The sequence below is a fragment of the Aeromonas sp. FDAARGOS 1419 genome (assembly GCF_019047045.1).
Taxonomy (GTDB): domain Bacteria; phylum Pseudomonadota; class Gammaproteobacteria; order Enterobacterales; family Aeromonadaceae; genus Aeromonas; species Aeromonas veronii.
The window spans coordinates 3,969,487-4,010,000 of sequence record NZ_CP077209.1 but is presented as its reverse complement, the minus strand read 5'-3'; the positions used below and the strand labels follow the sequence as shown (position 1 = coordinate 4,010,000).

Genomic DNA, 40,514 nt, shown 5'->3' with positions numbered 1-40,514 from the left:
TCGGGGCTCTGTTTGCGGCCGTCGCCATGTTGTTTTGGCTGGGGCAGCTCAACGGTTGGCTAACCTTGCCAGGGATTGCCAACCCGATCTGGTGGCATGGTCATGAGATGCTGTTTGGTTTCGGGGCTGCCATCGTCGCGGGTTTTCTGCTCACCGCGGTGCAGAATTGGACGGCCCATCCCGGTGTTCGAAGCTGGCCATTGGCAATGGTGGCGGGGTTGTGGATGTTGCCAAGGACCTTGTTACCCTTGCTGGGTGAAGAGAATACGCTCCTGATGGTGGCAGACCTGCTCTGGCTGCCGCTGTGCGCCTGGTTCCTTGCCAAGCCTATCTTGATAACCCGGCAATGGCGCAACCTCTTCTTCGTGCCCCTGTTGCTGATACTGACCTTGCTCAATGGTGCCAGCTGGTTATGGCAGACCGATTGGACCACCGTTGAGCACCTATTGATCACCACTGTGCTGTTGTTTACCACCCTGATCGCCGTGATGGGTGGAAGGGTGATTCCGTTCTTCACCGCCCGAGCAACCGGTCAGGAGAAACCCGCACCTCAGCTCTGGCTGGAGCGGGCGGCGCTCGCGACACTGTGGCTTATCTTGCTGTGCTGGCTGCTGCTCCCCACCCAATGGGTCACCAGCATATATATAGTGCCTCTCTATATAGTGGCGGCGAGTTTGCATCTGTGGCGACAACTGCGTTGGCATCTGCCATCGACCGTTGCGCATCCCCTGCTGTGGTCACTCCATCTCGCCTATCTGTTTATCCCTCTTGGCCTGCTCGCCCTTGCGGCACATAGCGCGGGTCTGCCCATCACGTTGTCGATGGCCAGTCACCTGCTCAGCGCAGGCTGTATGGGCACCATGATCCTGGGCATGATTGCGCGAGTCTCCCTCGGCCATAGCGGTCGGGCCTTGCTGATAGGACGCAGGATCACTGGCGCATTCGCCCTGGTCATCGCTGCCGCTACAATGCGGGTGGCGATTCCGCTGTTCTGGCCTGCTTATACCCTGCATGGCTGGAACCTCAGCGCGCTTGCCTGGATCGCTGCCTATGGTCTGTTTGTCTGGGTCTATACCCCGATACTGATCCGCCCCAGAGCAGATGGTCGACCGGGTTGATGACTGCGAAACATGTTCAGGGTGTTGCCATCGGATAGTGGATCAGGTTGTGGAAGATCGCCGGGGCTATGCCGAGATTGCGATAACCGTGGGGACGATCGGCAGCAAAACGCACCGCCTCCCCTTGCTCCAGTGAGCGCCACTCCCCTTCCACCAGCACCTCCATCATGCCGCTGATGACGATGACATGCTCGGTCACTCCCGGCTCATGGGGCTCGGACTCACGCTGGTAACCTGGCAACAGGGTCAGCTCAAGCAACTCGAAACCAAACCGGTTTTCATAAGGGAAGAGCGGTGCCACTTGCATGCCCTCTCCCGCTGGCTGCTGGCGAATGGCATCGACGGTGCGATAGAGCACCTCTGCCTGCGCGGCGGGTGTGGGCTCAATGAAACTGGAAAATGAGACTCGAAAACCGGTGGCTATCTTCCACAGCGTCGCCACCGTCGGGCTAGACTCTCCCCGCTCAATCTGCCCCAGCATCGCCTTGCTGACGCCCGTTTCGCTCGCGGCGGCATCCAAGCTCCAGCCGCGCTCGCTGCGCAACCCCTTCAGTCGAGCAGCCAGATGCTGACTCATCTCTTGCATAACTGCCTCTTTATTACTCTTGCATGATGCAACTTGTGCGCTATAGCGCACATAGATATAGTCAAAGCTGTATTGTACGTAATAACGCACAGCGCGTCACAACGCCAAAAGGAAGTCTCATGCCCTTCGCCCTCCCCCATCTGGTCGCCGGCTTTATCGCCGTGATGGTCGGCTACACCAGCTCCGTCATCCTGATCATCCAAGCCGCCACGGCAGCGGGGGCTGATACTGCCCAAGTTGCCTCCTGGCTCTGGACGCTGGGGATCGGCATGGGGGTGAGCTGCATCGGCCTCTCTCTCTATTACCGCATACCCATACTAACCGCCTGGTCCACACCGGGCGCGGCACTGCTGATCACCACGCTGGGCAACTTCACTCTGGCGGAAGCCATCGGCGCCTTTGTGATCTCGTCCCTGCTGATCACTCTGTGTGGCATCAGCGGCTGGTTCGACCGTTTGATGAAACATATTCCGGCTCCACTGGCCGCCGCCATGCTCGCTGGCGTGCTGCTCAGATTCGGGCTGGATCTGTTCAAGGTCGCCCCGCAAGATCCCTTGCTGCTTGGTACCTTGCTGCTGACTTTCCTGTTGGGGCGTCATCTCTGGCCCCGCTATACCATGGTATTGGTACTGGGAGTAGGGATGCTGACCTGCAGCGTGCGGGGGGATTTGCAACTGGGCACCCTTCACTGGCAACTTGCCAGCCCAATCTGGACATGGCCAGTCTTCTCCCTTGATGCCCTGTTTGGCATCGCACTGCCGCTGTTCATTGTCACCATGACATCGCAAAACATGCCGGGGATTGCCATCTTGCGAGCCCATGGCTATCAGCCTGCCACCTCCTCGCTGATCAGCTGGGCCGGCCTGACCGGCCTGCTGCTCGCCCCTTTTGGCGGCTATGCCTTCAATCTGGCCGCCATCACTGCCGCCATCTGCATGGGCAAAGAGGTCGACTCGGATACCAAGCGCCGCTGGCCAGCTGCGGTATGGGCGGGTTGCTTTTATCTCCTGACCGGCTGCTTCGGCGCAACCGTCACGGCCCTGTTTAGCGCCTTTCCGGCAGCCCTTGTCACCTGCGTCGCTGGTTTGGCCCTGTTAGGCACCATCGGCAGCAGCCTGCACTCGGCCTTGCAACAGGATGAAGCGCGAGAAGCTGCGCTGCTCACCTTTATCATTACCGCGTCCGGGATCAGCCCGCTCGGCATCGCGGCAGCCTGCTGGGGTCTGCTGATTGGTCTGGCTATCTATCAGTTCCAATCATATCGACAAAGGAATCAATTGAACCTCAAACCGTGAACCTCTGCACACTATCCAGATAAAATGATTCACAAGTGAAACTAATTTCCTTCTAGTGGTGCCAGGGCACCAATCTTCCCGGACATGGTGCCCTGTCAGGTTCCATGCAACGGAGTATAAAAATGAAAAATCAGGCTGTCTTGTTACTACTGGCCATACTGGGTGCTACGAGCGTCCAAGCTGCCGATACGGATCGAGAGCTGGCTCGCCAGCTCGCACTTCAGCAGAAAAACCTGCTGCCCCTGCTGAGCAATCAGCAATACCAGAGCCCGCTTCCCAACCTGCTGCAGAAGGCCAGCCCACGGCTTAAACGGCAGGCGAGCGATGCCAACCAGGCGGCCATCAGCCGGCAAGGACTGGATGGCGAGGTCAAGCAACTGATGCAGTTGCGACTGGCCAACACCGATCAGGCCGCCGCACTGCAACAGGGCGTCGAACCGCTGGTCGCCTATGTTCCAAGTGGAGATGAGAAGAGCTGGAGCGCCATTGAAGCGTTCGACAGCGCTGGTAATCCCGTCTATCTGGATGTGGACAAGGCACCGGCCCGGCCGGTTCTGGTCGTCGAAGCCGATCCCGTCAAAGCCAAAAACGCAGGCTTGAAAGTGATGCGCAAGGCGCTGGCCGATGCGGATCTGCAAAGCGCACCGCGAGTGGCGGCCAGCACGGCGCCGCTCAAGACCAGTATCCTGAAAAAGATCAGACTGAAGGATGATCAGGAGCCCTGGCTGCTCGGCGCAGCCGAAGTGTATGCGGTGGTCGCAGGGGTCAATCCCAGTCGGGATGAGCCAGTAGTCGATATTGTCGACATGCCCTACCTCGACTATGACAACACAGACTACACCCCCAACCAGATCCTGGTTTACTGGGATCGCTATCGCTGGGGTGCCGTCGATGTGGTGATGATGGAGCAGGATGACAACGTCAACTACAAGGAGCTGAGCGCCCTGCTGATTGAAGCTCTCAAACTCGGCTTTACTGCGGGTGGCGTGCCGGAAGCACTGCCCTTCCTCGATCTCGGCGGTCGCATCGTCAAGGCACTGCCCGACTCCTGGATGACCAATAACGACGACTATCTGGATACCTTCTACACACTGGAGCAGGATCAGGTCTATCGCCAGTATCCGGGGGCTGCCGGTAATGCGGTTATCAATCTTGAACCAAAAGAGATCGCCCCGACCAGACCTTGATAATCGGCCATAACGAAAAAGCCAATGAGCAACTCATTGGCTTTTTGCTTTTATCGCGGTGACCACAGGTCAACCCTTGGGACGAACCCCCAAGGTATGGCAGATGGCATAGGTCAGCTCGGAGCGGTTCAGGGTATAGAAGTGGAAATCCTTCACTCCTTCCTGACTCAGCACGCGCACCTGATCGATGGCGATGCTCGCCCCCACCAGATTGCGGGTCATCTGATCGTTATCCAGCCCCTCGAAACGCTGATGCATCCAACGCGGGATCTTCACGTTGGTAAAACCGGCAAACTTGGCCAGGGTCTGATAGTTGGAGACCGGCAGGATCCCCGGCACGATTTCAGCATCGATGCCGATAGCGGCGCAGCGATCCCGAAAGCGCAAATACGTTTCCACATCGAAGAAGAACTGAGTGATGGCGCGGTTGGCACCGGCATCAATCTTGCGCTTGAGATTGAGCAGGTCGGATTGCGCACTCTTGGCCTCCGGGTGACCTTCCGGATAGGCGGCAACCGAGATATCGAAGTCCGCCTCTGACTTGAGCAGGGCAACCAGATCGGTGGCATACATATCCGGTTTCTCCAGCCCCTGCGGCAAGTCACCGCGCAGAGCCACGATATGACGAATACCGCTGTTCCAGTAGTCGCGGGCGATGGTGCGCAGCTCGTCGCGGCTGGCATCGATACAGGTCAGGTGCGGCGCCGCAATCAGGCCTGTCCGCTCCTTGATGTCCTTGATCACCTTGTGGGTGCGATCACGGGTACCGGAGTTGGCGCCATAAGTAACAGAGACGAACTTGGGTTCCAGCACTTTCAGCCGTTCGATGGACTGCCAGAGGGTATTCTCCATCCCTTCACTGTTGGGCGGAAAAAACTCGAAACTGACCGATATATCGCCATTCAAATCTGCCAAGCTCTGGTTGAGCGCCTCAACCTGACGTGCACTGTGAAATCCCATCTGCTCTTCTCCCTGTCCTGCAATCCATCTGCCTACGTCAAAACGGATGTTTGGACGTCTAAACGTCTTTATATTTATGAGCAAAACGACACAAAGTCAACAGGGATTTACCTCACATCCGATCTGACGAACTTCATATTTACAAAATTAACGGTACGTAACCGAAAAGTGCCCATCCCAAAATTGCCCCAGTCGAGTTATGATGGGGGCAGATCGTCCTGGACGTTCTGAATCTGCGTGTGATTGTTTGGCCGGAGGTTTCTCCGGCCCCTTTTCATCTATTTCCCACTCCTGCCGATAACAGAATGAGTCTTTGCAGGAGCACCATCATGGATACCCACCCCGGCTTTGCCACCGACTTGCTGTTCGATCGCTATCAGGGCGAGGTTGTTCAGCACGATCAGTTCTGGGCGGTTCGCACGCCGGATGCTCCCGGCTATTACTTCGGCAACTACCTGCTGCTCCCCAACCCACCCAGCGACCATGACAAAGGCTGGCTGGAAGCCACATTTGATCAGCTGATCGGCCAGGATCCTCGAGTGCGCCACCGCACCTTCCAATGGCCACTGGCGGCCGGGCAAAACAGCCGGATCGCCGGTTTTGTCGCAACGGGTTACCAATATATGGAGTGCGTGGTGCTGGCGCTGGATGAACAGAGTTGCCCGCCCCTTCACAGCGACATGAACAAGGTTGAGGCACGCACCTTCACCACTGCTGATTGGCCTGAGTGGCTCGACTTCGAACTCCATGAGCGGGATGAGGGACACTCTGAACAGAGCTATCTCCCCTATCTGCGATCCCGCCAGGCGCTCTATCAGGCCATGATTGCCGATGGTCTCGGGGACTGGTGGGGGATCTGGCAAGAGGGGCAACTGGTCGCCAGCTGTGGTCTCTTCTTTTGCGGCACACTTGGGCGCTTCCAGTTGGTACGCACGCACCATGCGTGGCGCAACCAGGGGTTATGCCGCCAGCTGCTGAGTCAAGTGGCTCGCGCAGGATTGTCTCGCGCCAAACAGCTCATCATAGTGGCTGACGAGCATTACCATGCCCAGCGCATTTACCGCTCTCTGGGGTTTGCCCCGGTTGCCCGCATCGGCAGCCTCTGCCGCTGGCCCCACGAAGCACAATAAAGCGATACCTGCTGGCCGCGAGCCATAAAAAACGGGAGGCTGATGCCTCCCGTTTTTATTGATGCCGATGACCTATTGCTGTGGCTGCTGTGGCGCCTCCAGCTCGTTGGAGAGCGCCTGCTCCACCTCATCCGACGGCGCCGGTAATGGGGCCGCTGATACGGGTTCTGCGGGAGTCACAGCAGGTGACACCACGGCCGATGTTTCACTGGTCGCGGGGGCTGCGGACACCTCAGTCGTCGGCGCTGAAACAGGAGCAGGGGCAACCGCATCACACTGACAATCCGTGCTCTTGGCCTTGTTGCCCTGATGAGGGGCATACCAGCCCCTCAAGCCACCTTCCAGTCGATCTGCGGCAGCCTTGGGCTCCATCTTGCCAAGCAACACAGCCTGACTCACCTCGGCCAGTTCATCCCCCAACTTGGGCGTACCACGGGAGAGGATCTGGGTCGCCACCCGAATGGTCGAGTCACACTGATCACGCCACTCCATCATCTCTTTGGCCGCCGGATTGGTGACATCGAAGAAGTGGTTGGAGAGGGAGAAGAATCCCGGCAACGAGTTGGTATAGAGCTCGGCAAATTGCGGCGTCGTCAGCCACTGCAGGAAAGCCATCGCCCCCTCTTTGTTCTTGCTGGCAGGGTTCATCCCCATACCGATATCGGTGTGATCGGTAAAGAAACAGCCATCACCCTGTTTGGCCACCGGCGGGCGCATGACGCCAAAATCGACCTTGCCGGTGAAGGGGGCAATCTCCCAGGAGCCCGCCACGTAGAAGGCGGCCTTGCCCGAGGTGAACAGCTCGTTGCTGGTCGCATAATCGCGGCTCTCGCCACCTTCACCGAGGTAGGAACGCCAGCGGGCCAGCTCGTCGAACACCTTCACATATTGCGGGTTGTCCAACCGCTCCTGTCCACCAATCAGTGCCAGACGGCCGTCCTCCCCCTTCCAGTAGTTGGGGCCAATGTTCTGGAACCCCAGTTCGGAGGCAACCCAGCTCTCGGAACCGCTCATGGCCAGCGGCACATAGCGACCGTCGGCCTTGATCTTGTCCAGCACAGCGAAGAACTGATCGCGGGTTTGCGGCAAGGTGAGCCCCAACTCACTGAAGATCTTCTTGTTATAGAAGAAGCCATGGATCACCGAGGCCATCGGCACGCAGAAAGTCTGGGCACCGGAATCGGTCTGCCACGGTGACTGGGCAAAACTCGGAAAGTTCTCCATCCCTGCCATTTCGGTCAGTTCTGCCAGATGGCCCGCCTTGAACAGGGCGAGCGAGTCATCAAATGGACGACAGGTAATGAGATCCCCCGCCTTGCCCCCTTTCAGGCTCTCCCACAGGGTGGGCATGTAGTTAACGTTTTGCACCGGATGAAAACTCACCTTGATGCCGGGATGCGCCGCTTCAAACGCCGGGATAATCTTCTGCTCCCACAACGCCTTGTCATCGGTTCGCCAGCTTTCAATCACCAGCTCGCTGGCCATCAGCTGGCCACACAACAGGAGACTCAGGGCTCCAATCCACTTTTTAGACATAAGCCCTCCTAGACCTTGAAATGTGCGATCAATTGCTGCTGTTTGGCGACCAGGTCGGCCAGCACTTCGCTGCTGCTGGCGGATTCGCGCGCCTCCCGCTCAGTCTCGTATGCCACATCGGCAATACCGGCGATATGACGAGCGACCCCCTGACTGACGGAGATCTGCTCCTGAGCGGCATGGGCCACCTGATCCGCCATCGACTTGATGGCCCCCATCCGATCGGCAATGGATTGCAGCGCCACATCCATCTCGCGAGTCTGCTCGACACAGCTCTGGGTCTGCTCCTGGCTACGCCCCATCACTTCAACCACATGCTTGCTGGAGCTTTGCAGGTTCTCAATCATCCCCTGGATCTCTTCGGTCGAAGTCTGGGTGCGATTGGCCAGCGCCCGTACCTCATCGGCCACCACCGCAAAACCGCGACCTGCATCGCCAGCACGGGCCGCTTCGATGGCGGCGTTCAACGCCAGCAGGTTGGTCTGCTCGGCAATGCTGCGGATCACATCGAGAATGCTGCCGATGTTGTTACTGAATTCCCCAAGTTTGTAGGTGATCCCGACCGCCTCTTCCATGGCGCCAGCCAGCTGCTCGGTGATCCGGCGAGTGGTGGCCACTTTCTGGCGACCATTGCGCGCCTCTTCATCGGCCAGATCCACTTCCCGCTTGGTGCCATCGGTAGAGCGGGCCACCTCGGTGGCGCTCACTTCCAGCTCGGTAATGGCGGCGGCCACCTGATCGGTCTGGCTCTTCTGCTCTTGTACCCGGGACATGGCCCGTTCGCTGATCTCGGCGGCGCGGCTCGCCTCATCCACCAGATGACGGGAGCCCGCATTGATTTGAGAGAGTAGTTCACCGGTCTTGCCCGCCAGCGTATCGATGGAGCGAGAGAGGCTGCCAAATTCGCAACTGCTGCGGTAGTTGATGCGGCGGGTCATGTCACCGGCCGCCATGTAATCGAGCTCCTTGTTGATCATCTGCAACGGGCGCTGAATGCTGCGCGCAGTGGTATAGCCGATCACCAGCGCGGCAGCGGCCGACATCGCGGCAACCACCAGGATCCAGAAGCTGGCACTGCTGACCGCCGCATCGGCGTTGATCCGGCTGTCGCTGGCAATGGCCCCGGCGGACTTGCCCATCTCATCGAGCAAATTGAGGCTGTTGACCAGACTGGCATCCAGCTGCTGATTTTGCGTGGCCAGCGACAGCGCCAGTTGCTGAGCCTGACGCATGGTTGCCAGCAAGCCCTGAGCGCCAAGTGCCAGCTCCTGCATCCGATCCAGATTGGAGACAAACCGCGCTTTCACATCATCGGACACCAGCACCCGCTCCAACCGCTTGCGGGCCATCTCGATGTCCTTGCTCAACACCTTTTCCAGCTCGTTCAGGTCGGTTTTGGCATCGGCACGGCGGATATTCTTCAGGTCGCGGGCGATACCCGAGGTAATAAGCTCCGCCTTGTTGCGCATGGAGCGCTTGCTGGCGGTCTGTTGCAGCAGCAGATCCGCCGCCCACTGGTAGGTATCCTCAAGGCGGATAAATTCCATCTCCAGCTTGTGGCGCTGCTCCAGCGCACTGACCCACTGCCGATGCTGGGCCAACACCTGATCCGCCAAGCCATAAAATTGGGTGGTAGCACTCTCGACCTGTTGGAAGCGGGTACGAGCATCCGCTACGTCGGTAAATTTACCCATCTCCTGACTCAGCTGGGTGAAGCGGTTCTGCTGCTCCTTGAACTGATTGGCCAGCTGCGGTAACTGAGCGGCATCTTCACTGGTGCGGTAGACCAGCACCCAGCGGTTACTATCCTGCAGTGCCCCCTTGAGACCTGCGACAGCCACCACCAGCGGGGTTGCCCGGTCAGATACGGCAGAGAGGCCGTCATTTATACCCTTGATTTTAAAGGTACTGATCACACCAAGCAGGATCAGCAACAGCAGCATCAACACGAATCCGGCGATGATCCGCTGCACGATAGATAAGCCCATGGAGACATCCTCACTCATTGGGGGAAGGTAAAGTGAACATAGTCACTATCGGCAGGGGTGGCGAATAACTGAAATAAAGCGGCAGGTATTTAATTGATTTGTATCGGGTTGGATCACAGTCCAGACAAAATCAGCCATACGAAAAAAGCCCGGCACAAGCCGGGCTGAAAGAGACGTACTTTGCTATCTTCCGCGGTCCGTTCAGAACCGCAATCAGAATCATTAGAAGCGGTAGCCAACACCCACCATAAAGGCCATCGGGTCGACCTTGGTATTAATGGTGCCAATCGCAGTATGCACATCGGTATCGATATCCATGATCCAGGCTGAACCGTTGACAAACCAGCGATCAGTGATCGCCATATCGATACCAACTTGTCCGGCAACACCCCAGGAGTCATCGACTTTGACATCGGTTCCTGACAGTGCACCACGACCCTCTTCATCAAAGAAGGTGGTGTAGTTCACGCCAATACCGACATACGGGCGAACCTTGCTTTGAGCATCGCCAAAATAGTACTGACCCATCAGAGTCGGCGGCAAATGCTTGATCTTGGCAACTTCAGCGCCACCCAGTTTGACTGAATGAGAGAAGGGGGTTGCAGCCAGCAATTCGACACCCCAGTTATCAGTAATCATGTAAGAGAGAGTCAATCCCAATTGCATGTTGTCATTAATTTCCAGCTCTACAGGCGTGCTGCTTTCCTGCGGCGATACAAATGCCAAACCACCACGAACCAGAATATCACCAGCCTGATGGGCCATGGCGAAAGGAGAGGTCACTGCAGCGGCAATCATCAGAGGAAGTAATTTTTTCATCACGTAATCCCTTTTTTTGTTTTCATTTGATGCTGTAAGCCCGCTGACTATATGCCCTTGTAAATGCAAAGTTATTGACTTGGAGCAAAGGTTGCACAGAAATAAATCGATTGGTGTGACATCTTTGCGCGCCATCCCAATCTCGTTGAGTCCCCAGACAACAAGCCGAAATACCTGTTTCGACAGGTTGTAACTACCCGCACCCAGCGCCAAAAGGAGCAAATAAACCACACCTTATTGCGCGGCAAAGTGGCTATTAATTGTTGTTAATATGGGCAAATCAGCGTATTTTTTGCGCCATACAAGTTACTGGGAAGTAATGGTTTATTTATGAAAAATGAGTCGAAATGGCAAAAGGTGGGGGCCTTTCTCGCGGCCGTGTGGGGAATCGGATCCTTTCTCTTTATCCTGCTCGGTTTTATTGTCGCCTTGGCCTATCTGGTATTGGTACGGCAGGGTTAATCCGGATTGACAGAGTGCAGCAGGGTGATATCCCCCCCTTCGGCAAGCTGTTCCGGAGTCTGGCCCATTCCCTCCGCAGAGAGGATACCAGCGTAGCCACACCACCGATTTCGCCCGCCGACTTTGGCCTGATACAGCGCCATGTCCGCCAGTTTGAAGCTATGACTCCAGAATGAATCCGGGTACTCCGGGTGCAACGGATAGCGGCAGAACCCCAGCGACACCGTCAACCAGAGTGGCGCATCCTCTCTGCCAAATCGGTGCTGAGCGACACGCTGGCGCAGATATTCGACCCGCAACGCCAACTCTTGCTCGTCATCCACTTGTAGCAGCAACAAGAACTCCTCCCCCCCCAACCGGATGATCGGCTCGCGCTCCCCTGTCACCACCTTGCGCAGCAGATCCGCCAACTGTTTCAGCACCAGATCCCCGATGTCATGGCCAAGGCGGTCATTGATCCGCTTGAAATGATCAAGATCCAGCAGCAATAACAGACAAGGTTTGGCCCAGTTGGCCTGCAACCAACCATCGAGATAGCGACGATTGAAACAACGGGTCAAAGGATCGGTGAATGCAGCCATCTCCATCTGGCTGGATTTTTCCAACAAATCATCGTGTTGCTGACTGACCTTGCTGGCCATCTCCTTGAACTTGCCGCTCAGGGTCGCCATCTCGGCGCTGCTGTCGATATAGGGGATCAAGGTGGCATCTGGTCGATCGCCAAAGCGTTGCAGCGCCGACACCAGCTGCTGCAACGGGGTAAGCACAATGCTATTGAGCCGATACATGGCGATCATGACGCAGATAAAACTGATAAACAGCATGCCGATAAAGGTCCAGAGCGCCCCCTCCATGACGCCACTCAAGATCTTTCTCTCCTCCTCAATCACCAGAGTCAGCACCGGCTGGTTATCGCTGTTGAGCAGTCGCACCTCTCCCCTGAGCCGGGTGAGCCCAAGGTCGATCAGGCGATACGTTATTTGCGGTTTCAGTGGTTTGAAGGTAGCGGTGACATCCAGATTGGTGTGGGAGATCGCCAGTGGCAGCGCGGTACGCTCCGATACTTGCTCGAGGTAGGCCTTGTCGAGCCAACGTACAACCAGCAAGAAACCGTTGAACGGTGCCGACTCGTCACTGTTTCTGATCGGCTGCCACGAGTACATCAGCGGCCCCCACTGGGAAGCACGGATCCCATGCAGATTGATGCCCCCTTGCGCCACCGAGCGCGCCCTTAACTGCTTTTTCAGTTCATCAAGGAAGTAGGGAAACTGGTCCGGATTGATCCCCGGCGCATCGGGTAGCAGGGTGCGCGTCCAGATTTCGTAACCGGCGAGATCCATGAAGCTCATCAGGTTGAGACTAAAATCCCGCATCGGCATATCACTGAACAGGTTGGATTCGATGTACCCCCTGCTTTTGTTGTCCATAAAACGGTGACTGTCATCCCAGATGCCCCAATCCCGACTGAATGCATCCAGAGCTGCCACATCCGCCTGCACCGCCTTGGTCACGCGCAGCAGATGCTCCTTCATTCGCTGCTCTTCAATCCGGCTGGCAGCCGGGATCTGGGCCCACGCCAGCAGGACCAGCAATAGCAGGATCGCCCCCAGCCAGATGGGGAACATGGAGTAAGCCAACTGATGATCAATCGTGCGCGGAGCCTGAGCCATAACCCGATATATCCATTACCATGATGCTGAGATGCCAAGCCTGCCCACACTTGACGAGCGTCCCCCTATGCTCCCGATTTTTATAACAAAAAGGGGCCAAAGGCCCCTCGATTATAACGGCTTATCGCGCCAAAAGTGGCCGCAAAAAACGAGCTGTATGAGACTCTTTATTGGCGCAAATCTCCTCCGGCGTCCCCGTCACCAGAATGCGGCCCCCACCTGCCCCTCCCTCCGGACCCAAATCGACGATCCAGTCGGCAGTTTTTACCACATCAAGATTGTGCTCGATGATGACGATGGTGTTGCCGCGATCCCGCAGCTGGTGCAGCACCTTGAGCAACTGCTGGATGTCGTGGAAATGCAGCCCGGTGGTCGGCTCATCCAGAATGTATAGAGTCTGACCGGTATCCCGCTTGGAGAGCTCGCGCGCCAGCTTGACCCGCTGCGCCTCGCCGCCCGACAGGGTGGTGGCCGACTGGCCAAGGCGGATATAGGAGAGGCCCACATCCATCAGGGTCTGCAGCTTGCGCGCCACCGCCGGCACCGGATCGAAGAACTCGCGGGCATCTTCCACCGTCATCTCGAGGATTTCGTGGATGTTCTTGCCCTTGTACTTCACCTCCAGGGTCTCGCGGTTATAGCGCTTGCCCTTGCAGACATCGCACGGCACGTAGACGTCCGGCAGGAAGTGCATCTCCACCTTGATGACGCCATCCCCTTGACACGCCTCGCAGCGGCCCCCCTTCACGTTGAAAGAGAAACGGCCCGGCTGGTAGCCGCGCGAGCGCGCCTCCTGAGTGCCGGAGAGCAGCTCGCGGATCGGGGTGAACAGGCCGGTGTAGGTGGCCGGGTTGGAGCGCGGGGTACGACCGATGGGACTCTGGTCGATATCCACCACCTTGTCCAGATGCTCCAGTCCTTCCACGCTGCGATAGGGCGCCGGGGTGGATTCGGTGGCCTTGTTAAGCTCGCGGTGAGCGATGCGGAACAGAGTGTCGTTGATCAGGGTCGACTTGCCGGAACCTGAGACGCCGGTGACACAAGTCATCACCCCGATGGGCAGATCCAGATTGACGTTGCGCAGGTTGTTGCCGCTCGCCCCCTTGAGCTTCAGCCACTTGCCGGTAAGCGGAGTCCGCTCGGCGGGAATGGCGATCTGCTTGCGACCGGAGAGGTAGTCACCGGTCAGGGACTCGGGGTTCGCGATGATCTCCTCCGGCGTCCCCTGGGCGACGATGGCACCACCGTGCACGCCAGCCCCCGGACCGATGTCGAGCACATGGTCGGCGAGGCGGATGGCATCCTCATCGTGCTCCACCACGATCACCGTGTTGCCCAGATCACGCAGGTGAGTGAGGGTCTTGAGCAGCCGCTCGTTGTCCCGCTGATGCAGGCCGATTGAAGGCTCGTCGAGTACATACATGACGCCTACCAGACCGGCACCAATCTGGCTTGCCAGCCGGATCCGCTGCGCCTCACCGCCGGAGAGGGTCTCGGCACTGCGCGACAGGCTCAGATAGTTGAGGCCCACGTTCACCAGGAAGCCAAGCCGCTCGACGATCTCTTTCAAGATCTTCTCGGCAATCTGGGCGCGCTGGCCGGTCAGATTCAACCCTTCGAAGAAGGCGAGCGCATCGCCGATGGACTGCTCGGCGATGGCCGGCAGGTTGCGGTTGTCGACGAAGACGTGGCGCGCCTCCTCCCGCAGCCGGCTGCCACCGCAACTGGTACAGGATTTGTTGGCGATGTACTTGGAGAGCTCTTCGCGCACCGAGTTGGACTCGGTTTCCCGGTAGCGTCGCTCCATGTTGTGCAGGATCCCCTCGAACGGGTGCTTGCGCACCACCACATCGCCGCGATCGTTCATGTAGCGGAACTCGATCTCGGTACGACCGGAGCCGCGCAGGATCACCTCCTGGGTCTTGACCGGCAGATCCTCCCACGGCGTCTCCAGATCGAACTTGTAGTGTTCGGAGAGGGATTTCAGCATCTGGAAGTAGTAGAAGCTGCGCTTGTCCCAGCCACGGATGGCGCCATTGGCCAGACTGATGGCCGGATCGCCAATCACCTTGGCCGGATCGAAATATTGCTGCACACCCAGACCATCACAGGTAGGACAGGCACCAGCCGGGTTGTTGAAGGAGAAGATGCGCGGCTCCAGCTCCGACATGGAGTAGCCGCACTCCGGGCAGGCGAAGTTGGCGGAGAAGGTCATGGGGGTGACGCCCTCCTCCCCGTCCATCGGCACTACCAGTACGATGCCGCCGGAGAGGGTCAGCGCCGTCTCGAACGACTCGGCCAAACGCAAGGCAAGGTCATCGCGCACTTTGAAGCGGTCCACCACCACCTCGATGGTGTGCTTCTTGTGCAACTCCAGAGTCGGAGGATCAGAGAGATCGCACACCTCGCCGTCGATGCGGGCACGGATGTAGCCCTGAGCCGCCAGATTCTCCAGCAGCTTGGTGTGTTCCCCCTTGCGATCCCGCACCACCGGGGCCAGCAGCATCAGCTTGCTCCCCTCCGGCTGGGCCAGCACCTGATCCACCATCTGGCTGATGGTCTGGGCGGCGAGCGGAATGGCGTGGGTCGGACAGCGCGGCTCACCGACTCGGGCGAACAGCAGACGCAGGTAGTCGTAGATTTCGGTAATGGTGCCGACGGTCGAGCGCGGGTTATGGGAAGTGGACTTCTGCTCGATGGAGATGGCGGGCGAGAGCCCCTCGATATGGTCGACGTCCGGCTTCTCCATCAGGGAGAGGAACTGGCGGGCATAGGCGGAGAGGGACTCCACATAACGGCGCTGCCCCTCGGCATAGAGGGTATCGAACGCCAGAGAGGATTTGCCCGAACCGGAGAGGCCGGTGACCACGATCAGCTTGTCGCGGGGCAGGGTCAGATTGATGTTCTTGAGGTTGTGGGTGCGAGCACCCCGGACCACGATCTTTTCCATCTTGTTGCACGCTCGATACAGAAACCTGAGCGAGTCAGTATGGCATAGAGACTACTGGATGAATAGACAGTCATGAGAGGAAATGCGCATCATCCGGCGCACGCCATCTGCTCTTTTTTCTCCACCAGCAGCCGCTCGTTTTGCCATATCCGGGCGGTGACCTCGACCCGATAGGGGCAACGCAAACCCAGCCCTATTTTGCCAACCGCCATGACCACTCCAGCCTGCAGCGACAGATTACGGCTCTGGCGCTGAGTCGTGCTCCCGGCTGCCCCTTCGCTGCGCACCAGCAACCTGACACTCACCGTCACGTCGCGCTTACTGAACAGCGTCGGTGCAAGTGACAGCCCCTGCTCGCTCTGAATCATATTGAGGGACAAGCGGATCGACGGATCGGGTTCCACCTCGGTGTTTCTTGCGCTTGCTGGTAACGCGACGCGATAAACCAGCATCAGCCCACAGAGCAGCACCAATAAAAGAGGGGCCCGCAGGCCCCTGAATCCGGAGATGACCATCAGTTGCTGCCAGCCCCTTGATAGACATAGGCATGGTTATCGCTGCCCAATACGGTCACATTGGCAGTATTAAAGCTTTCGTTTTGCACCACATCAACGGTGTTGTGCCCCCCACCAACCCCAGCATTGACGTAGACATTGGCCTCGTGCTCAGCGCCGTTCTGGGTCACGGTGAGCTTGTTCTCGCTACCCAAGTAGGACTCAACCTTGGCATTGTTCAACTCACCATCCTGGGTCACTTTGACCACAGACTCAGAGTGAGACGCATCGGCATAGGCCCAGTTGTCAGTGCCTTTCTGAGCAACGACCAGCTCGTTGTCCGAGCCCCAGGTCCAGGCGCCTTTGCCTTCACTATCACGAGCAGAGGCAACCTGGTTGCCAGTTCCGTTCTGGTCGATATCGATGGTATTGCCGCTGCCTGCTTGTTGCACTGCATTGGCATAGTTGTCATTACCTACCTGATCAATGGTGACCGCACCATCGGTACTACTGGCTAACTGGTTGACCACGGCCTTGTTGTCATCACCTGTCTGGTTGACCAAGGCATCATTGCCAGTACCTTTCTGGTCGGTCTCAATCCGGTTGCGATTACCATCCTGTGTCAGGTCAGCAAACTCCCCGGTTCCAGACTGTTTGGCCAACAGGCCGTTGCCATTCCCGGCATCAGACCCTTGCTGCAAAGTCACCACTTCACCGCGGGTTCCACTTTGCTCAATAGTCGCTACGTTGGCACTATCGTATTGAGTGACGTCTGCATTGTTCAAAGAACCACTCTGAGTCACCACTGCAGATGTTCCTTCCGCCGGTGCATAGTCATAGTTACCGGTTGCCTGCAGCACCTTGGTGATATTGCGCTCTCCACGTTGTACCACTTCGGCGTTGGCTCCATCAGCCGCTGTCTGGGTCACGTCAGCCTGGTGAGCCCCCCCTTCTAGCTGCTGCACACTCGCCCGAGCGAAATCGGATATCTGGTTATTAATGACAGCCTGATTACCATCCGAGATTTGAGTGATCCTGGAGTCAGCTCCGTCACCATTATCTTGCTTGATCTTGGCGTCGTTGCGATCCCCATCCTGCACAACCCCGGCAACCGCACCGCCATTCTCAAATTGCTGAATCACATCAGCAAAGTTGTCGTTCCCCTTTGTATCGATGGAGGCTTTGGAGAGGTTAGTGTCACCTTGTTGCAAGATGTAACCCTTGTTACTGTCACCTACCTGCTGAGTATCGGCATCTGACTGGCCGGTATTCTTTTGAGTGGTAACAGCTGTGTTGTCGTTACCAGCTTGATCGATGTTAGCCTTGTTATCGACGCTTCCCACCACCTGGTTAATGGTGGCGGTATTGCCGCTCTGGGCCTGGTTCACCGTAGCTTGGTTGCCAGTAGATGCCGCCCAGGCGGTGCTGGTCGCCAGAAGAACTGCCGAGGCAATGATGGTACGTTTAAACATGATTTCCCTCTCGTGCTAATGGTTGAGCCTAGGCTCAGTTGGTTTGAACGACATTTACTTGCTGATTGGCTCCCGTCTGAATAACGGTTGCCGCCAATCCGTTACCGTTTTGCTCGATGCTGGCCTGATTGCCATCACCCAGCTGGATCGCCCGGGCCTGATTGTCTACCCCTTGCTGACTGATCCAGGCTTCATTGCCGCTACCTTGTTGCAGCAGCCAAATCCGGTTATTGATGCCCGCCTGATAGAGCTCGGCGCTATTGCCCTCGCCCAGCTGCGCGCCATTGACCCAGTTCTCATCTCCCACCTGGGAGAGCGCCAACTCATTGGCCCAACCCTGTTGCAGCAGGCGCGCCTGATTCAGCTCCCCTTGCTGGGTGAGATGCAGTTGCTGCTCGCTACCGAGTTGCCACAACAGCGCCTGATTCCCATCGTTCTGCAGACCGGAATCCAGCTCGCTTGCCATCGCCAGCTCGTCGAAGACGGCAGGCTCTGCGGCGAGTTGCGGGGCGCCCGATATCAGCAGAAAAAAGAGAGCACTCAACAGGTGTTTCATCGCGCCATCGCCTTGTTGGAAAACGCCCACAGTATCCCTGTCAGACCAAAGGCGGCCTATCAGGCACTCCGCTGATTCGAGGATGAAAAGCGCCGCCCTGTCGCTGAGCAGAAAGTCTTAATTCGTATTCGATGGAGGCCAAAAAAAATGCCCTCCACCAGGGAGGGCATTGCGCGAGCGGGAAAACTCAAAGCAGCGGGGCATTGTCTTGCAGGTACTCCTGCAGGATCGGATTGTCGATATCCCGCTGGTCGGCCAGTTGCCACAGATTGTCCCGCACACCATTGGCAATCAACCGGATCACCCCGGACTCGATAGCCGACATGACACACATCTGTACCGGCTCATTGGTGCTGAAACCGGCCTCGGCCTCCAGCAGGCGCTTGTACTCGACGAAACGGAATACCCCGGCCTGCACCTGTTGCGACAATACGGTCTTGGAGGTGGTGACACTGTTCAGGATCCGGCCTGAACGGATATCGACGGCACGCAGATTGACCGTCACCTGATCGACCCGATACTCCCCGCTGGCGCCGATGCCAAAATACTTGGCCCCCGCCCCGCCGGTTCGCACATTGCTGTCATAAGCGACGATCCCCCCCTCGATCAGGATGTTGGCGGCAACCAGCGAGGGCAGTTGATTGGCATTGTTGCCGGGAACATTGGGCTTGTTCTGGGCCGCCCGCACAATCTTGCGTTCGGTCAGCAGGTTCTGCAGCCCTTCCCGCTCCAGCGGCACAAACCATTGGGAATCCCACAAAGCCGTACTCAGCATGGCGACCCCGCCCTGGGTGACCGCCGTGGAGAAGTTGGATGCCGGTGCTGGCAGGTACTGACCGGTCTGATCGCGAAAATCGTAGACGGCCGCGACAATTTTCCCTTTTGGCTTGGGCAGACTGATCAACTCCTTGTAAGAGACGGATCGCGGCATCAGGGTTGCCTTCTCATCGGCAACGGGCGAGCCGATATGGGTCGCACAGCCAGCCAGCGCAAGCAGGGGCACTATCAATAACAGTTGTCGTTTCATCGCGCCCTCAGTCGGCAATCAGGCCATTCACTTCGATCATGGTGGTCTGGTTGGTCACCCGGTCGGTGATCGAAACCACCAGGGTGCCATCTTCATCCACCACATTGATGGCAAAATCATCGGTCACCAGACTGCCGCTCTGGCTGCCATCCTTGCCGATATCGGCCAGCAGCTGGCTGATCAGGCGGGATTGCAGGTTGGAGGTCAGGCGATCCAGCGCCGAGGTGCCGCTGCTACCGCTGCCACTGGCGGGATCCTTGTAATCATTCTGCGCATTGGCGGTGCCAAGCAGATGACTGCTGTTGAGAGGGTTACCCCCAAAGCTGGGGTTGACGGGGCGATAGACAAGCTCCGACGCATGGAGCGTTGGCGCTATCAGTGCAGCAACTAGCCATAACCGGGCACGCATGAGAAATATCCTTATAGTTCATCATGTTCCAAATCGAAGGTATCCATGAACAGGGTCGCGATCTTCTGCTGTTCGAGGGTCTGCCTGACCTGTGACCAAGCCAGTTTGGCGCTCTGCTCCTGCTGATTGCGGCCGGGAGAGAGCGCGGTTTTAAAAATCACCTTCCGGTTATGGGTGATCCAGATCAGGCTGCCCCAGCGGGCTGTCGGGCGCTCATGAATCGTCAGATTTTCTCTGGCATCCGGGTCTTCATCACTGCGCAACCGGGTAAATTCGTTATAAAAGCCCTGACCGAAGCGGGTAAAAGTGCGATCCAGTACCAGACCATCCACATCCAGCCGATCACTCTCCTGCTCCGGCTGCACCGACTCCAGCGGTGCATCGGCCTCGGCCGCCACAACGGTCGTGCAGCCCCAAAGCAGCGCGAGGCAACACGTAAGAGAGAGCGCTTTCATCAGTGAGAGTCCGGAGCATCGAGATACTCTTTGGCCCAGCTCACCGCTTGGATCCGGTTCTTCACATTCAGCTTTTTAAAGACGTTATAGAGGTGGGATTTGACGGTGTGCTCGCTGACAAACAGGCTGTCGGCGATCTCGACATTGGAGGCGCCCGTCATCAGATAACGGATGATCTCCTGCTCTCTGGCTGTCAGCAGAGTGTCGTTACGCAGCAGATAACTGTTGCCCTGGCGATAGTATTCGACCAGCTCGCACAGCAGGTGGCGCGGCATCCAGTACTCGCCCAACAGGATTTTCTGCAACCCGGCAACCAGTCGGTCGAGCGGATCCTGGCGGAAAAACAGACCGCAGATCTGCGGCCACATCAGCAGCAGGTCGCGATCCGTCGCAGTGGGAGCATTGAGCAGCACAGTGGTCGCCATGCCAAAGCGTTCGGAGATCGCCCGGTTCCAGCCCAGTGACTGGCCAGAGCGGATATAGTCGAGATCGATGAGAAACAGCGTGCCGTCACACTGGTTATCTAGCTGATTAATCTCGTGGATTAGCTGGACGGGACGGCTCAAATGAGAGATGAGGTATGCAGCAAATGTGCTGGCCTGCACATTATTTTCAGTGACCAGTGCGATCGGGCATGCGGCTTTCATTGTGTGCTCTTCCTTGAACCTGTAAACCACCTAATCTGGCCGACTGAGTCTACCAAGGAGGTATGGGAGCACAATATTAAAAAAGTATGAGAATGGATCTCATAAATATCGTAACCATATGTTTTTAGTCGATTTAAAAACCGATTACAATTCGCCAATCAGCCAGCATAACAGGAATATATGGCAGAAATGTGATGCCGGACGCGCCGGAAACAGCTGCAACCCGACCATCACTGCAGCAGGAGCCAACAGTTACCTTTGGCACATCAAGCAGGTTAAGGATGCTGCCAATCCGCTTCGCAACTGTTACTATGACCGTCACATGCGTCTGCGGGACATTGTGCCCCGCACACAGCAACTAATCAGGTATCTAGTCGTGTTGGACCAGGTTTCGACCTGGCCGGTAAATAAGGTGGAAGAGAGATTATGGCCAGTCGAGGCATCAATAAAGTCATTCTGATCGGTAACCTCGGGCAAGACCCGGAAGTACGCTACATGCCGAGTGGCGGTGCTGTGACCAACATTACTCTGGCTACCTCTGAAACCTGGCGCGACAAGCAGACCGGTGAGCAGAAAGAGCGTACCGAATGGCACCGTGTTGTCTTCATGGGCAAGCTGGCAGAAGTGGCTGGCGAGTACCTGAAGAAAGGCTCCCAGGTCTATGTGGAAGGCAAACTGCAAACCCGCAAATGGCAGGATCAGAGCGGCCAGGAGCGCTACACCACTGAAGTGCTGGTCGACAGCTTCACTGGCGTGATGCAGATGCTGGGTGGTCGTCCGCAAGGCGGTCAGGGTATGGGCCAGAACATGGGTGGCCAATCCCAGGGTAACTGGGGTCAGCCGCAGCAGAGCATGCCTGCCCAGCAGCCGATGAACCAGCAGCGCCCGGCACCGGCTCCGCAGCAGAACATGCAGCCACAAGGCGGTTATGGCCGTCCTGCCCAGCAGCCGCAATCTGCGCCGCCGGTATATAACGAGCCGCCGATGGATTTCGACGACGATATCCCGTTCTAAGAACAGAATATTGAAAAGGCCCTGATAACTCAGGGTCTTTTTTTATGCACTCAGCCCCGAAAGGGATGAGACGTTTTATGACTGCCTCCCCTACAGTGATGGATATTCTCCACAGGAGCGCTTTGTGAAAAGTGCAATGAAACTGCTCACCCCTTTATTGCTAATGCTGACCAGCATGCTCTCCGGCCAGTTGCAGGCAAAGCCACTCAAGGTCGGGGTCAGCTTTGCCATCCCCCCTTATGTCATCGAAAGTAATCAGCGTGGCATTGAATTGGATCTGCTGAAAGAGGCGTTCGCTGGCAGCGGCTATGAGCCCAGCTTTGAATTTCTGCCGCTGGAGCGCACCTTCCGCCTGTTCGAGTCAGGAAAGCTGGATGCCATCATCAACGTCAGACCCGGTATGGTTGATCCTCACGTTCTGACCCAGCCCGTTATCACCTTCCATAACCGGATCTTCACCCTGCGCAGCACCCACATCAGTACTCTGGACGATCTGCATTCAAAACGGGTCACCGCCTTTCAACGGGCAAGGATCATTCTGGGGGGCGCGTTCGCCACCATGGCCAACCAGAATCCCCACTATGAGGAGGTAGCCAAGCAGCAGGTGCAGGTACATCAGCTAATGCGCGGCAGGGTGGATGCAGTCGTACTGGAGGAGCGGGTGTTCTACTACTACCTCGACCAGCTGATCGCCACCGCCCAGGCAGGCGAGCACTACGAGCGCAATCAGGTCAGGCAAGCAGACCTCTTCCCGCCCACCGTCTATCACTTTGCCTTCCGAACGGCCGATGCCCGCAATCTGTTTGATAAGCGCCTTGAGGCGATGCGTCAGGATGGTCGTTATCACCAGATTTTCGCGGCTTACGGCGCCACGCCGTGAGCCACAAACATAAAAGCCAGCCGGTAAGGGCTGGCTTTGTACTGGCTCCGAAGGAACAGCAGTAGGGGAGCGTTACTTCATTGCGCTGCCGTTTTTCAGTTCTGCTTTCTGACGTTTGGCTTCGCGTTTCTCTTTCAGTGACATCTGCGGTTTTTTCTTGGCATCTTTGCCGTTGTGATGTTCTTTGTTACTCATCATCAAACTCCAAAAATGTTACCCAGACAGTTGGTTCCTCATGGGAGCCAGCATGCCATCCGAATCATCAACTTCAGTACGCTTGGTGGGATGGTGCAAGACCATCACCAGGCCCAGCATACCCTCCAGCGGCATCCGGATCCAGCCTCATTCTCGTCCAAAAAATGTCGCGCACAGCCCCTTGAGCGGGGAGGCCAAACAACCTCGACAGGAAAGACCAAAAAAGAGTAATTCGCATTATTAAATGTTGTCACTCTTATATTAATCCATCGTAGGCTAGATATTTTCACGGATAAATATAAATCCCTCTCATTATTTATTGCCGTTCAAGAGGCCACCATTTTAATAAGCATTCGCAATATCACCGGAAACATCAGGTTACAACACCGAATAGGTTATTTCCGGTCAGACGGATATAATGCGCGCCGCACCGAAATATCCGTTTTTATTCAGGAAGCTGTGACATGAACAGAAAAACCAGAGCCGCCATGGTGTCGGTCTGCTCCAATATCAGTCTGATCATCATGAAAATGGTGGCCGGGTTCGCCAGCGGCTCGGTCAGTATCATCTCGGAGGCGATCCACTCCGCCATGGATCTGGTGGCAGCCCTGATCGCCCTGTTCGCGGTGAAAAAGTCCGACCTCCCGCCTGATGAACGCCACCCCTATGGTCACGACAAGATTGAAAATGTCTCCGGCGTCATCGAAGCACTGCTTATCTTGCTGGCCGCGGGCTGGATCATCTTCGAAGCCGTCGACAAGCTGATCACCCCCAGCCCGATTGAAAGCATTGGCTGGGGCGTGCTGGTGATGGTGATCTCGGCGCTGGTCAACAGCGGTGTCTCGGCCTACCTCTACAAGGTGGCCCGGGAAGAAGAGTCAGTTGCATTGGCGGCCGATGCTCTCCATCTCAAGGCGGATGTGCTCACCTCCGCCGGGGTCGCCGTCGGTCTTGGCGGGATCTGGCTGGCCGGTCTGTTCGGCCATTCACTCGCCATCCTCGACCCGCTGGTCGCCATTGCGGTCGCCATCTTTATTGTCAGAGAGGCCATCAGCATGCTCAACGAGGCCTTCCAGCCGCTGATCGACCAGAGCATGAGCCCGGAAGAGCTGGCGATGACCAGCCGCATCATCACCGAATGCTGCCCTGCCGCCAGCGGTTTCCACGATCTGCGCAGCCGTCGTGCCGGACGCCGCCGCCATATCGACTTCCACCTCACCCTGCCCCCGGAGATGAGCATCGGCGAAGCCCACGATATCTGTGATCGCATCGAACACGCCATCATGGCGCAGCTGCCCCACGCCATCGTGCTTATCCACGTCGAGCCGGAGGAGCAAGAGCTGCCCTCGCCGCTCGCCATAAATTGAAATGTGGCAAACAGGCGGGAAAGTGGCAGCGAAATAACGGAAAGTTGGCACAAACCCGCATTTTTACTGCCGGAAAGCCGATTGCATAAGAAGTGATCGGCACAACTGTGTTAGGGTGTCTAACCACCCTGCCGCAGGAGCGCGCCGTGAAAAAGCTGGAAATGAAAGATCTCACCGAGGCCGAAAAAGCCGAGATAGCCTTGTTATTGCAAAAAGCACAAGCCAATGCAGACCACCAGCTGACCAACGGAGAGCGGAACAAGATCCGCGAAGAGGGTCGCCTGAAAATTGTGGCGGACCGCGCCGAAGCAGCCAAGGCTGCCTCCAAGCTGGCTCGCGAGAAAGCCAAAGAGCGCGCCAAGAATCAGGTACTGCCGGAAACCTTCAGCTGGATTGATTCGGTCAGCAACAAGTTTCGCAGCAAGCGCTGATCCCTTCTTGCAAAACGCCCGCAGGCACTTGTGCCTGCGGGCGTTTGCATGTCTGGGCGATGCTCGATGAGCCGGATTTGGCGCCGCCATTGATTTGCCGCTCAGAAGCTAATCGCAGCAGCAAAGAAGTGATTTACATTGTGAGTTAGAGAGAACGCCAACTGACAATCCCCATCTATCGCCACCTTTTCATTTTTTCTCATATTTTTTGCCAGAACTGGCTACATAGTCAGGACAAAAAAGCCGAATCTGGCTTGCCACAGGGTGATATGAGTCTGCACTGATTTTTCTATGCCGTTGAAATGCATCATGTTTACTATAAAAAATGATATTTTTGGCTGTTACAAAACATTAATATCGAGATAAAGTTTGCTTTAAAAATGAGAGCGTGTTTTAATCTTTCTCGATGGTTCGGCAGTTCAGACCTGATTATGTTAGGCAGTCATTTTAGTAAAGCAGTGATTAGCATAAGCGTTATCCTCGGATAATTCTTATCAAATAATTCTCCTTCTTTAGTGCTCCCCATACGTATTGCTGACGAAAAATCAAAAATTGCCATTTAGGTGGCATTCAACACTATTTAAGGAAATTATTATGTCTAACAAAATGACTGGTACCGTTAAGTTCTTCAACGCTGAGAAAGGTTTTGGTTTCATCTCCCCGGCTGACGGCAGCAAAGACGTGTTCGTACACTTCTCCGCTATCCAGTCCACCAGCTTCAAAACCCTGGACGAAGGTCAGCGCGTTGAGTTCACCATCGAGCAAGGCCAGAAAGGCCCGGCTGCTGCCAACGTAGTTGGTCTGTAATTCAAGCCGGAGCATGCTGCTGATGGCTTATGCCAACTGCTGACAGCTCTGCAAGAATTAAAAAAACCCGCTTCGGCGGGTTTTTTGTTGTTCCCCGCTTTTTTCCTCACTGATCTCCCCTCCCCCGACCGCTTGATCCCTCCCTTACACGCTCTCACCGCTTGAGTCTTAGAATGAGCTCCGAATGGACTCAAAATGTAAAATAGTGACGAAAAAGTCAGGTTATCCGCTGTATTTGCCGCGAATTCTTGCTATTTTGCGCGCCACCAACGCAAACGATTTCCTTCACACTTTCAGGATTAGTTATGGCAAAGCAAGATATGGCCGCCCAAACAGGGACTGGCGGCTTTCTGGACTCTTATTTTTCCATTTCTGCGCGCGGCAGCAGCGTGCGTCAGGAGCTGGTCGCGGGGCTGACTACCTTCCTGGCGATGGTCTACAGCATCATAGTGGTGCCGAACATGCTGGGTGCTGCCGGCTTTGAGCAGGGCCCGGTGTTTGTGGCCACCTGTTTGATCGCCGCCTTCGGCTCCCTGCTGATGGGTCTGTGGGCCAAGCTGCCGATGGCCATCGGTTGCGCCATCTCCCTCACCGCCTTTACCGCGTTCAGTCTGGTACTGGGTCAGGGGCTGAGCATTCCGGTCGCCCTCGGCGCCATCTTCCTGATGGGGGTGCTGTTCACCATGATCAGCGTCACCGGCGTGCGCCAGTGGATCCTGGACAACCTCCCCTCCGGCATCGCTCACGGTACCGGTATCGGTATCGGTCTGTTCCTGCTGCTGATCGCCACCAACGGCGTCGGCATGGTGATCAAGAACGAAGGGGCCGGTCTGCCGGTACAACTCGGTGAAGTGACTGCCTTCCCGGTCATCATGACGGTGCTGGGTCTGGCTGCCATCTTCGGTCTGGAGCGTCGCAAGGTGCCGGGCGGCATCCTGATGGTGATCATCGCTATCTCCATCCTCGGCCTTATCTTCGACCCGAAAGTGACCTGGCAGGGCTTCTTCGCCATGCCGAGCCTGACTGGCGAGAAGGGCTCGCTGGTAGGCAGCATGGATCTGCTGGGCGCCCTCAATCCGGTGGTGATTCCGACCGTACTGGCGCTGGTGATGACCGCCGTGTTTGACGCCACCGGTACCATCCGTGCCGTGGCCGGTCAGGCTGGCCTTATCAACGAACGTGGCCACATCATCAGCGGCGGCAAGGCCCTGACTGCCGACTCCGTCAGCAGCATGGTGGCAGGCGCCGTCGGTGGTGCTCCGGCTGCCGTCTACATCGAGTCTGCCGCAGGCACCGCAGCTGGCGGCAAGACCGGCCTGACCGCCGCTCTGGTCGGTGTGCTGTTCCTGCTGATGATCTTCCTCTCCCCGTTGAGCTATCTGGTACCGGCTTACGCCACCGCACCGGCACTGATGTATGTCGGTCTGCTGATGCTGGGCAACGTCACCAAGCTGGACTTCAGCGACTCGGTCGATGCGCTCTCCGGCATGCTGTGCGCCGTCTTTATCGTGCTCACCTGCAACATCGTGACCGGCATCATGCTGGGCTTCGTAGCGCTGGTCATCGGTCGCCTGTTCGCTGCCGAGTGGAAGAAGCTGAACGTCGGCACCGTTATCATCGCCGTGGCGCTGGTGGTCTTCTACGCCGGTGGCTGGGCCATCTAACCCGTCTACATATTCCGGTTATAGCGAAGGGCCCTGCGGGGCCCTTTTTCATGGCTGTGAGTCAGCTAACAGTTTCCCGCCCGCTTGCCCTGCGTCGTTTCAGATTGAAACGCCTATACCCCGTCTGCTGTTTCAAATCCGAACCAAATCGCCCGTCATTTTTATCACTTTTTCTGTCGTTAGACTGGCTGCATCAACCATTTGCCCACCCGTGCGGTGGCAAGCCAAGGAGTGAGCCATGAAGAAACTGATCAATGCCGTCGATGCCGTGGTCCGTGAACAACTGATGGGGATGGCCGCCGCCCACCCCGAGCTCAAGGTACGTATCGAACCCCACTACATCACCCGCGCCGACTCCCCCGTGATGGGCAAGGTGGCGCTGGTCTCCGGCGGTGGCAGCGGCCACGAGCCGATGCACGGTGGTCTGGTGGGCAAGGGGATGCTGGATGGCGCCTGTCCTGGCGAGATTTTTACTTCTCCGACCCCGGATCAGATGTACGAGTGCGGTCAGGCCGTTGATGGCGGCGCGGGCGTGCTGTTTCTGGTGAAGAACTACACCGGCGACGTACTCAACTTCGAGACCGCGGTCGAGCTGCTGCACGGCGACGGCGTCAAGGTGGGCTTCGCCCTGATCGATGACGACGTGGCGGTCAAAGACAGCCTCTACACCGCAGGTCGCCGTGGCGTTGCCACGACCGTGCTGTGCGAGAAGCTGGTCGGTGCCGCCGCCGAGGCGTGCTACGATCTGGCGCGTTGCGAGGCGCTGGCCCGTCGCATCAACAACCAGAGCCGCACCATAGGCGTGGCTATGCATGCCTGCACCGTGCCGGCCGCTGGCAAGCCCTCCTTCACTCTGGCGGACAACGAGCTGGAGTTCGGCGTCGGTATCCACGGCGAGCCGGGCATCGAGCGTCGCCCCTTCACCGACCTCAATACCCTGGTGGACGACATGTTCAGCGAGCTTGCTGACAACACCCCCTATGGCCGCACCCTGCGCCACTGGGATCGCACCAGCGGTAGTTGGCAGGAGGAGCACACCTTTATCGAACCGCTCAACAAAGGCGATCGAGTCATCGCACTGGTCAACAGCCTCGGTGGCACCCCCATCTCCGAGCTCTATGGCGTCTATGGTCGCCTCGCTACCCTGTGCGAAGAGGCGGGCATCCATCTGGTGCGCAACCTGATCGGCCCCTACTGCACCTCCCTCGACATGACCGGCATCTCCATCACCCTGCTCAAGGTGGATGATGAGTTGATGACCCTGTGGGATGCCCCCGTTCACACCCCCGCCCTGCGTCGCGGCTGCTAAGGAGTGCCGATAGCCATGCTAAGCAAACACCAAATCGTCAACTGGTTGCTCGACTGCGAACACATCTTTACCGAGCAGCGTGACTACCTCACCGCGCTGGATACCGATATCGGCGACGGCGACCATGGCCTCAACATGCAGCGCGGCTTCGCCAAGGTGGCCGAGAAGCTGCCGGCAGTAGCGGACAAGGATATCGGGCAGGTACTGAAAACCACCGGCATGACCCTGCTCTCCTCGGTCGGCGGTGCCAGCGGCCCGCTCTACGGCACCTTCTTTATCCGGGCGGCGGCCAGCAGCGATGCCTGCCAGAGCCTCAGCCTCAGTCAGCTGTGCAAAATGCTGAGCGATGGCGTCGAGGGGATCGTCTCCCGCGGCCGTGCCGAGCCGGGCGACAAGACCATGTGTGACGCCTGGTGGCCAGCACTGGCCGCCCTGCAACAGGCGCAGCAGCAAGAGCTGCCCCTCAACGAGGCGCTGGACAAGGCGGTGGCAGCTGCCGCAGCCGGTACCGAGGCCACCATCCAGATGCAGGCCCGCAAGGGGCGCGCCAGCTATCTTGGCGAGCGCAGCATCGGCCATCAGGATGCCGGGGCCACCTCGACCCTGCTGCTGCTGACCGCCCTGCGTGACAGAGCGAGGTTGTAACATGATCGGAATCGTAGTTGTCTCTCACAGCGCCATGCTGGCGGCCGGCTTGAAAGCGCTGGCCGACCAGCTCGGCAGCCCGGCCCGCCTGCTGCTGGCAGCCGGGGTCGATGACCCCGACCACCCCATCGGCACCGATGCCATCGCGGTGATGAGTGCGATTGAAGAAGCGGATGACGGCAACGGCGTGCTGGTGCTGATGGACTTGGGCAGCGCCCTCCTGAGTGCCGAGACCGCCCTCGAACTGCTGCCCCCGGAGCTGAGCGCGAGGGTGCGGCTCTGCCCCGCTCCGCTGGTCGAAGGCACTCTGGCCGCTGTGGTGGCGGCCGGTTCCGGCCTGACGCTGGATGAGGTGGCCGCCGAGGCGCTCGGTGCCCTTGGCCCGAAACAAGCGATGCTGCCTGCCAGCGCGGCGCAGGCCGCCACCGAGACAGCCCCCGTTGCCGACGATGGCTGGCTGCGCTGCGAGGTGGTGGTGGATAACCCCCACGGCCTGCATGTGCGCCCCGCCGCCCGGCTGGTAGCCGCCCTCAAGCCCTTTGCCGCTGAGCTCAAGCTGCAAAAGGGGGATAAAGAGGCCAATCCCCGCAGCCTGACCCGGCTCGCCATGCTCAACGTGCGTCAGGGCGACCAGCTCACCCTGCTGGCGCGCGGCGAGGATGCCAACGCCGCCCTGACCTGCTTCCAGCAGCTGGCCGACGAGCGCTTCGGCGACTGACGCCACTGCTTCAAGGGGCTGCACTCGCTCGCTGAGCCTGTGCAGCACCATTCAAGACGAAGGAGTCCCCGGCACTGCCGCCCCTTCGCCCCGATTCTTAATTCATAAAGAGAGAGGGATAAAATATGGACCGCATCATCATCAGCCCCAGCAAATACGTGCAAGGCAACGGGGCCCTCGCCAATATCGGCAACTACGTCAAAGCGCTCGGCAGCAAGCCGCTTATTCTGGCCGACGCCTTCGTCACCAAGCTGGTCGGCGATACCGTGGCCACCAGCTTCCACGGCGCCGGTATCAAGCCGGAGTTCGACTGCTTCAACGGCGAGTGCTCCCGCCCCGAGATCGACCGCCTGCTGGCCCGCTGCAAGCAGACCCCGTTTGACGTCATCATCGGCATCGGCGGCGGCAAAACGCTGGATACCGCCAAGTCGGTCGCCTTCTATCAGAAGGTGCCGGTGGTCATAGTGCCCACCATCGCCTCCACCGATGCCCCCACCAGCGCGCTGGCGGTCATCTACACCCCGGAGGGGCAGTTCAGCGAATACCTGATGATCCCGACCAACCCCAACATGGTCATCATGGATACCGGCGTGGTCTCCCGCGCTCCGGTGCGGCTCTTGGTCTCCGGCATGGGGGATGCGCTCTCCACCTACTTCGAGGCGCGCGCCAACAAGATTTCCGGTTGCCAGACCATGGCCGGTGGCGCCTCCACGCTGGCGGCGCAGGCCATCGCCGAGCTCTGCTACAAGACTCTGCTGGCCGATGGCTACAAGGCCAAGCTGGCGGTGGAGCAGGGACTCTGCACCAAGGCGGTGGAGAACATCATCGAGGCCAACACCTATCTGAGCGGTATCGGCTTCGAGAGCAGCGGGCTGGCCGCCGCCCACGCCATCCACAACGGCCTGACCCAGCTCGCCGAGTGCCACCACCTCTACCACGGTGAGAAAGTGGCGTTCGGTACTCTGGTGCAGCTGGTGCTGGAGAACGCCCCGATGGCGGAGATCGAAACCGTGTTGGCCTTCTGCCGCTCGGTGGGCCTGCCGACCAACCTGCATATGATGGGGGTCAAGGAGCTGGATATGGCGCGCCTGATGGAGGTGGCCAAAGCCTCCACCGCCGAGGGCGAGACCATCCACAACATGCCGTTCAAGGTCACCGCCGAGGATGTGCTGGCGGCCATCGTCACCGCCCACCAGCTGGGGCTGTAACCACGCCGCGACTGACCTAGCCATATAAGACGGCCCCACAACCGCGGGGCCGTTTCGTTTTCTGCGGGCCGGTTCGCAACGGCCTCAATAACCGTCAGCCGTGATAGTCGGCGGGATCGATCTCGAGCAGCTTGAGCCGCCGCCAGAGGGTGGTGCGACTGATGCCAAGATGTTGGACCATCTGGCTTACCTGCCCCTTGCAAGCGTGGGCGCAGCGCAAGATGGCTTGCCGCTCCAGCTCCGCCAGCGTTAGCAGCGGTTGCCCCACCACCTCGTCTGCCACCTGCTGATAGCCGTGCCGAATGGCTGCGGGCAGCGCCTCGGGCGGGATCGGCCCCTGACCGGAATGAAGCAGCGCATGCTCGACGGCGCTGCGCAGCTCCCCCAGATTGCCGGGCCAGGGATAGGCGAGCAGGCAGTCGAGGGCCGCCGGACTGAACTGCCGTACCGGCTCGCGCCCCTGCGCCGCCAACTGCTGGCTGATAAGGCCCGGCAGATCGGCCGCTCGCTCCCGCAATCCCGGCAGCCACAGCTCGCACGCCTGCAAGGCATAGAGCAGCTGGCGGCCAAACAGCCCCTCCTGCACCAGCTGCTCCAGCGGGGCGCTGCTGGTAGCGATGATCCGCACCTTGAGCGGCAGGATACGGGCCGAATCGAAGCGCTGGATGCGACCGGTCTTGAGCAGTTGCAGCAGCGCCGCCTGCATGGGGGCAGAGAGGCACTCCACCTGCTCCAGCACCAGGGTGCCGCCGTGGGCCAGCTCGAACTTGCCCGCCCGCTCCTGCCCCGCTTCGTCGGAACCCATCAGCTCCAGCGCCATCCGCTCGCTCGGCAGCGCCTTGCAGTTGAGGGTAATGAGCGGCCCGGCGGCCCGCTCACTGCCAAAGTGGATCGCCTCCGCCAGCTGGGCCTTGCCTACCTCCTCCTCGCCGCGCAACAGGATCGGCCCCTGACTCTGGGCCGCCTGCCGGGCGTAGCGCAGCAGCTTGCGCATGGCGCTCGACTCCCCCACCAGTGCCGACAGCTCGGGCACCGTCTGGCGCAGCTGGTGAATGGCCCGCAGCCGATCGACCGGGTGCAGCAGGGCGATAAAGCTGACCCCCTCCGGCCCCGGCAGCGGCTTGAGGCTCACCAGCGCATTGATAAACTCCCCCTCCTGCGCGCCGAGCCGCTCCAGCGTCACCTCCACATGACTCAGTGGCGTCTGCCCCTTGATGGCCAACTGCAACCGCTGCGGCAGCAGCAGGTGCTGCTCCAGCGGCTGGCCGAGACAGAGCGCCGGATCGAGCCGCAGCCGGTGGGCCGCCAGCGCGTTGAGGTAGCGCAGCCGTCCCTGCGGGTCCCAAGCCAGCACGCCGTCATCCATGCCATCGAGCAGGGCGTAAAGTTCGCTCAGGTGATGCTGGGACTCCTGCATCAGGGTCTCCATCTGCAGCAGATGGGCCAGCTCGCGCCCGGCGCTGACGGTGAGCGCCAGATCGCCGGCGCTCGCCTCCTCCACCTTGCAGATCAAGGCGATGATGGCGACCTGACGGCCATTGCTGTTGTAGACCGGACTGGCGCAGCTGTGCCAAGGATGGAGGGTCTGGTTGAAGTGCTGGGTGCCGCTGACGCAGAGCGGTACTCCCTCCAGCGCCGCCAGATTGATGGCATTGGTGCCGATGCGCCCCTCGCTGAAGAAGGCGCCGGGGCCAAACCCCAGCGCCGCCAGCTCGCGCAGGGTGTCGGGGTGGCCGGTCTGGGCCAGCAGGCAGCCGCTCTCGTCGGTGAGCAGCAGGGCGCAGGGGCGCCCCTCCATAAATTCGTAGAGATCTTCGAGGGCCATCTCGCCGGTGGTGAGCAGGTCCCGTTTGCGCTGGCGCAGGCTCTGCAAGGTCTGCCCCTTGGCGCAGTGGGGGGGATGCCAGAGGGTGGCACTGGTCTGGTGGGCGCAGCGCAGCCAGGATGCCCGCAGATAGTCAGGCCAAGCGAGCAGCGGCTGAAGGTCAGATGGCATGGTCACAGCAATATCCGGCAAGATGTGAGCCGACCATTTAACCACGCCAGCGCCCCCGATTCAGTGACCTGCCTCAGAGGGTGGCAACCCCGCCCTCCTCCCGCTCGGGTTTACGTCGGCAAACTGCTGGCCGAGGCACTCCTTCGATCTTTTGATATATCGCCACGATCACACTACTGACTTGTTTATGAAAAGGAGGACGAATGGCGCTTTCCATTGCCGCCCCTTACGTGTATTTTGCTCAGTAGCAAAAAATAGAGCCAAAAGAGGATGGCTGGCGAATATGTTCAGCACCATAGGCAGGTCGGTAATTTTGTGATTTAAAATGTGTTTTCTGTGGCGGCAATCAGGGCAAACCGGAGTTGTATCGAAGGCTCTATTAATGGATGGGTACCACCGTTCATATAATCACCGTTAGACCACAATGGAGAGTTATCTTAGATAACATGAACAAAAATACAATACAAAAATACATTAATAACTATCGTCGTCAACTAACTCGTTATTTACGTCCTGGGTTTGGATTGCTATGTAATGTTTACCCTGCTAAAAATGGTGCAATTCTTGAGTTTGTTATAGGTAATGGGCTCATGAATGATGACATCTACCATCAAGAAAGTAATAGCACTGGTGAGGCCTTAGGGAGAATCAATCAGAGAGCCTTTGGTGGTAACTTAAGCGGCTTTACCTTTCGTGGTACAAACACCATATTGGAGCCTAACCGTCTAATTTACATCAAGGATTCCAATTCTTCCGAGTGGGGCGATAAAGCTGTCATAAAAGATGTGAATGCAGTTTTGCCCAACTCATCTGGGAGGGCAGGAGGATGAAGTTTGGTGGTGTAGAAGGGACCCCTGAAGAAATAAAGAATCACTTTGAGAACAATGGGCTCAATCCTTTAGATTTCTTTGAAAAGCCTGAAGACAAGCTTTCAAAGTTATGGGTAATTATTCCATGCGTGATTTTTGTTCTTTGTTTTGCAGCTCTTAACTTTCTACATGAACTTGGTGATAAAGCGAAGTCTTTTATCTTTTTAATTGGTATATGTGCATGCGTTTGGGCTGCTGTAAGTGTACATATTCGTTTTAAAAGTGGATGGGGCGCTGGGTCTATAATATTTATCGGATTATTGGTTATGTTGGTTGCCTTGGGAATCTTACAGCCTGCACAACTTCTTGATTATATAAAGTCGGCCAAATAGCCCGTAGGTTCGATTAGCCGTAAGGCGTAATCGGACGTTCGCGTAAATCAATTCTCCGCGATAACGGCTACTCGAATTTCCCCTCTGCCAGATGCCGCTGACTCATGGATACAACCGGGACGGCGGCATCTCGATCGTCCGATTACGCTTCGCTAATCGAACCTACATGGGACGGTAATAAAGCACAGAGCCGCCCTTATGGGCGGCTCTGTGCATCAGCGATGGATGGCTGAATCGTCTTGTCGTCACTCGGCCTTGGGCGCTTCAACCGCCGCAGTCGCCGGTTGGTCATCTTCCTTGATCCAGGCATCCAGCAGGGTGTAGCCCACCGCCAGCACCACGGGGCCGATAAAGAGACCGATGATCCCCATGGTCAGCAAGCCACCGATTACCCCCACCAGAATCAGGATGAGCGGCAAGTCGGCGCCACGTTTGATCAGGAAGGGGCGCAGGAAGTTGTCCATGGTGCCCGCAATCAGTGACCACACCAGAAGGAAGGTGCCCCAGGTGGTGTCACCGCTCCAGTAGAGGTAGCCGATACAGGCCAACAGCACCGGGAAGGGGCCGATCTGGGCGACGATCAGCAGGAACATCACCACCACCAGCACCATGGCGTAGGGGATACCGGCAATCAGCAGGCCGACACCGGCTACCGAGGATTGCACCAGCGCGGTCACCACCACCCCCATCGCCACGGCACGGATCGCCTGTGAAGCGAGCACGGTGGCATTGTCACCACGCTGACCCGCCAGCCGGTGGGCAAAGCGGCGAATGCCGGTCGCCACCACTTCACCCGAGTGATAGAGCACCCCGCAGATACCGACCGTCAGCAGGAAGTGAACGAACAGCAAGCCAAGATTACCGGCCTGAGAGGCCAGCCAGCGGGCGGTCTGACCGAAATAGGGGGCCAGCTTGGCAAACAGCACCTGACCACCGCTCGCCAGAATTTGCTGCCAGAAGTCATAGAGCTTGTCGCCCACCAGCGGGACCTGTTGCAACCAGAGCAGCTCCGGCGGTGGTGACTGGCTGATATGGGTACCCAGCTCGATCAGCATGGGGGCCTTCTCCGCCACATTGGCCAGCGTCATAAAGAGCGGGATGACAAACATCAGCAGCAGCACCAGCGTCATAAAGAGGGCCGCCAGGGTGCGCTTGCCCCACAACAGCCGCTGCACCATCAACATCAGCGGCCAAGTGGCGATGGTGATCATGGTGGCCCACACCAGCGCAGGCAGGAAGGGCTGCAACACCAAGAAACAGGAGATAATCAGGATGCTGAGAAACAGCACCCCCAGGGTTATCTTGGCCAAATCCACTTTTTTCACATTCATAGAGTTCCCTTGTCAGAGCCGTTGCCCTTGGGTCGTGTGTCGCATTTCAAGAAAGAGAGTATCCACCAGAGGCCAGCGCTCAACCAGAGCCCCAGCCCGAAAAAGAGCACAAACTGACCAAGCAGGATGGCCAGCGAACTGCTGGTCAGCAGCGGTAGCGCCCAGAGCCCCGCCCCGATCAGAGCGCCCCCCGCCAGCGTGACCACGCCGGTCACAATGGGGGGATAACCGCCGCGGGTCAGGGTAAGCAAACCGCCAACCCAGATCCCGAGGGCCGCCATGCCGATCCCGGCCAGATGGGCCGACTGACTCAAGCCAGCGCAAACCAGTGCCGCAGCGATCAGCAAGCCCCAGGCCAAAGCGCGCTGATCCAGCCGCCAGTATGGGCGAACCGCCAGCAGCAAGGCGCCAATCAGCAGGCCAACCGCCACGTCGGAGATAAAGTGCACCCCGAGCCAGACCCGCGCCAGACCGGTGGTAAGGGCCAGCAGCAAGGCCAGCGAATAAGCCAGCCCGCGCCGGGCAGGCCAGAGCCAACCAAGCAGCGCCCCCCAGAACAGCAGGGCCGAGGCGGTGTGGCCGCTCGGCATGCCAAAGCCCTGGGCGCTCTGGGTTGCCAGCAGCGGTTGCAGATGGAAGGGGCGCGGCCAGCCGATCCCCTCCTTGCTCGCCTGCACCAGCAAGCCGAGCCATAGCATGGCGAACAGCAGCTGGCGCAGCCGCGGCCACCCCAGCAGCGGGAGCAGCAAAGGTATCAGGGCAAGCTGAAAGCCGCCTGAACCAAACAGATTGCTGACCGACAGCCACCAGACATCTGGCCCCAGCCACTGTTGCAGGCGCATCATCAGCGGGATCTCGGCCTGATGCAGCGCATTGCCCTGCGCCACGAAATCGGCCTGCCAGCGCACCTCGCTCTCGGGCACCTTATCCAGTCGGGATTGCAGCCAGTCGAGCTGATCCGGGAAGCGGCGCTGCGCGCCGGGCAGCTTGTCCACCGCGATCAAGCGGGCGTTGAGGATCTCCCCGCCCAGATTGGGAGCCTGCAGCAGCGAGACAAAATCGGAATCTTGCTGGGCGACGATAGGTTCCAGAGTGCGGCAGGCAAAGACCTGTGCTTTCTGCCAGCGGCCAAGATCCGCGACGATTTCCCCGCGCAGACCGGTTTCTTCATACAGCTCGCGCAGCGCCGCCTGCTCGGGGCGCTCGCCGCCATCGATATAGCCACCGCTCAGGCTGTAGCGAGAGGAGATGCGATCCTGCACCAGCAGCAGTTGATCCTGATGGCGGATGGCGCAGGCCGCCGCCGAGGGAGCCGCCGGTTCGGCACTCAGGGCTGGCAGAGTGGCAAACAGCGCCAGCAACAGTAAAAAGAGGGTTCTCGACATCAATTTGCTTTCCCTATGCACAATGGCGACAAGCCTCCCAGAAATCAGATAGTTGGGCAACGGTAGCGGCCGGATCGCCGCGGTTCCTGCCGCGCTGACGGTGCACGGAAGATTGCGATGAAGCAGGGCACTCCCTACTATTGGCGGCTATCTTCAATTTCATGCAGCAAACGCTGGAGCCCTCCATGAGACAGTTCGGCTTTTTCCTCGGCATCGCCATCGGTGTCATTTTGATCCTGTTCGGCAGCATCGTCATCTTCCAGGCGCTTCCTGCCGCACTGGATGTGCTGGAGATGCCAAGCCGCATCCCGTTCGTGCGCGAGGTCTACACCTGGCTGATGACCAGCGCCAACGGCCTGACCGCCCAGCTGGAGCAGAACTTCCTGGAAGCCTTCCAGACCGTGCTCAAGCTGATCCTGCTCATCACCTTCATGTGGGTCTGCGTCAAGCTGGTCAACATGGGGGTGCTGATTATCCGTGCCGGGGTTGACCTCATCCGTACCGCCATCGCCCACAGCGAAGGCCCCCACGACCAGAAGAAGCCGGATCAGCACGATCACTTCTGACTCTGACATGGTTGATGGATGTGAACGCTGCCGCCCCCAACCGGGGCGGCAGCTTTATATGTGCGGTATGGAGGCTCCTCCCTGCCCCATGAATACCCGATAAAGCAGCGGCTTTCCCTTGTGAATCAGCAAACTGCCCATATGTTGCATCACCTTGACATGGTTTGCGCCCCGCACGGCGGCTGCCCGGTTTCTATCCCGACCCCGTGCTCTGGTATAATCGACCACCTCTTTTCCCCGTTATGGAGCCTGTTCATGCCCAATCATGCAGAAAGTGCCCTCGAGGTTCGTCTCGACAAGTGGTTGTGGGCGGCCCGTTTTTACAAGACCCGCTCCATTGCACGGGATCAGATAGACGGGGGCAAGGTGCACTACAATGGTCAGCGCAGCAAACCGGGCAAACAGGTGGAAGTGGGGGCACTAATCCGCTTCTGGCAGGGGCAGGACGAACGCGAAGTGCGGGTGCTGGCCTTGAGCGAGCAGCGCAAATCGGCCCCGCTGGCCCAGCAGCTCTATGAAGAGACCGCCGAGAGCCTGAAAAAACGGGCCGAGAACAGCGAGGCGCGCCGCTTCAACAGCCAGTTTGCCCCCAGCCCCGAGCGCCGCCCCGACAAGCAGGAGCGACGCCAGTTGCTCAAGGTCAAACAGTACTGACCGACCCCGATTTGATACCGGGCTAGCCTCAACCCCAGCCCGCCCGATTTACCTCACCGAAAAGCCAGGAATACATGATGAGCAACCAAGATCTGCTGTATCGCTATCTGTTTGAAGAGTACGAAGTGCGTGGCGAGCTGGTCCAGCTGGATCACACCTACCGCCACGTGGTGGAAGCCCAGAACTACCCGGTGCAGGTGCAAAAACTGCTGGGCGAGCTGCTGGTCGCCACCAGCCTGCTGACCGCCACCCTCAAGTTTGAAGGCTCCATCACAGTGCAACTACAGGGCGATGGCCCGGTGCGTCTGGCCGTGATCAACGGTGACAACAACCAGCAGCTGCGCGGCGTGGCCCGCTATGAAGGCGAGCTGCCGAGCGATGGCAAGCTGCAGAGCCTGATTGGCAACGGCCAGCTGATCATCACCATCACCCCGGAGCAGGGCGAGCGCTATCAGGGCATCATCGCGCTGGACGCCGACACCCTGGCGGGTTGCCTGGAGCACTACTTCGCCCGCTCCGAACAGCTGGCCACCAAGCTGTGGATCCGCACCGGCTATCACGAAGGTGCGCCGCGCGCCGCCGGCATCATGCTGCAGGAGCTGCCCGCCCAGAGCGAGGATCACAGCAACGATTTCGATCACCTGACCCAGCTCACCAGCACCATCAAGGATGAAGAGCTGTTCGGCCTGCAGGCAGAAGAGATCCTCTACCGTCTCTACCATCAGGACAAGGTGCGAGTGTTCGATCCGCAGGCGGTCGAGTTCCGCTGCACTTGCTCCCGCGAGCGCTGTGAAGGGGCTCTGCTGCAGATAGAAAAGGAAGAGGTCATGGAGATGGTGCAGGAGCTCGGCAAGATCGACATGCACTGTGATTATTGCGGCGCCCAGTACCAATTTAATGGGATCGATGTCGAAACCCTGTTCAGCAGGGCTCCCGGCAATGATGCAAACCAGTTACACTAATTAAAGGCGGGCAAAACCCGCCTTTAACTTTAATAACAAAAAAATACCCTATTTTATAAAGTTTGATGGCGATCGCTAAACTCTACCACCTAAGTGATAGGATGACCGTCAGATAGAACCCTACCAACCTCTGAACCCAGGAGAATACAATGACAATCGTGGCAGAACCCACCCTGGCCCAACAATTAGGACTGGACCAGTACGGCATCAAAAACAGCCAAGAAATCGTTCGCAACCCCTCTTACGAGCAGCTTTTCGCGGAAGAGACACGCCCTGACCTGGAAGGGTTCGAGCGCGGTGTGGTGACCGAGCTGGGCGCCGTCAACGTCAACACCGGTATCTTCACCGGTCGCTCCCCGAAAGATAAATATATCGTCAAAGATGCCACTACCCAGGATACTGTGTGGTGGTCTGACCAGGGTAAAAACGATAACAAAGCGATTACCCCCGAAGTGTGGTCACATCTGAAAGGGCTGGTCACCAAACAACTCTCCGGCAAGCGCCTGTTTGTGGTCGATGGCTTCTGCGGTGCCAACCCGGATACCCGTCTGGCCGTGCGCATCATCACCGAGGTGGCCTGGCAGGCACACTTCGTGAAAAACATGTTCATCCGCCCGAGCGATGAAGAGCTGAAAACCTTCAAGCCTGACTTCGTGGTGATGAACGGTGCCAAGTGCACCAACCCGAACTGGAAGGAGCAAGGTCTCAACTCCGAGAACTTTGTTGCCTTCAACATGACCGAGAAGATGCAGCTCATCGGTGGCACCTGGTACGGTGGCGAGATGAAGAAGGGCATGTTCTCCATGATGAACTACTTCCTGCCCCTGCGCGGCATTGCCTCCATGCACTGCTCCGCCAACGTGGGTCAGGACGGCGACGTCGCCATCTTCTTCGGCCTCTCCGGCACCGGCAAGACCACCCTCTCCACCGATCCCAAGCGTCAGCTGATCGGCGATGACGAGCACGGCTGGGATGACCACGGCGTGTTCAACTTCGAAGGGGGCTGCTACGCCAAGACCATCAAGCTCTCCGAAGAGGCTGAGCCGGACATCTACCACGCCATCCGTCGCGATGCGCTGCTGGAGAACGTGACCGTTGCTGCCGATGGCACCATCGACTTCGATGATGGATCCAAGACCGAGAACACCCGCGTCTCCTACCCCATCTATCACATCGACAACATCGTCAAGCCGGTCTCCAAGGCAGGTCACGCCACCAAGGTTATCTTCCTGACTGCCGACGCCTTCGGCGTGCTGCCTCCGGTCTCCAAACTGACCAAGGAGCAGACCAAGTACCACTTCCTGTCTGGCTTCACCGCCAAACTGGCCGGTACCGAGCGCGGCATCACCGAGCCGACTCCGACCTTCTCCTCCTGCTTCGGCGCAGCCTTCCTCTCCCTGCACCCGACCAAGTACGGTCA

General features: G+C 58.3%; 38 protein-coding genes (2 of these 38 only partly in view). 20 read left to right on the top strand and 18 right to left on the bottom strand.

All coding sequences use genetic code 11. The features are described 5' to 3' along the window. A protein-coding gene (locus I6L49_RS18325; protein ID WP_216950082.1) for an NnrS family protein crosses the window boundary here: on the top strand, positions 1-1,118 show its 3' portion. It extends 79 nt beyond the left edge of the window; 1,118 of the gene's 1,197 nt are visible here — the last part of the coding sequence; the start codon falls outside the window, past its left edge; its stop codon occupies positions 1,116-1,118. 16 nt (positions 1,119-1,134) lie between these two features. On the opposite strand, the gene I6L49_RS18320 is transcribed toward I6L49_RS18325, so the two are convergent. Beyond that, positions 1,135-1,704, bottom strand: coding sequence for a helix-turn-helix domain-containing protein (locus I6L49_RS18320; RefSeq protein ID WP_216950081.1), 570 nt, complete (start codon positions 1,702-1,704; stop codon positions 1,135-1,137). A 119-nt stretch (positions 1,705-1,823) separates the two neighbouring features. Here I6L49_RS18320 and I6L49_RS18315 point away from each other — a divergent pair, with 119 nt between their 5' ends. Together I6L49_RS18315 and I6L49_RS18310 are read left to right on the top strand one after the other, a co-directional pair. Then, entirely contained in the window at positions 1,824-2,999 is a 1,176-nt protein-coding gene (locus I6L49_RS18315) for a benzoate/H(+) symporter BenE family transporter (protein WP_201905872.1), read from the top strand. 122 nt (positions 3,000-3,121) lie between these two features. Then, positions 3,122-4,186: a DUF3103 family protein gene (locus tag I6L49_RS18310; RefSeq protein ID WP_216950080.1), complete on the top strand. Its 1,065-nt coding sequence runs from the start codon at positions 3,122-3,124 to the stop codon at positions 4,184-4,186. Between the two features lie 69 nt (positions 4,187-4,255). Here the strand turns inward: I6L49_RS18310 and metF are convergent, their stop codons facing one another. Then, positions 4,256-5,146: a methylenetetrahydrofolate reductase gene (gene metF / locus I6L49_RS18305; protein ID WP_005340191.1), complete on the bottom strand. Its 891-nt coding sequence runs from the start codon at positions 5,144-5,146 to the stop codon at positions 4,256-4,258. 329 nt (positions 5,147-5,475) lie between these two features. Here metF and I6L49_RS18300 point away from each other — a divergent pair, with 329 nt between their 5' ends. Beyond that, positions 5,476-6,276, top strand: a complete 801-nt coding sequence (locus tag I6L49_RS18300) for a GNAT family N-acetyltransferase (protein ID WP_216950079.1) — start codon at positions 5,476-5,478, stop codon at positions 6,274-6,276. Positions 6,277-6,348: 72 nt separating this feature from the next. Here I6L49_RS18300 and I6L49_RS18295 read toward each other — a convergent pair whose 3' ends face one another. The 12 genes from I6L49_RS18295 to I6L49_RS18240 all read right to left on the bottom strand — a co-directional run bounded on the left by I6L49_RS18295 (position 6,349) and on the right by I6L49_RS18240 (position 20,761). Next, entirely contained in the window at positions 6,349-7,812 is a 1,464-nt protein-coding gene (locus I6L49_RS18295) for an ABC transporter substrate-binding protein (RefSeq protein ID WP_216950078.1), read from the bottom strand. 8 nt (positions 7,813-7,820) lie between these two features. After that, positions 7,821-9,800 (bottom strand): methyl-accepting chemotaxis protein, encoded by a 1,980-nt coding sequence (locus I6L49_RS18290; RefSeq protein ID WP_216950077.1) that lies wholly within the window; start codon positions 9,798-9,800, stop codon positions 7,821-7,823. 222 nt (positions 9,801-10,022) lie between these two features. Further along, positions 10,023-10,619 (bottom strand): OmpW family outer membrane protein, encoded by a 597-nt coding sequence (locus I6L49_RS18285; RefSeq protein WP_005340187.1) that lies wholly within the window; start codon positions 10,617-10,619, stop codon positions 10,023-10,025. A 458-nt stretch (positions 10,620-11,077) separates the two neighbouring features. Next, on the bottom strand, positions 11,078-12,751 hold the full coding sequence (locus I6L49_RS18280) for a diguanylate cyclase (protein ID WP_216950076.1): 1,674 nt from the start codon (positions 12,749-12,751) through the stop codon (positions 11,078-11,080). A gap of 121 nt (positions 12,752-12,872) precedes the next feature. Then, positions 12,873-15,701 carry an excinuclease ABC subunit UvrA gene (gene uvrA / locus I6L49_RS18275; protein WP_216950075.1) on the bottom strand — a complete coding sequence of 943 codons (2,829 nt, stop codon included), beginning with the start codon at positions 15,699-15,701 and terminating at the stop codon, positions 12,873-12,875. A gap of 89 nt (positions 15,702-15,790) precedes the next feature. Then, positions 15,791-16,216 (bottom strand): curli-like amyloid fiber formation chaperone CsgH, encoded by a 426-nt coding sequence (gene csgH, locus I6L49_RS18270; RefSeq protein ID WP_216950074.1) that lies wholly within the window; start codon positions 16,214-16,216, stop codon positions 15,791-15,793. Continuing rightward, complete coding sequence (locus I6L49_RS18265; RefSeq protein ID WP_216950073.1) at positions 16,216-17,667, bottom strand: curlin; 1,452 nt, start codon at positions 17,665-17,667, stop codon at positions 16,216-16,218. The genes csgH and I6L49_RS18265 overlap by 1 nt, the downstream gene beginning before the upstream one ends. A gap of 34 nt (positions 17,668-17,701) precedes the next feature. After that, on the bottom strand, positions 17,702-18,223 hold the full coding sequence (locus I6L49_RS18260; RefSeq protein WP_064341412.1) for a curlin: 522 nt from the start codon (positions 18,221-18,223) through the stop codon (positions 17,702-17,704). Between the two features lie 187 nt (positions 18,224-18,410). After that, positions 18,411-19,250: a CsgG/HfaB family protein gene (locus tag I6L49_RS18255; protein WP_005355003.1), complete on the bottom strand. Its 840-nt coding sequence runs from the start codon at positions 19,248-19,250 to the stop codon at positions 18,411-18,413. Positions 19,251-19,257: 7 nt separating this feature from the next. Continuing rightward, the gene (locus I6L49_RS18250; protein WP_019445195.1) at positions 19,258-19,659 is read right to left on the bottom strand and encodes a curli assembly protein CsgF; all 402 of its coding nucleotides are present in this window, start codon (positions 19,657-19,659) and stop codon (positions 19,258-19,260) included. 11 nt (positions 19,660-19,670) lie between these two features. Next, positions 19,671-20,114 carry a curli production assembly/transport protein CsgE gene (locus tag I6L49_RS18245; protein WP_157161877.1) on the bottom strand — a complete coding sequence of 148 codons (444 nt, stop codon included), beginning with the start codon at positions 20,112-20,114 and terminating at the stop codon, positions 19,671-19,673. After that, positions 20,114-20,761 (bottom strand): LuxR C-terminal-related transcriptional regulator, encoded by a 648-nt coding sequence (locus I6L49_RS18240; protein ID WP_042080923.1) that lies wholly within the window; start codon positions 20,759-20,761, stop codon positions 20,114-20,116. The genes I6L49_RS18245 and I6L49_RS18240 overlap by 1 nt, the downstream gene beginning before the upstream one ends. 426 nt (positions 20,762-21,187) lie before the next feature. Here I6L49_RS18240 and I6L49_RS18235 point away from each other — a divergent pair, with 426 nt between their 5' ends. Continuing rightward, entirely contained in the window at positions 21,188-21,775 is a 588-nt protein-coding gene (locus tag I6L49_RS18235; protein ID WP_005340181.1) for a single-stranded DNA-binding protein, read from the top strand. A 136-nt stretch (positions 21,776-21,911) separates the two neighbouring features. Further along, entirely contained in the window at positions 21,912-22,655 is a 744-nt protein-coding gene (locus tag I6L49_RS18230; protein WP_043822579.1) for an ABC transporter substrate-binding protein, read from the top strand. 72 nt (positions 22,656-22,727) lie between these two features. Here the strand turns inward: I6L49_RS18230 and I6L49_RS21120 are convergent, their stop codons facing one another. Next, positions 22,728-22,853, bottom strand: coding sequence for a hypothetical protein (locus I6L49_RS21120; RefSeq protein WP_019445191.1), 126 nt, complete (start codon positions 22,851-22,853; stop codon positions 22,728-22,730). Between the two features lie 461 nt (positions 22,854-23,314). Between I6L49_RS21120 and I6L49_RS18225 the strand changes: the two genes are divergently transcribed. From I6L49_RS18225 to I6L49_RS18190, 8 genes are all read left to right on the top strand, one after another. Continuing rightward, positions 23,315-24,217 carry a cation diffusion facilitator family transporter gene (locus I6L49_RS18225; RefSeq protein WP_043822581.1) on the top strand — a complete coding sequence of 301 codons (903 nt, stop codon included), beginning with the start codon at positions 23,315-23,317 and terminating at the stop codon, positions 24,215-24,217. A 146-nt stretch (positions 24,218-24,363) separates the two neighbouring features. Further along, a complete protein-coding gene (yjbD, locus tag I6L49_RS18220) occupies positions 24,364-24,648 on the top strand; it encodes a DUF3811 domain-containing protein (RefSeq protein WP_005340165.1) in 285 nt (94 codons plus the stop codon). 594 nt (positions 24,649-25,242) lie between these two features. Next, complete coding sequence (gene cspA / locus I6L49_RS18215; protein WP_005316548.1) at positions 25,243-25,455, top strand: RNA chaperone/antiterminator CspA; 213 nt, start codon at positions 25,243-25,245, stop codon at positions 25,453-25,455. A 305-nt stretch (positions 25,456-25,760) separates the two neighbouring features. Then, positions 25,761-27,119 (top strand): NCS2 family permease, encoded by a 1,359-nt coding sequence (locus I6L49_RS18210; RefSeq protein ID WP_216950072.1) that lies wholly within the window; start codon positions 25,761-25,763, stop codon positions 27,117-27,119. Positions 27,120-27,357: 238 nt separating this feature from the next. Next, a complete protein-coding gene (gene dhaK / locus I6L49_RS18205; RefSeq protein ID WP_216950071.1) occupies positions 27,358-28,428 on the top strand; it encodes a dihydroxyacetone kinase subunit DhaK in 1,071 nt (356 codons plus the stop codon). A 15-nt stretch (positions 28,429-28,443) separates the two neighbouring features. Next, positions 28,444-29,073, top strand: a complete 630-nt coding sequence (dhaL, locus tag I6L49_RS18200) for a dihydroxyacetone kinase subunit DhaL (RefSeq protein WP_005341571.1) — start codon at positions 28,444-28,446, stop codon at positions 29,071-29,073. Position 29,074: 1 nt separating this feature from the next. Beyond that, positions 29,075-29,791 (top strand): dihydroxyacetone kinase phosphoryl donor subunit DhaM, encoded by a 717-nt coding sequence (gene dhaM / locus I6L49_RS18195; protein WP_216950070.1) that lies wholly within the window; start codon positions 29,075-29,077, stop codon positions 29,789-29,791. Positions 29,792-29,916: 125 nt separating this feature from the next. Further along, the gene (locus tag I6L49_RS18190; RefSeq protein WP_216950069.1) at positions 29,917-30,999 is read left to right on the top strand and encodes a glycerol dehydrogenase; all 1,083 of its coding nucleotides are present in this window, start codon (positions 29,917-29,919) and stop codon (positions 30,997-30,999) included. A gap of 94 nt (positions 31,000-31,093) precedes the next feature. Here I6L49_RS18190 and dhaR read toward each other — a convergent pair whose 3' ends face one another. Beyond that, entirely contained in the window at positions 31,094-32,995 is a 1,902-nt protein-coding gene (dhaR, locus tag I6L49_RS18185; protein WP_216950068.1) for a dihydroxyacetone kinase operon transcriptional regulator DhaR, read from the bottom strand. Between the two features lie 386 nt (positions 32,996-33,381). Between dhaR and I6L49_RS18180 the strand changes: the two genes are divergently transcribed. Then, positions 33,382-33,825, top strand: a complete 444-nt coding sequence (locus I6L49_RS18180) for a hypothetical protein (protein WP_216950067.1) — start codon at positions 33,382-33,384, stop codon at positions 33,823-33,825. Next, positions 33,822-34,196 (top strand): hypothetical protein, encoded by a 375-nt coding sequence (locus I6L49_RS18175; RefSeq protein WP_216950066.1) that lies wholly within the window; start codon positions 33,822-33,824, stop codon positions 34,194-34,196. The genes I6L49_RS18180 and I6L49_RS18175 overlap by 4 nt, the downstream gene beginning before the upstream one ends. A gap of 245 nt (positions 34,197-34,441) precedes the next feature. Here the strand turns inward: I6L49_RS18175 and ydiK are convergent, their stop codons facing one another. After that, complete coding sequence (gene ydiK, locus I6L49_RS18170) at positions 34,442-35,527, bottom strand: AI-2E family transporter YdiK (protein WP_185900088.1); 1,086 nt, start codon at positions 35,525-35,527, stop codon at positions 34,442-34,444. Then, on the bottom strand, positions 35,524-36,912 hold the full coding sequence (locus I6L49_RS18165) for a phosphatase PAP2 family protein (protein WP_216950065.1): 1,389 nt from the start codon (positions 36,910-36,912) through the stop codon (positions 35,524-35,526). Before I6L49_RS18165 ends, ydiK begins: the two co-directional genes overlap by 4 nt. A 185-nt stretch (positions 36,913-37,097) precedes the next feature. On the opposite strand from I6L49_RS18165, the gene I6L49_RS18160 reads away from it, so the two are divergent. From I6L49_RS18160 to pckA, 4 genes are all read left to right on the top strand, one after another. Further along, entirely contained in the window at positions 37,098-37,478 is a 381-nt protein-coding gene (locus tag I6L49_RS18160) for a hypothetical protein (RefSeq protein ID WP_005340143.1), read from the top strand. 255 nt (positions 37,479-37,733) lie between these two features. Next, complete coding sequence (hslR, locus tag I6L49_RS18155; RefSeq protein ID WP_005340141.1) at positions 37,734-38,132, top strand: ribosome-associated heat shock protein Hsp15; 399 nt, start codon at positions 37,734-37,736, stop codon at positions 38,130-38,132. A gap of 77 nt (positions 38,133-38,209) precedes the next feature. Next, on the top strand, positions 38,210-39,094 hold the full coding sequence (gene hslO / locus I6L49_RS18150) for an Hsp33 family molecular chaperone HslO (protein ID WP_005340140.1): 885 nt from the start codon (positions 38,210-38,212) through the stop codon (positions 39,092-39,094). Positions 39,095-39,243: 149 nt separating this feature from the next. Continuing rightward, on the top strand, positions 39,244-40,514 hold the 5' portion of the coding sequence (pckA, locus tag I6L49_RS18145; protein WP_005340139.1) for a phosphoenolpyruvate carboxykinase (ATP). The gene runs 355 nt beyond the window's last position; 1,271 of the gene's 1,626 nt are visible here — the first part of the coding sequence; it begins with the start codon at positions 39,244-39,246; its stop codon lies beyond the right edge, outside the window.

Bases quoted from the DNA above. Each gene is read 5' to 3' on its own strand.
- cspA (WP_005316548.1), top strand. From the start codon at position 25,243: ATGTCTAACAAAATGACTGGTACCGTTAAGTTCTTCAACGCTGAGAAA.
- dhaR (WP_216950068.1), bottom strand. From the start codon at position 32,995: ATGCCATCTGACCTTCAGCCGCTGCTCGCTTGGCCTGACTATCTGCGG.
- I6L49_RS18180 (WP_216950067.1), top strand. From the start codon at position 33,382: ATGGGTACCACCGTTCATATAATCACCGTTAGACCACAATGGAGAGTT.
- hslO (WP_005340140.1), top strand. From the start codon at position 38,210: ATGAGCAACCAAGATCTGCTGTATCGCTATCTGTTTGAAGAGTACGAA.
- I6L49_RS18320 (WP_216950081.1), bottom strand. From the start codon at position 1,704: ATGCAAGAGATGAGTCAGCATCTGGCTGCTCGACTGAAGGGGTTGCGC.
- I6L49_RS18250 (WP_019445195.1), bottom strand. From the start codon at position 19,659: ATGCGTGCCCGGTTATGGCTAGTTGCTGCACTGATAGCGCCAACGCTC.
- I6L49_RS18300 (WP_216950079.1), top strand. From the start codon at position 5,476: ATGGATACCCACCCCGGCTTTGCCACCGACTTGCTGTTCGATCGCTAT.
- I6L49_RS18315 (WP_201905872.1), top strand. From the start codon at position 1,824: ATGCCCTTCGCCCTCCCCCATCTGGTCGCCGGCTTTATCGCCGTGATG.
- hslR (WP_005340141.1), top strand. From the start codon at position 37,734: ATGCCCAATCATGCAGAAAGTGCCCTCGAGGTTCGTCTCGACAAGTGG.
- I6L49_RS18165 (WP_216950065.1), bottom strand. From the start codon at position 36,912: ATGTCGAGAACCCTCTTTTTACTGTTGCTGGCGCTGTTTGCCACTCTG.
- I6L49_RS18175 (WP_216950066.1), top strand. From the start codon at position 33,822: ATGAAGTTTGGTGGTGTAGAAGGGACCCCTGAAGAAATAAAGAATCAC.
- I6L49_RS21120 (WP_019445191.1), bottom strand. From the start codon at position 22,853: ATGATGAGTAACAAAGAACATCACAACGGCAAAGATGCCAAGAAAAAA.
- csgH (WP_216950074.1), bottom strand. From the start codon at position 16,216: ATGGTCATCTCCGGATTCAGGGGCCTGCGGGCCCCTCTTTTATTGGTG.
- I6L49_RS18210 (WP_216950072.1), top strand. From the start codon at position 25,761: ATGGCAAAGCAAGATATGGCCGCCCAAACAGGGACTGGCGGCTTTCTG.
- I6L49_RS18245 (WP_157161877.1), bottom strand. From the start codon at position 20,114: ATGAAAGCGCTCTCTCTTACGTGTTGCCTCGCGCTGCTTTGGGGCTGC.
- I6L49_RS18240 (WP_042080923.1), bottom strand. From the start codon at position 20,761: ATGAAAGCCGCATGCCCGATCGCACTGGTCACTGAAAATAATGTGCAG.
- dhaM (WP_216950070.1), top strand. From the start codon at position 29,075: ATGATCGGAATCGTAGTTGTCTCTCACAGCGCCATGCTGGCGGCCGGC.
- I6L49_RS18160 (WP_005340143.1), top strand. From the start codon at position 37,098: ATGAGACAGTTCGGCTTTTTCCTCGGCATCGCCATCGGTGTCATTTTG.
- uvrA (WP_216950075.1), bottom strand. From the start codon at position 15,701: ATGGAAAAGATCGTGGTCCGGGGTGCTCGCACCCACAACCTCAAGAAC.
- I6L49_RS18310 (WP_216950080.1), top strand. From the start codon at position 3,122: ATGAAAAATCAGGCTGTCTTGTTACTACTGGCCATACTGGGTGCTACG.
- I6L49_RS18190 (WP_216950069.1), top strand. From the start codon at position 29,917: ATGGACCGCATCATCATCAGCCCCAGCAAATACGTGCAAGGCAACGGG.
- I6L49_RS18280 (WP_216950076.1), bottom strand. From the start codon at position 12,751: ATGGCTCAGGCTCCGCGCACGATTGATCATCAGTTGGCTTACTCCATG.
- I6L49_RS18285 (WP_005340187.1), bottom strand. From the start codon at position 10,619: ATGAAAAAATTACTTCCTCTGATGATTGCCGCTGCAGTGACCTCTCCT.
- I6L49_RS18295 (WP_216950078.1), bottom strand. From the start codon at position 7,812: ATGTCTAAAAAGTGGATTGGAGCCCTGAGTCTCCTGTTGTGTGGCCAG.
- I6L49_RS18255 (WP_005355003.1), bottom strand. From the start codon at position 19,250: ATGAAACGACAACTGTTATTGATAGTGCCCCTGCTTGCGCTGGCTGGC.
- I6L49_RS18290 (WP_216950077.1), bottom strand. From the start codon at position 9,800: ATGGGCTTATCTATCGTGCAGCGGATCATCGCCGGATTCGTGTTGATG.
- I6L49_RS18235 (WP_005340181.1), top strand. From the start codon at position 21,188: ATGGCCAGTCGAGGCATCAATAAAGTCATTCTGATCGGTAACCTCGGG.
- I6L49_RS18260 (WP_064341412.1), bottom strand. From the start codon at position 18,223: ATGAAACACCTGTTGAGTGCTCTCTTTTTTCTGCTGATATCGGGCGCC.
- ydiK (WP_185900088.1), bottom strand. From the start codon at position 35,527: ATGAATGTGAAAAAAGTGGATTTGGCCAAGATAACCCTGGGGGTGCTG.
- dhaK (WP_216950071.1), top strand. From the start codon at position 27,358: ATGAAGAAACTGATCAATGCCGTCGATGCCGTGGTCCGTGAACAACTG.
- I6L49_RS18265 (WP_216950073.1), bottom strand. From the start codon at position 17,667: ATGTTTAAACGTACCATCATTGCCTCGGCAGTTCTTCTGGCGACCAGC.
- I6L49_RS18225 (WP_043822581.1), top strand. From the start codon at position 23,315: ATGAACAGAAAAACCAGAGCCGCCATGGTGTCGGTCTGCTCCAATATC.
- I6L49_RS18230 (WP_043822579.1), top strand. From the start codon at position 21,912: ATGAAACTGCTCACCCCTTTATTGCTAATGCTGACCAGCATGCTCTCC.
- metF (WP_005340191.1), bottom strand. From the start codon at position 5,146: ATGGGATTTCACAGTGCACGTCAGGTTGAGGCGCTCAACCAGAGCTTG.
- dhaL (WP_005341571.1), top strand. From the start codon at position 28,444: ATGCTAAGCAAACACCAAATCGTCAACTGGTTGCTCGACTGCGAACAC.